Here is a 54,587-nt window from a genome sequence, read left to right as displayed (position 1 = left end):
GCCGGCGAGGTCGTGCCAAGCTACGTCGCGCGCCTCCTTTCGGAGGGTGTCTGACGCGGCGAAGAGCCGGAACAGGATGACCAGCAAAGCGACTGCACAGATCTCCGTCGAGGCGGACGAGCTTTCGGCCCTGCTCGCCGAGGTCCGGGCCTGCCGGCTCTGCGCCGCGGAGCTGCCGCTGGGGCCCCGGCCGGTCTTGCGCGCCCATTCCGACGCCCGCCTGATGATCGTCGGCCAGGCACCCGGAACTAAAGTGCATGAGAGCGGAATCCCCTGGAACGATAATTCCGGTTTGCGCCTGCGCGCCTGGCTGCAGACCGAACCCGAGACCTTCTACGACGAATCGCGCATCGCCATCGTGCCGATGGGCTTCTGCTATCCCGGGCGGGAGGACCGCGGCGGCGACAAGCCGCCGCGCCCGGAGTGCGCGCCGGCCTGGCATCCGCGCCTGCAAGCGGCCCTGCCCAAGATCGAGCTGATCCTGCTGGTCGGGCTCTACGCCCAGGCGCGCTACCTGGGCCCGGCGCGCAAGGCCAACCTGACCGAGACGGTCCGCGCCTGGCGGGACTATCTGCCGGCCTACCTGCCGCTGCCCCATCCGAGCTGGCGCAACACCGCCTGGCTGAAGCGCAACCCCTGGTTCGAGGCGGAGCTGCTGCCGGAGCTGCGCGCCCGGGTCCGCGGGCTGTTGTAGGTCCTCTTGACCTGGGTCATGGCCGCGAGGCGGTGGGCGGCGTTTCCTGCCAGCACGCCGCCGTCACACCCTGGAGACCGCCGATGACAGAGCCGCCAAAGACCACCGCGCCTTCCGGCCCCGCGCTCAGCGCCGAAGAGATCCGCCGCATCGTGGGCGATATCTCGGACGCCAGGATCCTGGCGATCCTCGACCTGCACCCCAGCCTCGACGAGCTCGAACAGGCCGTGGCCTGGGCCGAGGGCCAGTCGGACGTGCTCGGGGAGCTGGAGCTGCCGCTGTCCGGCGTGGTCGGCGAGCTGCACGAGATCCTGACGGCGGGCGAGGAGTGGGAAGAGGACCAGCCCACCGCTTGATCGGGGCCGTCGATGGGGGCAATGGGCGGGCTGCCGACCCTTGGGTCCTCCGTCCGGCGGTCCATGGAGGGAGGGGGTCCGGCAGCCCGCACCTGCCGTCTCGGTCGTCGGGGCGTCAGGAGGGTTCCCTCCTTCCCTGACCCCGCCTTTCCTCGACTGGAGCCCATGACCGGGCTCCGCAAGACAGGCCTTCGGTCGCTTCCGAGGCGGGTGCCATGTCCAGGGAACCGCCAGGGATCGACGACCTGGGAAGAGCCTAGGACAGGCCCGGAGCCGAAAGCGTGATCTGCATCAAGGTTTCCAGAGTCATTTGCACGCAGGGGTCGTAGCGGGATGGAGATCAGTGTCGAGTGCTATGCCGGCCACCGGGGCGAGGAAACGCCGCGCGCGCTGGCCTTCGACGGGCGCCGGGTGGAGGTCGCCGAGGTCCTGGACCGCTGGCTGTCGCCGGACCACCGATACTTCAAGGTCGTCGGCGCCGACGGCGCGCGCTACATCCTGCGCCACGACGTCGCGACCGGCCGCTGGAGCCTCGCCTTCTACGATCGCCGGGCGCCGCACTGACCTCCCGGGTCGCAAGGGCTTGATCTCGCTCAATGCGTTTCCCTGCCGCCTGCGCGCCAATTGACGGATGAAGGTAACCACGACATCGGCCCGGCCCGCGGCGCTCGCCGTCGATGACGGCGCGGGCGAGCGCGGTTGGTCCCACGAGCCTCACGACGCGGACGTTCGTCTGCGGGCCTGGGGTCCGACCCTGGCCGCCGCCTTCGAGGAGGCCGCCACCGCCATGACCGCGGCGATCTGCGATCCGGGCCGGATCAAGGCCCGGAGCGCGGTCCGGATCGCCTGCACGGCGCCCGACGAGGAGTTGCTCCTGGTTGAGTGGCTGAACGCCCTGGTCTACGAGATGGCGACTCGCGGCATGGTCTTCGGCCGCTTCGACGTGATCGTCGACGATCGCCGGCTGCAGGCCATCGCCTGGGGCGAAGCGCTGGACCGCGCGCGCCACCGGCCGGCCGCCGAGGTCAAGGGCGCGACCTACACCGCGCTCGAGGTCGGGCGGCGGGACGACGACACCTGGGTCGCGGCCTGCGTGGTCGATGTCTAAAGACCTGGACGGCGAGCCATGGATACCACGCGCCTGGAGCGAATCAGCGACGTCGAATGGCGGGTCGCGCCCTTCGGCGGGATGCGTGTGCCTGCGATCATCTTCGCCGACGAGGACCTGATCCGAGGCATGGACGACAAGGTCTTCGAGCAGGTCACCAACGTCGCCCGCCTGCCTGGGATCGTTAAGGCCGCCTACGCCATGCCGGACGCCCACTGGGGCTATGGCTTTCCGATCGGCGGCGTCGCCGCCTTCGATCCGGACCGCGGCGGGATCGTCTCCGCCGGCGGGGTCGGCTTCGACATCTCCTGCGGCGTACGCTGCATGCCCACCAGCCTGGGCCGGGCCGCGATCGAGGCGCGCCAGGCCGAGCTGGCCGACGCGCTCTTCGCCGAAATCCCGGCCGGGGTCGGCAGCCACGGCGAGATCACGCTGTCGGAGCAGGAGATGACCGCCATGCTCTCGGGCGGCGCGGTCTGGGCGCTGGCCCGGGGCTACGGCCGCGAGGCCGACCTCGAGCGGATCGAGGAGCGGGGCTGCATGCCGGGCGCCGAGCCGGCATTCGTTTCGGCGCGCGCGCGCAAGCGGCAGCGGCGCGAGATGGGCACCCTGGGCTCGGGCAACCACTACCTCGAGGTCCAGGAAGTGACCGCGCTCCACGACGCCAAGGCCGCCGCCGCCTTCGGCCTGGAGCGGGGCGAGGTCGTGGTCAGCATCCACTGCGGCTCGCGCGGCCTGGGCCACCAGATCGGCACCGAGTTCCTGCGCGACATGGTCCTGGCCGCGCCCGACTACGACATCGTCCTGGTCGACCGCGAGCTGGCCTGCGCGCCGATCCGCTCCGAGATGGGGGAGCGCTACCTTGGCGCCATGCGCGCGGCGATCAACTGCGCGCTGGCCAACCGCCAGATCATCGGTCACCTGACCCGGCAGGTCTTCCGGCGCTTCTTCCCGGAGGCGGACCTGCCGCTGCTGTTCGACGTCTCGCACAACACCTGCAAGGCGGAGGTGCATCGGACCGATGGCGAACGCCGCGAGCTCTTCGTCCACCGCAAGGGCGCGACCCGCGCCTTCGGGCCCGGCCATCCGAGCCTGCCCGCGGCGCTGCGCGGGGTCGGACAGCCGGTGCTGATCGGTGGTACCATGGGCTCGGCGTCCTACGTGCTGGTCGGCGCGGCTGGCAACGAGCGCCGGGGCTTCTCGTCCGCCTGCCACGGCGCCGGCCGGCGGATGAGCCGACACAAGGCGCGCAAGACCTGGCGCGGGCGGGCGCTGGTCGACGAGCTGGCGGCCCGGGGCATCGTGATTCGCAGCCCCTCGGACCGCGGCGTCGCCGAGGAGGCGCCGGGCGCCTACAAGGACGTGGTCGAGGTGGTCGAGGCCGCGGAGAAAGCGGGCCTCGCCCGCAAGGTCGCGCGGTTGGAGCCGATCATCTGCATCAAGGGCTGACAGAAGCAGGGGAGCAGGACATGGATGTGCCTTTGGAGTTGAGCTTTCGCAACATGGATTCCTCGGACGCGGTGGAGGCCCGCGTGCGCGAGAAGGTCGAGAAGCTGGAGCAATACTTCGGCCGCATCAACTCCTGCCGGGTCGTGGTCGAGGCACCGCACCGCCGGCACAACAAGGGCAAGATCTATCACGTCCGGATCGAGATCGGCGTGCCGGGCCGGGCGCCGCTGGTGGTCAGCCGGGACCCGGGGCAGCGCCACGACCACGAGGACGTCTACGTCGCGATCCGGGACGCCTTCAACGCGGCCAAGCGGATGCTGGAGGACCATTCCCGCAAGAGCGCCGGCAAGGTCAAAGCCCACGAGGCGCCGCTGCACGGCAAGGTGACCGACCTGCACGGCTTCGAGGGCTACGGCTTCGTCACCCTGAGCGACGGCCAGGAGATCTATTTCCACAAGAACGCGGTGGTCAACGGCGGCTTCGAGAAGCTGGCGCTGGGCGACCCGGTCCGCGTCGCAATAATCGAGGGCGAGAGCGAGAAGGGCGCCCAGGCGACCGCGGTCACCCCGATCGGCAAGCACCACATCGTAGAGTAACCGGCAGGCGGGCTGCGCCGGCAGACCGTCGAAGCAGGCCCCGAGCCACTGCCGACCTGCAGGCACCGGCGTGTCACCCCCTCCCCGACCCTCCCCCATCTAGGGGGAGGGAGAAGGTCGCCGCCGCCGTCGCTTGAGCCCTCCCCCTTGATGGGGAAGGGTGGGGGGTGACCCTCCGCCCTGCGCAACCTGGTACTCGTCGGGAGACAAAGAGCAACATTTGCAGCTCCTGGCTGCCAACAGCCTGCGAAAGCGCAAGCCGCTGAGGCTCAGCGGGCGGCCTCCTTGATGGCTTCCATGTCGTCGTCGGAATAGCCGAAGTGGTGGCCGGTCTCGTGGATCAGGACGTGGTGCACGACGTGGGCCAGGTCCTCTTCGCTGTCGCACCAGTAGTCGAGGATCGGGCGGCGGACCGAAGTGCTTCATGGCCGCGCCATCCCCCTATCCCGCGCCCGTGGCTGCCCCTTGACCGGAGGCGCGGGCCGCCGGGCTTGCGGCGCTGCCGGGCCGGCGCGGGGTCGAGGGCGAACTTCGTCGTCCAACAACCCCGCAGCATACAAACCCGGACAGCATCCTTCGCGCTGTTTGAATTTCAGGTTTCGTCTAGCGGTGATCGGCGTTCCGACCAAATTCAAGCCCCAGCACCTCGTTGAACCGCACTTCCATCTCGGTCGCGCACGCCATCGTGATATGTTCGCAGTTTATCCGAAACTGGGTTATGCGGCGCAGTGCACTGTCGTCATTCTTCAAATACTTCTCCCATTCCTCCGCCGATAGCGCGGCAAGAAGGTCCCGGTTCTTCAGGATCAGCGGGGCCAAAAGAAAGCCTTCCCTGCCCTTCGTCGGGGTGAATTTCCGCTTGCCAAGGGTGCCGTCGTCGAGCTTGTACTCGAATGAATAGCCGGGGGCTTTATAAATCGCCGTCAGGATCTTGGTGGCCAGGCTGGTGGGCAAACGGATAACCGTTTGGACCGGCCCATCTGCATTTCCGGGCACCTGGATCCAGTCACCCATCTCCTCGGTCCACTGTCCGAGATCTTCATATCGCAGCGCCGATGAGGGCTCCCGCCGTTTCAGCAATAGCCGGCCATGTTCGTGAATAGGTTTGTTGTCACTGGCAAGAACTGGATCGTAGCGGCGAAAGATCTCGAGTTGCGCCTTCGGGCTGTCGAGCGGTGAGAATTGTCGCACGATTGCTTGCGTGTTGAACAATTGGTAGACCAAGTAAGGTGGCGCTGAACCGGCATTCCGGAAAAAGTCGGCATCCTTTTCAATAATCCAAGGATTCCAGCCGGCGAAAGAAATGGTTGACGGCGATGCCGTGTAAAGGAAATCGTTGTACACCATCGGCGCGGGGAGTTCTCCGAAGTATCCGACGCGTTCTTTTCCGACGACTTCGCGCGTCTGCGGCATTTGCATCTCGGCGACGGACGCAGCAAGCTTATCGTTCCATGCGGCAATTTCCCCTTCCAGAAATAGAACAAATTTCCATCCATAAAAAAAATTAGGCGTCAGGCAAATTACTACGATAAGAACGAGAATCTCCTTTCTCGCGGCGCGAAAACCAAAGGCCGCAGGGGGCGACGTCTCTGAGGCGTTAACTTGGTGCTTTTCCTGCGAGATGGCGGTACCCAACCAAGTCTTTAGAGTATCCCCGAAACGGATTAAGGCTGCGAAAACGCCGGTACCTTGTTGTGTATCCGCCCTGCGCTGCCAGTTGGCCCACACGCGAGCCGCCAAGTTCACAAGGTGTCCGATGATCGGAGCAAGGCGTCGCTGACCCGGGATTTCAGCCGGCCCCCTCAACTCTTGGTAGTACGCTGCATGATGTACGCACAGAAACGGAACCACGGACACGCAGGCGAACCAGAAGAACACAGAGATATGATAGATGTCGGAGGACACGATCCCGTGCTTCCAAACGGCGAAAAGAATGAGTAATTCTATCGAAGCGAGCATCAGCCCGGCGGCAAACGTCACGCGGTTCATAGTCTTTATTGGATAGAAGTTCTTCGCCAAGACCAGAAGAATAAGGGATATGAAAATCGCGAAGTGAAACAAGGCCGATCCAGTTGATATGACGGACGGGCCTTCCAACGGGGACGAGCTGTAATTCGCCAAGGCTTCGCTATAGCCGCTGGAAAACGCGAGGCTTCCCCAGATGAAGTCCGGCAGGTTGGAAATCTCTTGGCCGCTGGACACCCAAAAAAAGAGGAAGCTGAGGACGTAGAGGCTCACGCCCGCAATGGACAGAAGCACTTTTCGTCGCAAGATGTAAAAGAGCGCCGCAAAGAAAATGATGACCGGCGCGATAAACAGATACATGCCTTTTCCCAAGGACATGCCCGCCAACAAAATAACGAGCGGGATCAGAGCGAAGTATCGCTCGAGATTGAAAAGGGCGTAGGCAATAAACAAAGCCAAGAGATAGTGGCTTACCTCCGTCGGAAATGAAAAGACATACGGCTGTTTCAAGACCTGCATCAAAACAAAAACCGTTAGAAAAACGGTTTTCAGAAGTCGATTCGGGATCATCCAGGCTAAATAAATCACAAGAACAACAAGCGTTCCGCTCTGGACAAAGTTCGCCCATGCGTTCTCTAAGTCTAGAAATCCGGTAAAGGATAAAGGGAAATGGATGTAGCCCAGGGGCCCAATATTTTGAACGATCTCCGTGCCCCACTGAAAGTCGTTGGCTGCCCAGTAGTCATAGGCTGCCTCGCTACCGAGCCAATGATTGTCGACGATCGTGTAGGCAAACCCGCTCAATGTGAGCGGAAACAGCGCCGCAAAAAGCAGGGTGGGTATAAGCCAGCCCGAAAGGGCTAATCGGCGGCGTTCTGCGGAAATCGATTGGTTTTCTAGCATTGCTCTTCACTGACTCGGTATTGTCGGCCGAGCAGCTGTTTGTAGTTGGGCTGCCTGAGCAGAGCTGGGCCAGCGGGTCGTTGCTGTCGCGGTCATCGGCCTAGGTGACTTCCATTGCAGGAAAGCGCGAATCTCCGCAAGGGGTCAATCTGCGACCAGCACTTCGCCGGGATGGAAGACCGCTCTTGAGAGTGCAGCGAACACGGGTATCCCGCGATCCGGCCATGGCTTCGCGTTCGTGAGTCCACGGGCTGGTCTGCCCGGACTCAGCGGGCGGCTTCCTCGATGGCTTCCATGTCGTCGTCGGAATAGCCGAAGTGGTGGCCGATCTCGTGGATCAGGACGTGGCGCACGACGTGGGCCAGGTCCTCCTCGCTGTCGCACCAGTAGTCGAGGATCGGGCGGCGGTAAAGGTAGACCATGTCGGGCTGCTGCCCGGTGTCCGAGATGCTCTTGCGGGTCAGGTCGACGCCCTGGTAGAGCCCCAGGAGGTCGAAGGCCGAATCGCACTCCAGCTCCTCAAGGATATCGTCGTCGGGAAAGTCCTGGACCCGGATCACCACGTCCTTGGCGTGGACGCGGAGCTGCCTGGGGATCGCCGCGAAGGCCTCGCGGGCGATGCTTTCCAGATCGTCGACCGAGGGCGGCGGACCGAAGTGCTTCATGTCCGACCCACCCCGCAGTCCGCACCCGGCCCCGCCCCTTGACCGGCGCCGCGGCGCCGACCACAGTTCGGAAGCGGAGAGCCAGCCGGGAGGTGAAGCATGGTCGAGAAACTCTCAGCCGAGGCGCGGGCCGCCGGGCTCGCGGCGCTGCCGGACTGGCGCGAGGTCGAGGGCCGCGATGCGATAGAGAGGTCCTTCACCTTCAAATCCTTCACCCAGGCCTTCGGCTTCATGGCGCAGGTCGCCCTCCACGCCGAAAAGATGGATCACCACCCCGAATGGTTCAACGTATACAATCGTGTCGACGTGACCTTGTCGACCCACGATTGCGGCGGGTTGTCCCAGAAGGACCTGGACCTCGCCGGCAAAATCGACCAGGCCCACGCTTCGGAATCCTGATCGGGCGGCCGCGTTTCAGCGCGCCTGCATGCGCATGGCGCCGTCCAGGCGCACGACCTCGCCGTTCAGCATGACGTTCTCGACCATGTGCATGACCAGGCCGGCGAACTCGCCCGGATGGCCGAAGCGGTGCGGGAAGGGCACCTGCGAAGCCAGGCTGTCCTGGATCTCCTGGGGCATGTTGAGCAGCAGCGGGGTGCCGATCAGGCCTGGCGCGATGCCCAGGACCCGGATCCCGGTCTTCGCGAACTCCCGCGCCGCCGGCAGCGTCAGCCCGACGATCCCGGCCTTGGAGGCGGCGTAGGCGGACTGGCCGATCTGGCCCTCGTAGGCGGCGACCGAGGCGGTCGAGATCACCACCCCGCGCTCGCCGTCGGCCAGAGGCTCGGCGGCCAGCATGTCGGCGGCGGCCAGGCGCAGCAGGTTGAAGCTGCCGATCAGGTTGACCTGGACGACCCTGGCGAAGTCCTCCAGCGGCATCGGGCCGTCGCGCCCGACGATCCGCTTGGCCGGGGCGATCCCGGCGCAGTTGACCAGGACCCGGGCGGTGCCGTGGGCTTCGCGCGCCCGGGCGACCGCCGCCTCGGCGGCCTCGGCGCTGCCAACGTCGCAGGCCAGGCCCAGGCCGCCGATCTCCTGGGCGACGGCCTCGGCGGCCTCGCCGTTCACGTCCAGGACCGCGACCTTGGCCCCGGCCTTGGCCAGATAGCGGGCCGTCTCCGCGCCCAGACCCGATCCGGCGCCGGTCACGATCGCCCCTTGACCCCTGACGTCCATCGCTCATCTCCCTGTGCGTTATCGGCAAAGACGGCGCTCTATATCAGAAGCCCGGGACCGGCCCAAGCCCCCGGAATGGGCCGCTTCCAACGGGACCTTTGGGGATCCGGGGCGCATCCCCATATATCGGTCATGACCGGCACCGAGATCGTTCCCTACGACCCGGCCAAGTACCGGCGCAACCGGGACCGCGTGAAGCGCGGATTCTGGCCCAAGATCCGCCGCAACCTGGGCAAGGTCCCCTTCGTCGAGGACGCGGTCGCCGCCTACTACTGCGCGACGGACCGGGCGACGCCGACCTACGTCAAGGCGACCCTGATGACCGCCCTGGCCTACTTCGTGGTGCCCACCGACCTGCTGCCCGACGTGGTCGCGGCCTTCGGTTACACCGACGACGCCACGGTCCTGGCGCTCGCGGTCAACGCGGTCGCCCCGCACGTCAAGGAGCAGCACCGGGAGAGCGCCCGCCGCTTCCTCGAGGACACCGGCGGCGAGGACGTTTGCGACGAGAGTACAGCCGGGGAGACCGCCTAGAGGTCACGTCCGGCGCTCGGTCTCGGCGGCATGCGCCGCCTTCTCGCGGGCTTTGCGGTTGAAGCCCTTGGCGTCGATGACGAAGCGCTCGTGGCGGCCCTCGGAGATCAGGTCGAGGCCGTCCATGGCCCTCACAGAGAAGCCGAGCCGGCGGCCCTCCACCTCGGTCAGGGTCGCCTCGACCCGCACGGTCAGGCCCGGCGGCGTCGCCGCCAGGTGGCTGAGGTCGACGTGGGTGCCGACGGTCATCTCGCGCGGCCAGTCGAGGTAGGGCTTGACCGCCAGCAGGCAGGCCCACTCGATCAGGCCGACCATGAAGCCGGTTGCGAAGACCTCGGGCATCTCCGCGAACTCCGGCGCGTCGGGATAGAGGTGGGGCACCGTCTTGTCCGGGGGCACGGGATAGCTCAGCTCGTAGCGGAGGCCCGGCTTCAGGTCCTGTTTCACAGTCTTTCCTCCCCCAAGGACAAGAGTCAGATGGATTCCGCCTTGGCCGGCGCTGGGCGCCCGACCGCGGCCTCGCGTCGGGCGATGTAGAGGGTCGCGCCGACGATGATCGCGGCGCCGGTCAGGGTCCAGAGGTCCGGCACCTCGGCGAAGACGAAGAAGCCGAGCAGACCGGCGGCCAGCAGCTTGCCGTAGTCGAAGGGCGCGACGAAGCTGGCCTCGCCGACCCGGAAGGCCCGGATCATCATCGCCTGGGAGCCCAGGCCCAGGAGCCCCATGGCGACCAGCAGCAGATACTGCGGGCCGCTCGGCGGCTGCCAGACCGCGGCCGCCGGGCCGGCGGTGATCAGCAGGCTGCCGACCCCGAAGTAGAACAGCATGGCGATCTGGCTCTCGCCCGCCGGCAGGCGCTTGACCAGGACCAGGGCGGCGGCGATACCGAAGGCCATGCCGAGGGCGACCACCGCCGCCGGCTCGAAGGCCCCGGCGCCCGGCCGGACCATGATCAGGACACCCAGGAAGCCGAGCGCGGTCGCGCTCCAGCGCCGCCAGCGGACCGGCTCGCGCAGGAAGACCACGGCCAGGACGGTGGCGAAGAGCGGGGTCGTGAAGCTGAGCGCGGTCACGTCGGCGAGCGGCAGCCGGGTCAGGGCGTAGAAGCCGCAGACCATGGCGCCGGCGCCGAAGATCACCCGGAAGGCATGGATCCAGGGATGCCGGCTCCTCAGCCGATGGACGCCGATCCGCCAGAGCAGGGGCAGCACGGCGAGCAGCCCGACCAGGCTGCGGAAGAAGGCGATCTGGTAGGCGTCGAGTCCCTGCTGGCCGAGGGTCTTGACCAGGGTGCCGTTGAGGGTGAAGCCGAGGCCGGCCGCCAGCATCCAAAGCGCGCCGCGGTGGTTGGGCGTCAGCCCGAAGCCGCCCTCGGCCCCCGGGAGCGAAGCGGGCGCCGAGGCGCCGTCCGCGGCCCCGGTCACGCTTCCGGTCGCACTTCCGGTCACGGGCGGGCCGCCGGCGTGTGCGATGCCGCTTGGCTGGCCTCGCGCTCGCGGGCGACCTGGGCCTCGCGGCGGGCGATGTAGATCGCCGAGGCCGCGATGACGCCCGCGCCGACCCAGGTCCAGAGCTCCGGCACCTCGCCGTAGATCAGGAAGGCGAGGCCGGCGATGAAGGGCAGGCGGGCGTAGTCGAGCGGCAGCACGGCCGAGGCGTCGGCCACGGCGTAGGCGCGGGTGATGGCGATGTGGGAGGCCATGGCGAAGAAGCCGACCAGGACCATCAGGCCGAGCACCTCCCAGCTCGGCCAGCGCCAGACGAAGAGCGCCGGGACCAGCGACAGCGGGGTCAGCAGCAGGTTCATCATAAAGACGATGGCGGCGGGCGTGTCGCTGGCGGAGAGCTTCTTGACGATGATCACCGAGATCGCCATGAAGGCCGCCGCGATCACCGGCAGGGCCATGGCCGGGGTCAGCTCGGTGAAGCCGGGCCTGAGGATGATCAGCACGCCCAGGAAGCCGACCACGGTCGCGGTCCAGCGCCGGGCCCGGACGATCTCGCCCAGGAAAATCGCCGCCCCGAGGGTCGCGAACATCGGCACCGTGAAGTTGAGCGCCACCGCCTCCGCCAGGGGCAAGAGGGCGATGGAGTAGAACCAGAGGCACATGGCCGCCAGGCCGATGACCGCGCGCCAGAGGTGCAGGCCCAGATGCGCGGTCTTGAGGCCCGCCGCGCCGACCTGCCAGAGCCAGGGCAGCATGAAGAGCAGCGCGAAGAAGTTGCGGAAGAAGGCGATCTGCAGGGGATCGAGCTCTTCGGCGGCGCTGCGGATCGCGATGTTCATCACCGAGAAGCCAAGCGCGGCCGCGGTCATGTAGAGCGCGCCCTGCAGGGGCGCGGGCACGGCGCGCAGCTTCTCGACGGCGGTTTCGACGGTGGCAGGCATGGATAGTGGAAGCTACGCGCCGGGCGCCGCCGCGGACCAGCGGAATCTCCGCAGATCTGCCATGCGCGGCCGCGTTCGGCGGACCACGGTCACCGAAGAGGACGGGAGCCTTTGGGCACGATCATCCTTCGACAGGCTCAGGATGAGGAGCAGAGTCTTGTGCTTTATCGCCCTCACCCTGAGCCTGTCGAAGGGAGAGGGCCGGCACCACTTTGGGCCATTCCCAGGCCGCTAAGGTTGCGACGCGATCAGCATCTCGTGCGGGTCGAGGAAGACCGGCAGCAGCCAGCCCTGGGTCACCCAGCGCAGGCGCCAGGGATAGGGCACCACGGTCAGGATCGAATAGTGCAGGTGCGCCGGCGTGCCGGCCGCGTTGCCGGTCGTCCCGACGGCACCGAGCCTTTCGCCCCGCGCGACCCAGGCACCCAGCGCCGCGTCGGCCCGCGAGAGATGGGCGTAGTAGTGCAGCCGCCACTTGGGCCCGAGCACGGCAACCGAGAGCCCGCCGCGGCCGAAGTCGCCGACGAAGACCACCAGCCCTGGTGTCGCCGCGATCACCGGCCGGCCCTCGGGCGCGAAGATGTCGATCCCCTTGTGCACGCCCGAGGCGCCCCAGGGCTCGTACCAGAAGGTCTCGTGGTGCCAGTCGGACGGGGTCGCGCCCGCGACCGGGATGGCCAGCCGCTCCGGCAGCAGGAAGCCGGCCGCGAGGACGGCGACCACGACGCCGAGGAGGACCTGCTTGCGTTTCATGGCCGGAGTCTGTCCGGGGATCTGGCCGCTCGCGTGGCCCGAGCGTGGCGCAATCGTGATTTTAAGGCGCATCCGAGGTCTTTATGGTCCTGGAGCCCTTGGCCATACTACGTGGGCCGGCCGCGAAGAGCCGGCAACGCAAAGCCTTCGAGCGGGGAGCAGACGACCATGACCGGGCCCTTGTGGCAGCCCTCGGCGGAGCGGATCGCCGCCGCCAACCTGACCGCCTTCATGGAAAAGCTGAACGAGGACTGGGGCTTCGAGGGCCGGGACTACGCCGCGGTCCACGACTTCTCCTGCCGTGAGATCGAGAAGTTCCAGCTCTCGCTCTGGGACTATGCCGGGGTGATCGCCGAGACCCGCGGCGAGGTCGTGCTGGCCGATCCGGACCAGATGCCGGGCGCCAGGTTCTTCCCCGAGGCCAGGCTGAACTTCGCGGAGAACCTGCTGCGCCGGCGCGGGCCCGAGGACGCCCTGGTCTTCTGGGGCGAGGACAAGGTCAAGCGGCGCCTGTCCTGGGACGAGCTCCACGACAAGGTCGCGCGGCTGTCCCAGGCCCTGGCGGCCATGGGCGTCGGCCCGGGCGACCGGGTCGCCGGCTTCATGCCCAACATGCCAGAGACCGTGATCGCCATGCTGGCGACCACGGCGCTGGGCGGGGTCTGGACCTCCTGCTCGCCGGACTTCGGGGTCGGCGGCGTGCTCGACCGCTTCGGCCAGACCGAGCCCAAGGTCCTGTTCTGCCCGGACGGCTACCACTACAACGGCAAGAGCCACGACTCCCTCGGCCGGGTCGCCGAGTTCCTGGCCGAGCTGCCCAGCGTCGAGCGGGTGATCGTGGTCGGCTACCTGAGCGAGGCGCCGGACGTCTCCGCCATCGCCAAGGCGCGGGTCTTCGACGAGGTGCTGGCAGAACAAGAGGGCGGCGCCATCGCCTTCACGCGGGTGCCCTTCAACAGCCCGCTCTACATCATGTATTCCTCGGGCACCACGGGGAAGCCCAAGTGCATCGTCCACGGCGTCGGCGGCACCCTGCTGCAGCACCTCAAGGAGTTCCTGCTGAACTGCGACGTCAAGCCGGGCGACCGGGTGTTCTACTTCACGACCTGCGGCTGGATGATGTGGAACTGGCTGGTCTCGGGCCTGGCCGCCCAGGCGACCCTGCTGCTCTACGACGGCTCGCCCTTCTATCCGGACTGGCGCCTGCTCTTCGACTACCTCTCGAAGGAGCGCTGCACGCTCTTCGGCACCTCGGCCAAGTACATCGACGCCCTGAAGAAGAGCGGCGCCGATCCCCAGGCGGACTACGCCCTGCCGGCGCTGCGGACCCTGACCTCGACCGGCTCGCCGCTGGTCGCCGAGGGCTTCGACTTCGTCTACGCGCACGTCAAGCGGGACCTCTGCCTGTCGTCCATCGCCGGCGGCACCGACATCATCGGCTGCTTCATGGGCGGCAATCCCATCGGCCCGGTCTGGCGCGGCGAGATCCAGGCCCGGATCCTGGGCATGGCGGTCGAGGTCTTCGACGACGACGGCAAGCCGGTGCGCGGGCAGAAAGGCGAGCTGGTCTGCACCAAGCCCTTCCCCTCCATGCCGATCCATTTCTGGGACGATCCCGACGGGGCGCGCTACCGCGCCGCCTACTTCGAGAGCTATCCCGGCATCTGGTGCCACGGCGACTTCGTCGAGCTGACCGAGCACGACGGCATCGTCGTCTACGGCCGCTCCGACGCGACCCTCAACCCGGGCGGCGTGCGCATCGGCACGGCGGAGATCTACCGCCAGGTCGAGAAGCTGCCCGAGGTCGCCGAGGCCCTGGTGATCGGCCAGGACTGGGAGGGCGACGTGCGGGTCGTGCTCTTCGTCCGCCCGGCCGAGGGGATCGCGCTGGACGAGGATCTGGTCAAGAAGATCAAGGCCGAGATCCGCAGGGGCTGCACCCCGCGCCACGTGCCGGCCAAGGTGATCGAGGTCGCCGACATCCCGCGCACCAAGTCCGGCAAGATCGTCGAGCTGGCGGTGCGCAACGTGGTCCACGGCCGCCCGGTCAAGAACCAGGAGGCCCTGGCCAACCCGGAAGCGCTGGAGCACTACCGGGACCTGGAGGAGCTTTCGATATAGAACCCGGACCGGTAAGGCTGGGTCATCCCCTCACCCGCTCGCTCCGCTCGCCGCCCTCTCCCCCGGGGAGAGGGCTGTGGAGGCTTGGCGAGGTGCCAGCCGAGCCTTAGCCGGAGCTGGGTGAGGGGCAGACCGCCTCAGACCTCGTGGAGGACTTCCAGGCGCTGCTCGCGTTCGTGGCGGGCGAGGGCCTGGGCGAGGAGGCGGTCGACCAGGGCGGCGGGGGGCAGGCCGCTGACCTCCCAGAGCTTGGGGTACATGGAGATCGCGGTGAAACCGGGGATGGTGTTGATCTCGTTGATCAGCAGCGCGCCGTCGTCCTTCAGGAAGAAGTCGACCCGGGCCATGCCTTCGCAGTCGAGGGCGCGGGCCGCGGCGACCGCCGTCTCCTGGACCCGGGCGGTGGTCTCGGCCGGCAGCTCGACCGGGGCCAGGAGGCCGGCGCCCTCGGGATCGATGTACTTGGCGTCGTAGGTGTAGAAGCCGTGGGCGGCCGCGGGCAGGATCTCGCCGGGCAGGGAGGCCTGCAGCTCGCCGGTGCCGAGCACCGCGCATTCGATCTCCCGGCCCTTCACCTCTTCCTCGACCAGGACCTTGGGGTCATAGCGGAAGGCCAGGGCCAGGGCGTCCTTGAACTCGGCCTCGGTCTCGGCCCGGGTGACCCCGACCGAGGAGCCGAGGTTGGCCGGCTTGACGAAGAAGGGCGGCTTCAGCGCCTTGCCCAGGTCGGCGAACCCCAGGGGATCGCTCCGGCGCAGGGTGACGCCGGGCGCGGTCGGCAGGCCGGCGGCGTTGAGCAGCCGCTTGGCGACGTCCTTGTCCATGGCCGCGGCCGAGCCCAGGACTGAAGGCCCGACGAAGGGCAGGTCCAAGCAGCGCAGCAGGCCCTGCACGGTGCCGTCCTCGCCGAAGGGCCCGTGCAGGACGGGGAAGACCACGTCGACCGGGCCGAGGCTCTCGCCGGTCGCGGCCCGGCGCGGGGCGCGGCGCCCGGCGCCCGGGACCACGGCGAGCTGCCGGGTCGCGGCGCAGTCGGCCTCGGCCGGCGTGGCGATCTCCTCGGCGGCGTACCAGCGGCCGCTGCGGCCGATCGCGATCAGGGTGATCTCGTGGCCGGCCTCGGCCAAGGCGGCGGCGACGTTGCGCGCCGAGAGGAGAGAGACTTCGTGCTCGGCCGAACGGCCGCCGAAGAGCACGGCAACCCTCAGCTTGCTGTTGGTCTCGGGCATGGCTGTGGGGGACCTTTCTCGGAGGACGGGCGGGGGGAGGGATCGAGAAAGTGGATCAGCGATCCTGCGCCCTTCCAGTGTCTCCGAAAAATGGGGCGAATTTTCGGCCGAGGGTGGGCCGCGGCGCCTTTGCGTTCGACAAGCTCGCGGATAGGTCTCAGACTTGCCTGCCTGGCACGCAAGACCAGCAGGGAGATCCGAGATGACGCAGACACTGGAGGGCAAGGTGGCCCTGGTTACCGGCGGCAGCCGCGGCATCGGCGCCGCCATCGCGCGGCGCCTGGCCGAGGAGGGCGCGGCCGTCGCCCTCACCTACGCCAGCTCGGCCGAGGCCGCCGATGGCGTGGCCGCCGAGCTGCGCGACCTGGGCGTCGAGGCGCTCGCCGTCAAGGCCGACGCGGCCAAGGCGGAGGAGATCAAGGCCCTGGTGCCGCAGGTGGTCGAGAAGCTGGGGCGCCTGGACATCCTGATCAACAACGCCGGGATCTTCGCCGGCGGTCCCCTCGGCGAGACCGAGGAGGCCGACTTCGACGCCACCGTCGAGGTCAACATCAAGGCGGTCTTCCTGGCCGCCCGGGAGGCCGCCAAGGTCCTGCCCGAGGGCGGCCGGATCATCAACATCGGCAGCGTCTTCGGCCAGCGCGCGCCGGTCCCGGGGCTGGGGCTCTATTCCATGAGCAAGTTCGCGGTCGCCGGGCTGACCAAGGCCTGGGCGCGCGACTTGGCGGAACGGAAGATCACGGTCAACGCGATCCAGCCCGGGCCGATCGACACCGACATGAACCCGGAGCAAGGCGACTTCGGCGCGGTCCTGGGGCCGATGATCCCGCTCGGCCACTACGGCCGCCCGGAGGACGTGGCCAACGCGGTCGCCTTCCTGGCCAGCCCGGCCGCGGCCTTCGTGACCGGCGAGACAATGAACGTCGACGGCGGCTTCGAAGCCTGAGGCGGGCGCCAGCTGGCAGGCTCTTCCTCCCCCTTGATGGGGGAGGATACAGGAGGGGGTGGCGGCCGACAGGCCGCACGACTGAACCGCTGTCGCCCATTCGCTTCGCGATACCCCCCACCCCGACCCGCGCGAAGCGCCGCGCGTACGCGCCCCACAAGGGGGGAGGGGCTTGAGCGTCCGCCGTGGAAGCTCCTGCTCAGGACCCTGAAGCTTCAGCCTCCAGGCTTGAGCGGCCGGTTCACCCGGCAGGACTCGGGTTGCCGGGGCTGGGGGGATCTGGCAGAGACAGGGTTGGTCTTTCACCGACGGGTCCGGGGATGTCGTCTATGCCCGATGCCAAGCTTCCGCCGCTCTATCCCGCCGCCCTGCGGCCGGAGATCGAAAGCCTGGGCACCTCGGGGATTGCCGAGGTCTTCGAGCTGGGTCTGGGGCGGAAGGACATCATCCCGCTGTGGGTCGGCGAGGGCGACCAGCCGACGCCGGGCTTCATCTGCCAGGCGGCCGCCGCCGCGCTCGAGGCCGGCGAGACCTTCTACCCGCGGAAGCGCGGCATCCCGCGGCTCTGCGAGGCCCTGGCCCGCTACACCGCGGAGCTATATGGCATCGCCATGGACTCCGAGCGGATCTCGGTCGCGACCTCCGGCATGACCGCGATCGCCCTGGCGCTGCAGGCCTTCGTGCGGCCCGGCGACGAGGTCGTGGTGGTCGGCCCGGTCTGGCCGAACATCGTCGCGGCGGTGCAGATCGCCGGCGGGCGCCACGTCGACGTCGTTCTGGAGCCCCTGCCCGAGGGCGGCTTCCACCTGGACATGGAGCGGCTCTTCGCGGCCTGCGGCGAGAAGACCCGGGCGATCTTCGTCAACTCGCCGGGCAACCCCAGCGGCTGGATCATGCCGGGAGAGGACCAGAAGGCGCTGCTCGACTTCTGCCGGGAGAAGCGGATCTGGCTGATCTCGGACGAGGTCTACACCCGCTTCGTCTACGACCGGCCCGCGGCCGAGCGGCCGACCGCGCCCTCGCTGCTGACCCTGATCGAGCCCGAGGACCCGGTCATCGTCGTCAACTCCTTCTCCAAGACCTGGTGCATGACCGGCTGGCGCCTGGGCTGGCTGATCCACCCGCCCTCGATGGCTGAGACCTTCGACCGGCTGATCGAGTTCGCCTTCTCCGGCGCGCCGCCCTTCCTGCAGCAGGGCGCGGTCGCCGCGATCGAGCAGGGCGAGCCCTTCGCCCGTTCGTTCATCGATCGCTGCCACGTCGCGGGCGATCTGGTCCACGAGCGGCTCGCCGCCCTGCCGCGAATCCGCCTGGCCCGGCCTCGGGGCGCCTTCTACGCCTTCTTCCGGGTCGAGGGCCTGGAGGACTCCATGGCCTTCGCCAAGGAGCTGCTCGAGACCGCCAAGGTCGGTCTCGCGCCGGGCTCGGCCTTCGGTGCGGGCGGCGAGGGCCACCTCAGGCTCTGCTTCGCCGCCACCCCGGAGACCCTCTCCGAGGCGCTCGACCGCCTGGAGCCGGCGCTGCGCTGAGAGCCGCCGGAAGGCCGCCTTTCGGCCTGGATTTCCTTGCCGATTCCTGAATACGAGGCATGCCTTTTTTGCATGTCGCCTAAGAAAAACCAGCATTGGCGTCGGGCCGCGCCGAGGCGTATTTGCGCTCGACGACCTGCACCGAAACCCGGGCCTGGCGACCGCGACAGGCCCGATATTGGAGAGCCGCCATGGCCGAACTGACCTTCATCGCCGACCGCACCATTCCCGGCCTGTCCGCGCGCGACCTGGTCCGCCGGGCCGCCGACGCCGTCGTCGCCGCCACCGGCGGCCTCGGGACCTCGTCCAGCCGCGAGAGCGCCTACCGCCAAGCCTTCAACGGCTGGGACCGCCGCCTGCTGCAGGACATCGGCGTCGACCGCGGCGGCTGCTGAACCGCCGCAGTCAAGACACTGGCGAGCGGAAGCGGGCGTCCCAGGAAGCGGGACGCCCGTTTCGATTCGGCCAAGGACTTCCGCGCGGGCAAATTCCGCTCATACCTCTCCCAAGCAAAACTCAAGCGCGCGCCCCCCGCGCCTGCGCTATAAGCCTGGAACCCGATAGGCTTGAAGGGGTGCGTTCCGCATGCGACTCTACGACTTTCACGAGTCCGGCAACGGCTACAAGGTCCGCCTGCTGCTGAACCAGCTCGGCGTCCCGCACGAGCGGATCGAGCTCGACATCCTGAAGGGCGAGACCCGGACCCCGGACTTCCTGGCCAAGAACCCCAACGGCCGGATCCCCCTGCTGGAGCTGGACGACGGCACCCGGCTCGCCGAGTCCAACGCGATCCTGTTCTACCTGGCCCGGGGCACGGATTATCTGCCGGAGGAGCGGCTGGACCAGGCCCGGGTGCTACAGTGGATGTTCTTCGAGCAGTACAGCCACGAGCCCTACATCGCCGTCGTGCGCTTCTGGCACTTCTCCGGCCAGGCCGAGGCCATGGCAAAGGAGATCCCGGCGCGCATGGAGCGCGGCTACCAGGCCCTGGGGGTCATGGAACAGCACCTGGCCGAGCAGGACTTCTTCGTCGGCGGGCGCTACTCCATCGCCGACATCGCGCTCTACGCCTACACCCACGTGGCCGAGGAAGGCCGCTTCGAGCTGGCGCGCTTCCCGAAGGTCCAGGCCTGGCTGGCGCGGGTCGCGGCACAGTCGGGCCACATTCCGATCACCAAGCTCTGAGAAAGGCGGTGCCCATGATGAGCCCCGAGTACTTCCAGACCTTCGCCCGCTACAACACCTGGGCCAACGGGCTGCTCTACGACGCGGCCGCCGAGCTGCCCGACTCAGCCTACCGGATCCCGCGGCCGGCGGCCTACTTCAGCTCGCTGCACGGCACCCTGAACCACATCCTGGTCGGCGACCGGGTCTGGTTGTCGCGTTTCGAGGCGGTCGACTTGGGCCTGACCAGACTGGACCAGAACCTCTTCGAAGATTTCGCCGAGCTGCGCGCCGCGCGGGAGGCGGAGGACGCGCGGATCGAGCGCTACACCGCGGGCCTGAGCGCCGAGGCCATCGCCGGCGACCTGCACTTCCGGACCCTGGTCCAGCCGAAGGACCTCTCCATGCCGCTGTGGCAGGCCCTCGGGCATCTCTTCAACCACCAGACCCACCATCGCGGCCAGGCCCACGCGTTGCTCAAGGATGCCGGGGTCGAGCCGCCTTCGCTCGACCTGGTCTACTTCCTTCGGTAGGCCGCGAGGAGAGCCGGCATGACGCCGCAGGACTGCCGCGACCACGCCAAGTTCAACGCCTGGGCCAACCGGCGGCTTTTCGAAGCGGCGGCCGCTCTGTCCGAGGCGGACTATCTCCGCACCTGCCCGGCGGCCTACTTCGGCTCGCTGCACGGGACCCTCAATCACCTGCTGCTGGTCGACCAGCTCTGGATCGGCCGCGCCGAAGGCGCGGACCCGGGCTTCCGGGGGCTCGACCAGATCCTCCACGCCGACCTCCGCGCCCTGCGCCGGGTGCGGGAGACCGAGGACCTGCGGCTGATCGCCTTCGCCGAGCGCCAATCCGCGGCCGACCTGACGCGCGAGATCTCCTATCGGAGCCTGGCCGGCGAGTCCTACAGCACACCGCTGCACCGGATCCTGCGCAACCTCTTCAACCACCAGACCCACCACCGCGGCCAGGCCCACGCCCTGATCAAGGATGCGGGGGTCGACCCGCCGGCGCTCGACATGTTCGTCTTCTGGAGCGAGACGGAGGGCTGAGCCGAGCGGATGACCCCTCACCCGCTCCGGCTAGGGCTCGGCCGATCGCCTCGCCAAGCCTCCGCAGCCCTCTCCCGCCGGGAGAGGGTGGGAGCGGCGCGAGCTGCGAGCGGGTGAGGGGTCAGCCGGCCGGCGGCCGGCGCAGGAACAGGCGGTTGATGCCGTTGAGGGCGGCGAAGGTCTCCCGGAACTGGGCCAGGAAGGCGGGCCAGTCGAGGCCGCGGTCGAGGCCCTGCAGCGCGTCGTGGATCGCGGCCAGAGAGCGCCGGCCGTCGATCCGCTGCAGGATCGCCGGGGCCAGGCGCGGCAGGGGGAAGCGAAGGGCGAGGCCGTCGAACTCCGCCTTCAAGGTCAGGTCGCGCTGCACCGCGCGGGCCAGGGCCGGGCCCTCCAAATCGAAGAGCAGGGGCACCGTCTCGGGGTCCTCGGGCGCGGCGATGCGGGTCTCCGGCGTCCCGGACCTGACGGCATAGAGCAGGTGCTTCCTGACGTTGCCGGCGAGGCGCTCGGCGAAGGCGGCCCGCTCCAGCCAGTCCAGGCCGGCCAGGCGCTTCAGGACCGCCGGCACCGCGAGGTAGCTCTCCGGCCGGTAGCGGGCCGGCTCGATCAGGGCGAGAGGCGTCAGGCCCGCGCCCGTTACCAGCGCGGCAAGCTCGGCCACCGTGTAGGCGCGGTCGCGGGCGTGGAGCAGCAGGTCGACCAGCTCGGCGTCGCCCCGGCGGTGGTCGCCGAGGAAGGGGTTGCGGCGGAAGCCGTTGGTCTCGGGCAGGACGGCGATCAGGCGCTTGGCGAGGGTCACCTGCTCGGCCAGCGGCAGCTCGCCGGCGAGCTGGCGGAGCATGGCCTGCAGGGGATAGACTCCGCTGCGGCCGTAGGGCGCGTAGACCATCAGCCCGATCCCGCCGTCCTCGGCCAGCACCGCCGCCAGGGCGGCAAGTCCGGCCGGCGGGTCCTCCAGGTGGTGCAGGACGCCGCAGCAGTCGATGTAGTCGAAGCGCCCGAGGCCCAGATCCGGCAGGTCGAGCAGGGAGCCGGTGTGAAAGGACAAGTTGTCCAGGCCGCGAACCTCGGCCCGGGCCTCGGCGATCTCGCGCGCCGCCGCGGAGAGATCGAGGTAGACGACCTCGCCGGCATCGCCCCCGGGTCCGGCAGAGTCGGCCAATTGCTGGGCCAGCATGATCGCCGCGTCGCCGGTGCCGCCGCCGGCGACCAGGGCGCGGAAGGGCCGGGCGAAGTCGCGCCGGCCGGCGAAGAGATAGTGGTTGAGCTCCGGCAGGTTGGAGGGCGAGCCGACGATCAGGCGGGTCTTCTCGGCCGCCGGGTCGCGGGCCGGATAGGGATAGGCCTCGTACTGCGCGGCGACCGGGTCCACGGCTGTCAGCCCCGGCCGGTGGTCAGCACCACCTTGCCGGTCGCCTTGCGGGTCAGCAGCAGATCGAGGGCCCGGGCGGCCTCGGCCAGGTCGAGGCGGTGGGAGACCAGGGGCTTCAGGCGGCCCTCGGCGTACCAGCCGGTCAGGGTCTCGAACTGGCGGCGCAGCAGCGTCGGCGCCTTCTGCCGGTAGGCGCCCCAGTAGAGGCCGAGGACCGCAAGGTTCTTGACCAGCAGCAGATTGGCCGGGATCTCCGGCACCTTGCCGGCGGCGAAGCCGATGACCAGCAGGCGGCCGCCCCAGGCCACGGCGCGCAGCGAGGCCATGAAGACCTCGCCGCCGACCGGGTCGAAGACCACCTCGGCGCCGTGGCCGCCGGTCAGAGCCTTGACCCGCTCGCGGATGTCCTCGGTCTTGTAGTCGATCAGGTGGTCGGCGCCGTGGGCCCGGGCGATCCCGAGCTTCTCCGGGCCGCCGGCGGTGGCGATGACCTGGGCGCCCAGGGCCTTGCCGACCTCGACCGCGGCCAGGCCGGTGCCGCCGGCGGCGCCGTGGACCAGCAGGGTCTCGCCGGGCTGGAGCTCGGCGCGCCAGACCAGGGCGCCGTGGGCCGTGCCGTAGGTGATCGGGAAGCCGGCGGCGACCTCGAAGTCCATCGTGTCGGGGATCGGGTAGACCTCCTCGGCGCGGACAAGGGCGACCTCGGCGAAGGCGCCGCGGTCGACCAGGCCGATCACCCGGTCGCCCGGCGCGACCCCGGTCACGCCTTCGCCCAGGGCGGTCACGGTCCCGGCGAGCTCCAGGCCGGGGGTGAAGGGCAGCGGCGGCTTCTCCTGGTACTTGCCGGCGACCATCAGGGTGTCGGCGAAGTTGAGCCCGGCGGCGGCCACCGCGACCGCGACCTCGCCCGGTCCCGGCTGCGGCTGCGGCACCTCCTCGAGGGTCAGGCTCTGGGGGCCGCTCAGCTCGCGGCAGACGACGGCGCGCATGTAGCTCATCCTTTCCCCGCAATCCCGGTCGATCGACCGCGCGAAGGTGGCGCGGCATCGGCCAGAAATCAATCTCCCCGTCGTCCGGCGCCGCGGGCCGGGCTTGCTAACCGAATTTCAAGGGCGCGGGGCCAAGCTGGCCGCGGCCCGGAGCGTAAGCCCGGGCGCAACGGCAGCGGTGCGGGACCCCATGCAGATCGAGCGGCTGAGACAGGCCGAATGGCTGAACGCCAGGCGCGTCCGCGCCTATGCCTGGATCTTCCTGGCCGTCCAGGTCGCCGGCATGATCGCCTGGATCGCGCTCTCCGACGGGCTTTTCGATGCCAAGGGCAAGCCGATCGGCACCGACTTCGCCAACGTCTGGAGCGCCGGCGCCCTGGCCGTGGAGGGCCGGCCGAAAGCCGCCTTCGACCCGGCCCAGCACTACGAGGCCCAGCAGCGGCTCTTCGGTCGGGAAGACACGCCGTTCTACGGCTGGCACTACCCGCCGATGTTCCTGCTGGTCGCCAGCGGCCTCGCGCTGCTGCCCTACCTCGGCGCACTGGCGCTCTGGATGGCGGCGACCCTACCGCTCTACCTGGCGGCGATCCGCGCGATCGCCGGCCGGCGCGAGGCGCTGCTCCTGGCCCTGGCCTTCCCCGGGGTGATGGTCAACCTGGGGCACGGCCAAAACGGCTTCCTGACCGCCGGCCTGATGGGCGCCGGCCTGCTGCTGATGAAGCGACGCCCGATCCTGGCCGGGCTCTGCTTCGGCGCGCTGACCTACAAGCCCCAGTTCGGCCTGCTGATCCCCCTGGTCCTGGCGGTCACCCGGGAATGGCGGGTCTTCACCGCCGCCGCCGCGACCGCGCTCGGCCTCGCCGGCCTGAGCTACCTCGCCTTCGGCGCCGCGGCCTGGGAGGCCTTCTTCACCCATGCCGCCTTCACCCGCGAGGTGGTTCTGGAGGCCGGGGGCACGGGCTGGCACAAGATCCAGAGCTTGTTCTCGGCGGTGCGCATGTGGGGCGGCAGCGTGCCGCTGGCCTATGCGGCCCAGATCCTCGGCACCGCGATCGCGGCGGTCCTCCTGGTCAGGCTGTGGCGCGGACCCGCGCCCTTCGCGCTCAAGGCCGCCGGGCTGGTGGTCGCGGCCCTGCTGTCGACCCCCTACGCCCTGGACTACGACCTGGTCGTGCTCGCCCTGCCGATCGCCTGGCTGGCCGCCGAGGCGCTCAGGACCGGCTTCCTGCCCTGGGAGCGCCTGCTGCTGGCCGCGGCCTGGCTGTTGCCTCTGGTCGCCCGCCAGATCAGCGAGCTGGTCCTGCTGCCGCTCGGGCCGGTGGTCATGGCGGCCCTGTTCTGGCTGGTCCTGCGCCGGGCGGAAGCGGAGAGCGCCGGCACCCTGCCGGCCCGGGCCCCGCTGCCCGCCGAGCCACGGATGAGCGCGCTGACCTGATCGGAGGCTCAGAAGGGACAGTCGGCGGCGGTGCGCAGCTCGCCGACCGCCCGGCCGGCCCGGTTGAAGAGGGTCGGCTGGAAGACCGCGGCCAGGGCGGCGGTCTCGGCCTCTCCGATCACGCCCAGACGGCGCAGCACCCGGCCGCAGACGACCTCGGCGGCGCGGCCGGCGCCGTCGTCGACCTTGAGCGCGAAGCCCAGGCCGAGCTCGGGCAGGGCGCCGCAGAAGACGCCCTCGGCCCCGGTCTTGACCAGGGCCCGGCCCTTGGTGGCCTCGATCACCCGGGTGCAGAAGCGGCCGCTGCCGGCCATCATGAAGGGCTCCGCGGCCAGGGCCTGCTGCAGGCGCAGGCAGGCGGCGCGGCGCGCCTCGGGCTGGTCGTCGGGCTGGGCGAAGCGGGCCATGGCCAGGGCCAGGTTGCCCAGCGGCATGCCGAGCACCGGGATCCCGCAGCCGTCGATCCCGCGCGGCGCCGCCGAGAGGTCGAGTCCGGTCAGGGTCTCGAGGATGCCGAGAACCTGCTGCTGGACCGGATGGTCGTAGCGGCTGTAGCCCGCGGTCGGATGGCCGAGGTGGCGCGCCACCGAAAGGAAGCCGGCGTGCTTGCCGGAGCAGTTGTTGTGCAGGCTGCTGGGCGCCGCGCCGCCGCGCAGCAGGGCTTCGGTGGACTCCAGGTGGTAGGGCAGGTGGGCGCCGCATTCCAGGTCCTCGGCCGAGCAGCCGATCCGGGCCAGCCAGGCGCCGACGGTCTCGACGTGGCGCGGTTCGCCGTTGTGGCTGGCGCAGGCCAGGGCGAGCTCGGCTGCGCCCAGCCCGAAGGCCTCGGCGGCGCCGCTTTCGACCAGGGCCAGGGCCTGCAGCGGCTTGATCGCCGAGCGCGCGTAGACCAGGCGCTCGACCTCGCCGGCCCGGAGCACCACCCGGCCCTCGATGTCGACCACCGCCACCGCGGCACGGTGCCGGCTCTCGACCATGTCGCCGCGCGTGGCCTCGACCAGCACCGGGTTGATCTCGCCCTCGGCGGCGGCCACCGCCGCATCCTTCGTTTCCATGTCCGTCGGTCCCGGGGATTGGAAAGCCGGCAGTCTAGAGCCGGAGCAGCAGCCAGGCAATTCGCCGGACACCCGCCGGAACGGGGCCGAAGCCGGGGCTTGACGGCGGGGCGACGGCGACCCACAAGAACACCTGAGGAGCGGCGCCACCAGGAGACCGGCCGGCAATGCGGGGCTACTTCGGTATCGGGGTCGAGCGGATCAGCAAGCCCATGAACCTGGGCAACCTGCTGCGCTCTGCCCATGCCTTCGGCGCCGGCTTCTTCTTTACCATCGACGCCGGCTTCAACGCGCGGGAGGTCAAGCTGTCGGACACCGCCGATTCGGCCCAGCACCTGCCGCTCTACGACTTCGGGTCGCTGGCCGAGCTGGTGCTGCCGCGCGGCTGCCAAATGGTCGGGGTCGAGCTGAGCGCGGACGCGGTCGAGCTGCCGTCCTTCCACCACCCGACCGCGGCCGCCTACATCCTGGGCCCGGAGCGGGGCAGCCTGAGCCCGGAGGTCGCGGCGGCCTGCGACAGCCTTGTCAAAATCCCGACAAAGTTCTGCGTCAACGTCGGCGTCGCTGGCGCGATTGTGATGTACGACCGCTTGCTGAGCCAGGGCCGCTTTGCCAAGCGGCCCGTTACGGCAAGGGGCAGTCCCGAGCCTTTGCCCAGCCATGTACACGGTGCCCCGGTCCTGCGACGCCGCAAGGCTGCGGGAAAGGCGCGCTGAGTCCGGCCTTGGCGGCCACGAGTGAGTGAGGATCGAATTGTCGGGTTCAAGTCCACGTAAGAGTTCGAGGAACGAGATGTCGGTGTTGCGGAGTTCGCTGCGGTTGGCGCTTCCCTTTCTCCTCCTGGCGGCCGGCGCCGCCCAGGCCCAGGACATCAAGCGCCTGGAGGGCGCCGGCGACTGGCGGGCCTATGCCTTCCAGGAAAACGGCAATCCGGTCTGCTACATGGTCAGCGAGCCGAAGAAGGACGAAGGCAAGTACTCCAAGCGCGGTGAGATCTACCTCATGGTGACGCATCGTCCGGCGGAGAAATCGGTCGACGTGGTCAACGTCGTCGCGGGCTACGACTACCGCGCGGACAGCCAGGTCCAGGTCAAGGTCGACAGCGACGTCTTCGACCTCTTCACCCACAAGGACACCGCCTGGGCGGCCACCGAGGACGAGGACAAGCAGCTTGTCCAGGCCATGATCAAGGGCAAGACCATGGTCGTGCAGGGCGTCTCGAGCCGCGGCACCAACACCAAGGACACCTATTCCCTGATCGGCTTCACCCGGGCCTACAAGTCGATCAACAGGGCCTGCGGCCGGTAACGCCAGACGGCCGGCGCCCGGCCCCCGAGCGGTCTGGGACCGGCCCGTCCCGGGGCCTTGATCGAGATCAATGTTCCCCGGCCGCCGAGAGGTTCTGATCCGCCCAGTTCCCGCCCCACAGCGCGAGGTCGCCACACCATGCCGTTCCGCCCCCCTGCCGCCTTCGCCGCGGCCCTGGCCGCCCTGATCCTGACGCCGCTGACCGCCGCCGCCCCCGCCGCCGCCCAGGACAAGGACGGCCAGAGCCCCAACCTGAAGCTGGTCCTGCCCGCGGTCGATGCCGAGCGCGGCCGGCAGCTCTTCATCACCAAGGGCTGCGTCTACTGCCACGCGGTCAACGGCGTCGGCGGCAAGGCCGCCCCTGCGCTGGACTCGGATGCCGCGGAGCCGATCGTCAACCTGACCGACTTCGCGGCGCGGATGTGGGGCGGCGCACCGGCGATGATCGAGCTGCAGGAGATGGACCTGGGCTACCAGATCCAGCTCTCCGGCGACGAGCTCGCCCACCTCGCCGCCTTCGCCAACGATCCGGCGGAGCAGAAGAAGCTCGCCGAGGACCAGGTGCCCGAGCTGATGCGCGAGTGGTACCTGGACGAGGTTCCTACGGCGCAGTAGCCCCCGGCGGACCTGCCGCCGCCTTGCTGCCGGGCGGCCGGGGGGTTATCTACTGGGCATGAGCGGATCCCAGCATGCCCGGCTCTTCGCGCCCGCGCCGGACGGCGGCGACAGGCTTCGCAACCTCGTCGGCCTGAGCCGCGCCGAGCTGGCCGCCGAGATCGCGGCCCTGGGCGAGCCGGCCTTCCGGGCCAAGCAGCTCTGGCACTGGATCTATGCCCGCGGCGCCACCGACTTCGCGGCCATGACCAGCCTCAGCAAGGCCTTCCGCGCCCGCCTGGCGGAGGCCTACCGGGTGGCGCGGCCGGAGGTCGCGGTCGCCCAGGACTCCCGCGACGGCACCCGCAAGTGGCTGCTGCGCCTGGACGACGGCCAGGAGATCGAGTGCGTCCACATCCCCGAGGCCGAGCGCGGCACGCTCTGCGTCTCCTCCCAGGTCGGCTGCACCCTGACCTGCCGCTTCTGCCACACCGGGACCCAGCGCCTGGTGCGCAACCTCTCGGCGGCCGAAATCCTGGGCCAGGTCATGCTGGCCCGCGACCACTTCGGCGAATGGCCCTCCCCGAAAGAGGACCGGCAGCTCACCAACATCGTCATGATGGGCATGGGCGAGCCGCTCTATAACTACGACAACATCGCCAAGGCCCTGAGGATCGTCATGGACCACGAGGGCCTGGCGATCTCCAAGCGGCGGATCACGCTGTCGACCGCCGGCGTGGTGCCGATGATGGCGCGCTGCGGCGAGGAGCTGGGGGTGAACCTGGCGGTCTCGCTGCACGCGGTCACCGACGAGGTCCGCGACCGCATCGTCCCGCTGAACCGCAAGTACCCGCTGAAGGACCTGCTGGCCGCCTGCCGCGCCTATCCCGGCGTGCACAACGCCCGGCGGATCACCTTCGAGTACGTCATGCTGAAGGGCGTCAACGACAGCCCGGCCGAGGCCCGGGAGATGATCCGCCTGCTGAAGGACATCCCGGCCAAGGTCAACCTGATCCCCTTCAACCCTTGGCCCGGCGCGCCCTTCGAATGCTCGGCGCCGGAGACGGTCGAGGCCTTCGCCCAAATCCTCCTGGCCGGCGGCCTGGCGGCGCCGATCCGCCGGCCCCGCGGCCAGGACATCATGGCCGCCTGCGGCCAGCTCAAGAGCGCCAGCGAGCGCCTGAAGAAGACCGAGCGGGAGGCGGCAGGCGCCGCCAGCTGAGCGATGTCGGACTACGACGCTTGCGGCTCGAACCTGACAGGACAATAGCCCAGTCGGGCCAGAGCCGAGCCAACGTAACCATTCGACCTGGGTGGCATGAACGTCCAACAAGCGGAGAGGGTGGTGATCGGGCAGCCTGACAGCGTTGGTGGCTCTGACACCAAAGTCTCAGCTGAAAGCAAAATCAATGACCAAGCGCGCGATCGTACCGCCGCAGCTTCGCGCAGCGGCAGACCAAGTGAAGATGTCTCCGGCCATCCTGTCCGATAATCACGTGTTTCTGACCGGTGTCACCGGGAGTGACTTGCAGGGAGACATGCCAGAGGATCCAGGGACTCAATTCCGGAATGCCTTTGAGAAGATTGGGATGGTGCTGGGCGAGGCGGGCCTGGAGTTTCGATCGGTGGTCGAGATGACGAGCTACCACGTCGGTCTTCGCGGACATTTCGACCTCTTCGACTCGATCCGCCTCCGATACCTGGAGGAACCCTATCCGGCATGGACGGCGATCGAGGTCGCGGGCCTCAGGCGCGAAGGTGCGATCGTCGAGATTCGTGTGATCGCGACCACCCATTCAGACAGTTGAGTCGGTCTGCCAAGAGCTCGATTCGGCCGTTCCTGCGGCGGCGTACGATCTGACCCGCCGCCTCTCGTTTGCCAGGCATAGAAAAGAAAAAGGTGGCGTTGGGACGCCACCCACCGGGATGCTCCGGTCAGTCGGGGCATTCATGTCCGGTCATCAGGCCTCGGCGAGGATCCCTCTGTGGAACACGCGGTCCGCCGGATCGATCTCGCCATATCGTGATATTCCTCTAAAAGAGTATAGATCTAGGTGTTCTTCTTCTCATAAGCGCAAAGGCATACTAGCGCGCCGCCGCGTAGGAATGCAACTATAGGTTTATAGAAACGAAAAAATTTCTACGTAAGTCGTATGCCAGTCTGCATTGTGACGCCATCGCTCGGGGTTGCTCTGGAGAGACGGGGCGCGGCGCCCCGAGACGTCGCGCCCGTCCCATCGAGACCCCTAATCGTCGTCGTCCCCGTCGTCATCGTCGTCGTCGTCCGGGTCGACCCGGGCGAAGAAGCCGTCGGCGAAGTCCTCGGGCGAGGACTGTTGGAAGAACGAGAAGAAGCTGCCGTCCTTGGCCGCGAGGCCCATGTAGTCGCCGAGGAAGAGGCCGTTGGCCTGCGGCGCCGTCAGGTAGTCGAAGGACTCTGCGGTCAGGCGGACCTCTTGGCCCCAGCTGCGGCGGCGGTCGCAGCGGCGGTCGCAGAAGATCATGAAGTGGTCCGTCAGCTCGCCGCTTTCGCCGTCGTTGCGGAAGTCGTAGTAGCTGACCGCGACCCGGCCATCCCGGCCGACCGCGACCGAGGGCAGGAAGGCCTGCTGCCGGAGCGGGTTGGCGGCGTTTTCCGGGGTCAGGTTGATGCGGACCGGTTCGGACCAGCTCCGGCCGCGGTTCCTGGACTGGATGAAGGCGACCTGATCGAAGCCGGTGAAGCGGGCGTCCTGCCAGACCGCGTAGAGCCAGCCGCGCTTGGGATCGACCGCGACGTCGAAGATCAGGTTGCCGTCGCGCACCGTCGCCCCGGTGTCCGGCGTGCTGACCTGCTGCGAGAGGATCTGCTCGACCTTTGTCGAGGCGGCATCCCAAGTCGCACCCTTGTCGAAGGACTTGATGAAGGCGAAGTTGAAGGGCGGGTTGACCGGGTTGGGCGTGCCGTCGGGCAGGACGTTGATGATCTCGTTGAAGAAGTCGATCACCGTGCCGTCGGGCAGTACCAGGACCTGGTTGCCGATCGTCTGGTTGTTGATCCCGGGATTGAAGATCTCCCGCGATTCCTCCCAGCTCACGCCGCCGTCGGTCGTGCGGGCGAGGTAGGCCGGGCCCTGGAAGTTGCCGCCCGGCAAAAGCTCGAGGCGATCCCAGACCCCGTAGACGAAGTTTGAGTCGGTGGAATCCGCGGTCAGCGCGTTCTTGTCGTTCAGGACGCCCGGCGTGTCCTCGTCGATGACGAAGATCGGATCGGTCCAGGTCAGGCCGCCGTCCAGGGAGCGGCTGACCGCCATGCCGTTGCGCCCGGCGAAGGTCGGCAGGTTCACAACCAGGGACATCTGATGCAGCGTGCCGTCCGGGGCGAAGGAGACCCAGGGATCCGAGGCGCGCTCGAAGGGCCCGCCGGAGCATTCGGTCAGGCCGGGCACCACGACGCTCTGCCAGGTCCGGCCGCCGTCGAAGGTCACGCCCGCGACGTTGCTGCGGGCGCCGCCGTTCGACCAGCGGTCCTGCTGCCAGAAGGCGACCAGGTTGTCGGCGTCGGTGGGATTGACGTCGAGCCAGGGCTCGACCTCGGAGTTCAGGAAATTGGTCCCGCCGCTCGGGAAGTTGCCGCAGTTCTCCAGCGGCCCGAAGGGGCTGTCGTCGGAGACCTGGACCGGACCCTCGACTCGGATGCCGTCGTCGTCATCGTCGTCGTCGTCCGCCCAGGCGGCACCCGGGGCGAGCAGGCCGGCGGCCAGGACTCCGGCCGCAAGGGGCTTCGCGAAGGTCAGGGGTTTCATGATCTTGTGTCCTCCGTGTCGGATCGAGATCTGACGGTCGAGGACCGGCGGCGGTTGGGGGCTCGGTCCCTCGGGCCGGCTCGGCTCCGCAGGCTGGGCCGGCGTGCCGAAGCTGCCGCTCGAGGGACCCGGGAAGAGCGCCTCGGCCGCGAGACGGATTCGACCGTCCGTTGCTGTTGCGCGGCGGCGCTCAGTTCGCCGTGACCGGCCGTACCTGGATGGCCTGCCTTTGCTCCTGGGCGTCCAAAACGCCGTCGGCATTGGCATCCAGTTCCGCCCAGAGCTCGGCGTCGTCGGACTGGGCAAGGAACTCGGCCTCGGAGATTTGCCCGTCCTTGTCGCTGTCCATCGCGCGCGCGGTGGTCAGCGTCAGGCGCTCGGGTTCGTCCGCCAGGGCCGGCCCGGCCAGGGACCAGGCCAGGCTCAAGCAGCCCGCGGCGACCAGTAGCGTGATCGGCTTCGGCATGTCGAAGTCCTCCCTTCGGTGGTGCGGAGGCGCGAAGCAAGGCCGTGCGGGACCGGCGTCCGCCGGCGTCCGGTGACGTGGAACACTTGCTTCAAGAGACCGCCTTTTCGGCATCAGCGACGGCCTCCCTCAATGTCGCTGTGCTGATCAAAAGGAGAGAGGCTCGCGGGTTTCTCTCCCATTAGGCGTGGAGAAAGGTTAACGCCGCCCGCCAACGTTGCACAACCGTGGGTTTGCTATGGTCACAAAATTTTCACAGCAGGGATGCAAGGGACGGCGCTGCTCCGGTGATGCGGAGCCAAAGGGGGTCAGCCGCAGCCTTCCGGTCCTGCGCCGCGGGGCGGCGGCGCGCGGTCGAGCCAGAGCAGGGCCAGCGGCCCTAAGGCCACCGCCAGGCCGGAGGAGGCGAAGGCCAGGCCCCAGCCCAGCAGGCTGCCGTCGCCGCCGCCGAGGTCGAGCACCACGCCGAAGACCAGCGGCCCGGCGAAGCCACCGAGGAAGCCGATGGTCGAATGCACGGCCATGGTCTGGCCGCGCTGTCCCGGCCGGGCCGCGGCCACCGCGCCGGTGGTGACCGCGGCGGAGTCGCCCGGGACCGTGAGGCTGTAGAGGACCGCGATGGCGAGCACGACCAGGAAGGGCCAGGCCGCCGAAAAGCCGAAGACGCAACCGGCCGCGGCCGAGAGCAGCATCACCGCGATCACGACCCGCCGCCGGCCGAAGCGCTCGGCGGCCTCGTTGCCCAGGACGCTGGCGGGCAGAGCGAGCAGGTTGAGCGCCGCGGCGAGGACGGTCGCGCTCCAGCCGACGCCCAGGGCAGCGCCGGCCTGCTGGGCCTGGGCAAAGACGAGAAAACCGACGATCCAGGAGCGCAGGGCGAAGAGCTCCCAGTTGTGCAGGGTGTAGGCCAGGACGTAGGCCATGGCCCGGGCGTTGGCCAGGACCGGGCGGAAGTCGAGGACGTGGTGCTCGACCGGCGGCAAGTGCTCCTCGGCCGCCGGCGGCACGCCGCGCCAGACCAGCAGGACGGCGGCCGTCGGGCCCAAGGCGGAGAGCCCGAAGGCCCAGGGCCAGCCCCAGCGCGCGGCCAGGGCGCCGGCGAGCAGGAAGGACAGGCTGGTGCCGATCGAGAAGGTCGCGGTGTAGAAGGCCAGGCTGCGCCCGCGCACGGCCGGCGGCAGGTGATCGGCCCCCAGGTGATCGGTGAGCGACTTCAGTCCCGGCATGTAGGTGCCGGCCAGGCCGACTCCGGCCAGGGCGCGGAAGACCAGCGCCGGCCAGAAGCCGTCGGCGAGGAGCGCAAAGCCGAGGGAGGAGAGCGCGGTCAGCGCCGCCGCGGCGAGGTAGACGTGGCGCGGGTCGCGGCGGTCGGTCAGGCTGACCAGGAACGGCACCGCGGCGACGTAGCCGGCGAAGAAGATGCCGTTGATCCAGCCGGCCTCGGTGCCGCTGAGCGACCATTCCGCGACGAAGCCCGGCAGCAGCGCGGCGAAGGTCGCGAAGCCGGTCATGGAACAGACCTCGGCCAGGCAGAAGATCAGGGTCAGGCGGCGGGCGCTCATCCCCGCCCGCTCCGGCCCGACACCTCCCGGCCGAAGCGGGCCAGGAAGACCGGCCCCAGGGCCGCGACCAGGCCCATGGCGGCGAAGGCCAGGCCCCAGGCCGCGACCTCAGCGGAGCCGCCGGCCAGGTCGAGCACCGCGCCGAAGGCAAGCGGCCCGAGCACGCCGGCGCCGAAGCCGAGCATGGTGTGGACCGCCATGGTCGCGCCGCGCCGGGCCGGCTCGGCCGCGGCCACGGCGCCAGCGGTGATCGCCGCCGAGTCCGCGATCACCAGGAAACTGTAGACCGCGCAGACCAGAACCAGGAGCCAGGGCGCGACCGGCGCCAGGAAGCCCAGGGTGCAGGCCAGGGCGGCGGAGAGCAGCATGGTCGCGGTGATCGCTCGGCGGCGCCCGAAGCGCAGGGCGGCCTCGTTGCCGAGGATCGCCGCCGGCAGATGCAGCAGCAGCAGGATGGTGGCGAGCTGGGTCGGCCTGAGGCCGAAGAGCTCGGCGCCCTGCAGGCCGGCGGCGAAGGCCAGGAAGGCGACCAGCCAGGTGCGGAAGCCGAAGAGCTCCCAAATATGCACGCTGTAGGCCAGGATGTAGCCCAGGGCCTTGCGGTTGCGGAACACCGGGCGGATGTCCAGGGCCGAGCCGCCCTCGGCCGGCCGCGCCGGCGCCGGCGTGCCGGCGACGAAGAGCAGGATCAGCAGCGCCGCGGCGAGGTTGCCGAGCGCGGCCAGGCCAAAGGCCCAGCTCCAATTGGCCAGGGCAGCGATCTCGCCGGCAGCCAGGACCGAGACCGTGACCCCGACGTTGAAGTGGGCGGTGTAGAAGGCGACCGCTCGGCTCTGCTGCGGGCCCTCGATGCGGTCGGCGAGGATCTTGAGCCCGACCATGTAGGTGCCGGCCAGGCCGACGCCGCCGAGCACCCGCCAGAGCGCGGCGCTGAGAGCGTCGACGGCAAAGAGCGCAAAGCCCAGGGCGCCCAGGGCGCCGAGGCCGGAGGAGAGGACGTAGATCAGCCGCGCGTCGCGGCGGTCGGTCAGGCTGACCAGGAGCGGGACCGCCGCCACGTAGCCGGCGTAGTAGACGCCGCTGACCCAGCCGGCCCCGGTGTTGGACAGGCCCCAGTCGCGCTGAAACACCGGGATCAAGGCCGGGAAGGTGGCGTTGCCCAGCATGTTGAGCACTTCGGCCAGGCAGAGCACCGCGACCAGGGCCGCGCCTGAGGCCTGCCGTCGCTGCCGCCTCCCGCTCACGCGCCACCCTCACACGCCGGGGCGCCCGGCCGAACCGGTCGGAATCAGATGTGGATCGGCCGGCCGTGGACGGCCAGGGCCGCCTCCTTCACCGCCTCGCTCATCGAGGGGTGGGAATGGTAGCTGCGCGCGATGTCCTCGGCCGAAGCGCCGAACTCCATCGCCACCACCGCCTCCTGCAGCAGGTCGCCGGCCAGGGGCCCGACGATGTGCACGCCGAGGACCTTGTCGCTGCGCTTGTCGGCCAGGATCTTGACCACGCCGTCGGTCTCGGCGTTGGCGCGGCCGCGGCTGTTGGCGGTGAAGGGGAACTTGCCGACCCGGTAGTCGACGCCGTCCTCCTTGAGCTGCTCCTCGGTCTTGCCAACGCCGGCGACCTCGGGCCAGGTGTAGACCACCGAGGGACAGAGGTTGTAGTCGACGTGCCCGGCCTGGCCCTCCAGCATCTCGACGCAGATAACGCCGTCCTCCTCGGCCTTGTGCGCGAGCATGGGACCGGGAATGCAGTCGCCGATGGCGTAGATGCCCGGTACCGAGGTCTGGAAACGCTCGTCGACCTGGATGAAGCCGCGGTTGTCGACCTTGACGCCCAGGGCCTCGAGCCCCAGGCCCTCGGTGTAGGGCCGGCGGCCGATCGAGACCAGCACCACCTCGGCCTTCAGGGTCTCGGCCGCGCCGCCCTTGGCCGGCTCCACGGTCAGGGTGACCGCGGTCTTTGCGGTCTTGGCCGCGGTGACCTTGCTGCCCAGCTTGAACTTCAGGCCCTGCTTGGCCAGGACGCGCTGGGTCTGCTTGGCGATCTCGCCGTCCATGGTCGGCAGGATGCGGTCGAGGAACTCGATCACCGTGACCTCGGCGCCGAGACGCGACCAGACCGAGCCGAGCTCCAGGCCGATGACCCCGGCGCCGATCACCACCAGGGTCTTGGGCACCTTGCCCAGGGCTAGGGCGCCGGTCGAGGTGACGACCTGCTTCTCGTCGATCTCGACGCCGGGCAGCGGCGTGGTCTCGGAGCCGGTGGCGATCAGGATGTTCTTGGTGCTGAGGGTCTGCCCGGCGCCGCCGTCGGCCTTGACCGCGACCTCGCCGGCCCTGGGAATCGAGCCGAAGCCCTTGACGTAGTCGACCTTGTTCTTCTTGAAGAGGAACTCGATGCCCTTGGTCAGGTCGTCGACCACCTTGTCCTTGCGGCCCATCATGGTGGCGAGGTCGAGCTCGAGCTTGCCGACCTTGATCCCCTGCCCGGCCAGGTGGTCGCGCGCCTCGGCGAAGCGCTCCGAGGAGTGCAGCAGGGCCTTGGAGGGGATGCAGCCGACGTTGAGGCAGGTCCCGCCCAGACGGCCGCGGGATTCGACGCAGGCCGTCTTCATGCCGAGCTGCGCCGCGCGTATCGCGGCGACATAGCCGCCCGGCCCGCCGCCGATCACAACTAGGTCGTAGGTCGTGTCGCTCATGTTTCGGTCCCCGCTGAGTCGCGGGCACCTTGCCGCAAGTCAGTGACCGGAACAAGGGCGGCCGGCGCGGCGCTCCGTCGAACGGCGCCAAGCCAAGGAAAGGCAGGAAGCACCGCATTCTCTCCCGCTGTCATCACCGGGCTCGACGCGGTGATCCATCGTGCCGCTGCACCATGGATGGCCGGGTCAAGCCCGGCCATGACAGGGTAAGAAGTTGAGAAAGACCGCCAAGCATGACCACCGGGCTCGGTCGGGTTCCGCCACCCTCAGAGCAGCTCGTCTTCGTCCTCGCTGCCGCGGCCGGGCATCTCGACGAAGAAACCGTCGGCGCTGGGCAGGGGGCGGCAGCGGCTGATGCAGCCTTTTTTCATCAGGTCGAGGAGCTGCCGGCCGACCGGTTGGAACAGGGTTTCGCCGCCGCCGGCACGCGCCGGGTCGAGGCGGACGATCACGCTGCGCGGGTCCTCGCGAAAGCGCTGCCGCTCCACCATGCGCGCGATCGCGGTGCGGGCGTGATCCTCGTCGACGCCGGTCAGGTCGAGCTCGTACTCCGCCGAGCCGGCTTCGCTGAAGAGGCCCCGAACCTCACGCTCGGTCAGTTCGGCCATCGCCACGCGGGTTCCGTCATCCCAAGAGGTGGTATGAAACGCCGCGGACATTACCCGCGCAAGGCGAGAGCGCCAAGCCCCAGGCGGTCGCGACCGGCTCAAGTCATTGTGACCCGCGGCGGCCTTGAGCTATCGTGCAGCCGCGCGAGACGCAGCGCCGGGGGCAGAGGGAGGAGAGAAGATGACGGCTTACTGGATCGCACGGGTGAAGGTCTCGAACCCGGAGGCCTACGGCGAGTACGCCAAACGGGTCCCGGCCGCGGTCGAGAAGTTCGGCGGCCGCTTCCTGGCGCGCGCCGGACGGGTCGAATGCCTGGAGGGCGAGGCCTTCCCGCGCAACGTGGTGATCGAGTTCCCCGACTTCGATTCGGCGGTGGCCTGCTACAACTCACCCGAGTACCAGGAGGCCAAGGCCTTCGCCGAGGGCGCCGCCGAGCGCGACATCATCATTCTCGAAGGCGGCTGAGCCCGGCGGATCCGCCGCTTTACGGAATCTTGGCGGCTTCAGGCTATTGATATAGCGGGCAGGAGGCCCGATCCGGCGGTGTGGCCGGCGCGGGGCGGCAGCGGACGGGCGATTGCCCTGCCGAGGCGCCTCGGACCGCGACGTGGCGCCGCCCGGCGCAGCTTCCGGCAGGTCCAGGTCCTGAAGGTATCGGAGCACTGGATGATCCGGCTCGGATCCATAGCTTTCGGCTCGGCCCGCTGGGCTGGCCTTGCAGCCGTCCTCCTCGCCGGCGGCCCTTCGGCCTGCGCGCCGCCCTGGCGGGAAGCCGGCGCCGCGCCGCCCGCGGCCGTCGAGCCCCGAGCCGAGGCCGCGCCCGGCGCCGCGGCACCGCCGGCCCTGCCGCCGGTCGGCCTGGTCAACCGGGCCGCGGTCACCCCGGCGCGCTTCGTGGGTCGCCCCGGCGTCCCGACCGACGGCCTCCAGGTCGCGCTGGCCATGACCCTGCGGGCCAAGGGCCTCTCCAGCCGCACCATCGAGCTGACCACCGGCGTGGTCGGGGTGGAGCGCCTGGCACCGTTGGCCGACCTCGAGCTTTCGGGCTTCGCCAACCGCGGGGTCCGCTTCAGCCGCTACGAGCCCCTGGAGAACTCGCCGACCGGGCGCAGCATCGCCGGCCTAGTCGATCTGGAGGACGACGCCGGCCGCCGGCTGAGCCTGCGCTTCGAGGCCGACTACCGGGCCGACGAACGCGGGCTGGTGCTGGAGCGCACGGTCTGGGCGCCGGCTCCTTCGGAGACGCCCGAGGTCGATCTCTTCATCGTGCCGGCGGCACCCCTGGAAGCGCTGGCAGCGAACGACAAGGACGACTACCGCCGCCTGCGGGCCGGCCTGGCCCGCCATGCCGTCGACCTGCACAAGCCGGCGACCTGGCCGCCGGGCCGGCAGGCGTACCTGATCGTGGTCATGACCCGGGATCGGATCGCGCCCGAGGCGCGGCTGGTGATGGGGGTCAGCCGCGACCCGGGCGGGGTCCCGCGGGAGACCGAACGGGTCCGGCGCTACCGCTACGACGGCTGGCCGGTGGCCGTCCTGCCGGGGATCTTCGATCTCGCGGGCGCAGCCTTCTGGGTCCAGGTCAAGCTCGCCCAGGGCAGCGGCCTGGCCGAGTTCGACGACCGCGAGGGCCGGCTGATCGGCCTCTTCGCGATGACACCGGAGCCATGACCGCTCATACCGCCCAGCGCAGCAAGAGCCAGATCACCAGCCAGAGGTAGAGCGGCGCCGGCACGGCGCCCCAGATGAAGACGTAGGGCAGGTAGCGCTGCCAGTGCATCGTTCTTCTCCCCTTCGATGAACCCTGGCCTTGCATGTCGGATCGCGCCTCAAAGCTCCGAGAGGACCGCGACGGTCAGGGTCGTGAGACCGACCGCGAATCCGACCCGGGTGGCGAAGAGAAGGCGGCGGCCGCCGCCGTCCAGACGCGGGCGGGGCAACGACCGGCTTTCCAGCCAGAGCCGGTGCGCCAAGGTCAGGAAGGCGGCGAACCAGAGGAGCGTCGCCGCCTCGGCGGCATAGATCAGGTAGGCCATCACGTCCCCTCCCTCGCCACAGGCCTGCCGGCGGCCAGCGGATCGCGGCTGAGGACGCCCCGGCGCAGGGTCGCGGCGATCCGCTCGGCACGCCAGACGAAGACCGCCGCGGCAACCGGGCCCTGGGTCTCCACCGCCGTGGCCCGGAAGAGATCGAGCCAGCGTTCGAAGTGCGCCGGCTTCAGGTCCGGCAAGGCGCGGTGGACCTGCAGGGGCTTGCCCTTGTAGCGGCCGGTCATCCGAAGGACCCCCGACCAGAAGTCGGTCATGACATCCAGGTGGGCTCCCCAGTCCGGACCGATCGCCGCCTCGAAGACCGGCGCCAGTTCCGGGTCGCGCCGCACCCGGGCGTAGAAGGTCTCGACCTGGCGTCGGATGTCCGCCTCCGACACGATTCCGTCCTGTCCTGCCGTCCGCATCTCCGTCTCCTGCCTTGCGGTGCGCCTGTAAAGATGTATCATAAATACATCTAATAGGACCGGCGTTTAAAAGCAATACAGAATATGCATCTTTAGGAGAGACCCTTGCGCCTGACCACGCACACCGACTATGCGCTGCGCGTCCTCATGTACCTGGCGCTGAGGCCCGGGGAGAGCAGCACGATCCAGGAGATCGCCGAGAGCTACGCCATCTCCAAGAACCATCTGATGAAGGTGGTGCAGAACCTGGGCGCGGCCGGCTGGATCGAGACCAGCCGCGGGCGCGGCGGCGGCCTGCGGCTCGCCCGGCCGCCGGAGGCCATCGACCTGGGCCAGGTCGTCCGCACCACCGAAGAGGACCTGGCGCTGGTGGAGTGCTTCAAGCCCGAGGAGAACCGCTGCGCGATCACCCCAGCCTGCCGCCTGAAGCAAATCTTCGCCGAGGCCCTGGAGGCCTTCTTCCAGGCCCTCTCCGGCTACACCCTGGCCGACCTGGTCCGGCGGCCGAAGGCGCTCGCGCGGCTGCTGGAGCTGGAGACCGAGGCGCGGCGCGGTTAAAGCCGTTCGATCTCCTCGCCGATGGCCCGGAAGGCCCGGTCGTCGGTGATCAGGTCCATGTGGTTCAGGCCCTCCAGCAGCGTGAAGCGCAGGTTCCGGGCGTGGGCGATGACGTCCTCCGGATAGGCCTCCGGCCGGAAGTCCTGGTCCTCGCTGCCGATGATCACGACCCCGGGCCGGGTGATGCGCTTCAGGTTGGCCCGGTAGTCAGCCCGGGGGGCGAAGCCGAGCATCATGCGGTAGGAGTAGTCCGGCGTCGTAACCGGCAGGTCCTCCGCACCGATCGCGAAGCGCAGCGCCGTCAGCCGGTTGAACCAGGTGATGCGGAGCGCGTTGAGCAGCCGCAGCGCGAGGATCCGGCCGGGCTGCGGGTAGGCCCAGCCGTTGTCCGGGTGCAGGGTCGGCGACTCCGCGCCGATGAAGGGCGCGAGGAAGACGTAGGCGCCGGCCTCCTCGCCGTAGCGGCTGCCGGCGAAGCGCAGGGCGAAGCCGCCGCCCATGGAGAAGCCCAGGACGACCAGCCGCTTGGCCAGGCCCTGCCGGGCCAGGTGCTCGATCAGGTCGGCGAGGTCGTGCTCCAGCTGGCCGACGTAATCGAGGTCGCCGGGCCGGCCCCAGCCGTGGCCCCGCATGTCGAGGGTGACGCAGCGGGCGATCTCCGCTTCGGCCAGGTATTCGGCCAGGCCGTGCAGGGAACGGCCGCGGCTGGCGGAGCCGTGGATCAGGATCACCGTCTTCTCGGCCTCGGCGGGATAGAGACGGTAGGGGATCTGCCGGCCGTCGCGCGCCGGGCAGACCTGGGTTTCCGGCAGGTCGCTGTAGTCCAGATTTTCGAGGCCGGTGTTGAACCCCAGGCCTTCGCGCGGCGGCCCGACCGCGGCCGTCCCGAAGACGAGGAGGGCGGCAAGAACGACGCAAGCAAGCGCAAAAAATCCGGCCGCCAGCCAGATGAAGACCACCTTCGCCCCTCTCAACGATCAGTGATGAACATCGAAGACGAAAAGTGGCTGGCATTTCAAGCCCGCAAGGAGCCTTGCGGTTCCGATGCCCCTCGCCGTCGAGACTTGAACCTGGGTCTCCGCCACCTCTAATAGTTGAAGAGCCTCCAAGAGCTATTCACTTGAAAGGAATGAGCCGACCGATGCGATTCCTCGCCGTCTTCGCCGGTCTGCTGATTCTCGGTGGCGGCAGCCTCTTAGTCGGCGCCAGCTATCTGCTGCGCAGCGGCGAGTGGGTGCCAGTAAGTGCGCCCATCGAGCTGGTTGAAGGTCGCAGCTTCGCCTTCGACCTCAAGGCCAGAAGCGACGGTAGCTACGAGATCGCGATAGATGTCGAGAAGACCCTGCCGCAGAAGGAGATCGAGTGCCTCTTGGGCCTGAAGCCGCTTCGGGGAACCTGTGGCGGCATTCAGCCAGAGCTCTCTCTTTCGTGGAGAGTCGCGGTCGATCGGAACGTCACAGTGTCCGGAGACACCTCCTCAGGTGACCTTGGAGCATCCTACGGTCCGACGATCGCGAGAAAGATTGGTCGCTTTCCAAGCGTGGAAGGTACGTCTTACCAGATCAGGCTCGATGTCTTGAGAACCGCGCCGGAGTTGGCAGCCACGAATCCTCAGCTAAGAATCACGCGCGATGCGATGGAGTACAAATCCGCCTTCGTGCAGGCGAGCATCTTGAGCTATCTGGCCCTCGCCATCCTCGCGCTCGGCGCCATCTTGGCCGCCGGGATGGGCCTTCGGATGGGGCTCAGAAGCTGGCGGAGTCGCGAGAGGGCCTGAAGACCGGCTGCGGCGAAGACAGGCAAGCCGTCGGACACCAGGGATCAGCACAGAGACGGAAGGTCGGCTTGAGGCAGAGGCCTAAAGCCCGACCAGCATCCGTTCCGGGTCTTCGATGCATTCCTTGACCCGGACCAGGAAGGTCACCGCCTCGCGGCCGTCGATGATCCGGTGGTCGTAGCTCAGCGCCAGGTACATCATCGGCCGGATCACGACCTCGCCCTTCACCGCCATGGGCCGCTCCTGGATCTTGTGCAGGCCCAGGATTGCCGACTGCGGCATGTTGAGGATCGGCGTCGAGTTGAGCGAGCCGAAGACGCCGCCGTTGGTGATGGTGAAGCTGCCGCCCTGCAGCTCGTCCATGCCGATCTTGCCGTCGCGCGCGCGCGCCGCGACCTCGCCGAGAGCCGCCTCGATCTCGGCGAAGGACTTGACGTCGCAGTCGCGCAGGATCGGGACCATCAGGCCGTTGGGCGTCGAGACCGCCATGCCGATGTCGTAGAACTTGTTGTAGACGATCTCCTCGCCGTCGATCCGGGCGTTGACCGAGGGGAACTCCTTCAAGGCGGCGACCACGGCCTTGGCGAAGAAGGACATGAAGCCGAGCTTGACCCCGTGCTTCTTCTCGAAGCCTTCCTTGTGCTTGGCGCGCAGGGCCATGACCGCGCCCATGTCGACCTCGTTGAAGGTGGTCAGCATGGCGGCGGTGGTCTGGGCCTCCTTCAGGCGCCGGGCGATGGTCTGACGCAGCTTGGTCATGCGGACCCGCTCTTCGCGCGGGCCGGCAGGCGTCGCTCTGGCCGTCACCCCGCCTGGAGAGGGGGCCTTGGCCGCGGGGGCTGCGGCGCCGAGAACGCCCTGAAGGTCGGCCTTGGTGATCTTGCCGCCGGGGCCGCTGCGCGGCACCGCGCCGGGCGCGAAGCCCGCAGGGGAGGGCGCGGCGGGCGCCGGCGCCGCAGCGGCGGCGCCCTTTTCCAGGTAGTCGACCACGTCCTCGGTGGTGATCCGGCCGCCCTTGCCGGTGCCGGGCACCTGGGCCGGGTCGAGATCGTGCTCGGCCAGCATCTTGCGCACCGCCGGCGAGAGCTCACCGTGCGCGGGCCCGACCTCGACGGGCGCCGGCGCCGCCGGGGCGCCGCCGCCGGTGACGATCGCCAGCACCGCGCCGACCTCGACGGTCGCGCCTTCCTGCACCTTGATCTCGCTAAGCACGCCCGACACCGGGGCGTTGACCTCGAGGGTCACCTTGTCGGTCTCGAGCTCGACCAGGGGCTCGTCGGCGGCAACGACCTCGCCGACCTGCTTCATCCACTGCCCGACCGTGCCTTCGCTGACCGATTCGCCCAGGGCCGGCACCACAACCTCGCTGGGCGCGCCGCCGCCGTTGGCGGCCGGTGCGGCGGGGGCCGGGGCTTCCGGCTTGGCCTCGACCGCTGCGGGAGCCGCGCCCTCGCCCTCGGCGATCCGGCCGAGCAGGGCGCCGACCTCGACGTTGGCGCCGGCCTCGACCACGATCTCGGAAAGCACGCCGGCCTCGGCGGCGTTGACCTCGAGGGTGACCTTGTCGGTCTCGAGCTCGACCACCGGCTCGTCGAGGGCGACCGCCTCGCCGGGCTTCTTTAGCCATTGCGCGACCGTCGCCTCGCTAACCGATTCGCCGAGCGTGGGGACCAGAATATCGCTTGTCATGATCGTCCTGCCTCTTTGCTCGCCGGGCTGGCTATTCCGCCGCCGCCTTGGGCTTGCCGCTTCCGCCCACCTTTTCCTGGTGCTCCTTGGCCGCGGCGATCCGATGCGTCCGCTTCTTGCCCAGGGTGAAGGCGTCGTCGATCAGGGCGGCCTGCTCCTTCTTGTGGCGCGCAGCCAGGCCCGTGGCCGGCGAGGCCGCGGAGGGCCGGCCGGCGTAGCGCGGTCGCGGCGCCTTGACGCCGACGCCCTCGGCCACCTCTTCGATGAAGCTGTTGGCGAAGGCCCAGGCGCCCATGTTGCGCGGCTCCTCCTGGCACCAGACCAGGTCGCAGTGCTTGTAGGGCTCGAGCTCCGCCGCCAGGGCGTCCGCCGGGAAGGGATAGAGCTGCTCGAGACGCAGCAGGTGAACCTCCTTGGCGTCGCGCTTTTCGCGCTCCTCCAGAAGCTCGTAGTAGATCTTCCCGCTGCACATCACCACCTGCTTGGCGCCCTTCGGATCGCTGGGCGGCGCATCGCAGTACATCACCCGGTGAAAGCTCGAGCCGGGGCCGAAGTCGGCGAGCGGTGACACGCAGCGCTTGTGGCGCAGCAGCGACTTCGGCGTGAACACGATCAGCGGCTTGCGGAAGTCGCGGCGCAGCTGCCGGCGCAGGACGTGGTAGTAGTTGGCCGGGGTCGTGCAGTTGACCACCTGGATGTTGTCCTCGGCACAGAGCTGCAGATAGCGCTCGATGCGGGCCGAGGAGTGCTCCGGCCCCTGGCCCTCGTAGCCGTGGGGCAGCAGCATCACCAGGCCGGACATCCGCAGCCACTTGTATTCCCCGGGTGCGATGAACTGGTCGATGATGATCTGGGCGCCGTTGGAGAAGTCGCCGAACTGCGCCTCCCAGAGGGTCAGGCTGCGCGGCTCGGCCAGGGAGAAGCCGTACTCGAAGCCCAGGACCGCGAGCTCGCTCAAGGGGCTGTCGACGATCTCGATCGTTGCCTGCCCCTCGCTAATATGGTTCAGCGGCATGTAGCTGGTCTCGTCCTTCTGGTCGACCAGCTTGGCGTGGCGCTGCGAGAAGGTGCCGCGGTTGCAGTCCTGACCGGAAAGGCGCACCGGGTTGCCCTCGACCAGCAGGGTGCCGAAGGCCAAGGCCTCGGCGGTCGCCCAGTCGATGCCTTCGCCGGTTTCGAACATCTGCCGCTTGGCATCCAGCAGGCGGACGATCTTGGGATTGACGTTCAGGTCTTCGGGCACCCGGGTCAGCGCTTCGCCGACCTGCTGCAGGACCTTGACCGGGACGTCGGTATCGCCGCGCCGGGCGTCGTAGCCGCGCACCTTGTCGAGGCCGCTCCAGGTGCCTTCCAGCCAGTCCGCCTTGTTCGGCTTGTAGCTGCCGGCGGCCTTGAACTCGTTCTCCAGGCGCTGGTTCCACTCAGCCACCATGCCCTCGGCCTGCTCCACGGTCAGCAGGCCTTCGCCGACCAGGCGCTCGGCGTAGATCTGCCGGGCGGTCGGATGCTGGCGGATCTTCGCGTACATCAGCGGTTGGGTGAAGGCCGGCTCGTCGCCCTCGTTGTGGCCGAAGCGCCGGTAGCAGAACATGTCGATGACGACGTCCTTCTTGAAGGTCTGGCGGAACTCGGTCGCGATGCGCGCGATGTGGACCACCGCCTCGGGGTCGTCGCCATTCACGTGGAAGATCGGCGCCTGGATGATCTTCGCGGTGTCGGAGCAGTAGGGCCCCGAGCGCGAGTTCACCGGGTTGGTGGTGAAGCCGATCTGGTTGTTGACGATGAAGTGGATCGTGCCGCCGATGCGGTAGCCCTTGAGCTCGGAGAGATCGAGGGTCTCGGGCACCAGGCCCTGGCCGGCGAAGGCGGCGTCGCCGTGCATCAGCAGGGCCATGACCTGAGTGCGGTCGTGGTCCCGGTGCTGCATCTGCTTGGCGCGCACCTTGCCGACCACCACCGGATCGACCGCCTCCAGGTGCGAGGGGTTAGCGGTCAGCGAAAGGTGCACCGTGTTGCCCTCGAAGGTGCGGTCGGTCGAGGTCCCGAGGTGGTACTTGACGTCGCCGGAGCCGCCGACGTCCTCGGGGCTGGCGGCGCCGCCCTGGAACTCCGAGAAGATCGCGGTGAAGGGCTTGCCCATGAAGTTGGCGAGCACGTTGAGCCGGCCGCGGTGCGGCATGCCGATCACGACCTCCTTCAGGCCGAGCTGGCCGCCGCGCTTCAGGATCTGCTCCAGCGCCGGGATCATGGACTCGCCGCCGTCCAGGCCGAAGCGCTTGGTGCCGGTGTATTTCTTGTTCAGGAACTTCTCGAAGACCTCGGCGGCGGTCAGGCGTTCGAGAATGGCGCGCTTGCCGGTGTCGGTGAACTGGGTCTCGTTCTGAATCGACTCGATTCGCTCCTGGATCCAGGCCTTCTGCGCCGGGTCCTGGATGTGCATGTACTCGACGCCGATCTTGCCGCAGTAGGTCGCGCGCACCCGCTTGACGATCTCCCGGAGGGTCGCGGTCTCCAGGCCCAGCACGTGGTCGATGAAGATCGGACGCTCCATGTCGGCGTCGGTGAAGCCGTAGGTCTTGGGGTCGAGCTCGGGATGCGGGACCTTGGGAGTCAGGCCCAGGGGATCGAGGTCAGCCTCGAGATGGCCGCGCACCCGGTAGGCGCGGATCAGCATCAGCGCCCGGATCGAGTCCAGGGTGGCGCTGCGGATCTGCTCGGCGCTGGCGCCGGCCGCCAGCTGCGGCGGCACGGCTGCGGGCGTGACCAGGCCCTGGATCAGGCCCCGGGCCTCGTCGTCGAGGTCGTCGAAGAAGGCCCTCCAGTCCGGCGTCAGGCCGCCGGGGTCCGTCTGGTACTGCTGAAACTGCCGGGCGATGACGGCCGGATCGACGCCATTGCCAGCTTGGGGTCCGGTCTTGCTCGTCTGTGCCATGCTCCGCTTCGGCGCGACGGCCTTCGGGCCGCCCGCGCCGCCCTTGCTTTGGTGGTCCCCGGGGCCGTTTTTCCCCGGGTCCGGATCAGCCCTTCATCGCCTTCAACATGGTGCTTCCGAGCGTGGCGGGCGAGTCGGCAACCAGGATTCCGGCCGACTTCATCGCCTCGATCTTGTCCTCCGCACCGCCCTTGCCGCCGGAGATGATGGCACCGGCGTGGCCCATGCGCCGCCCCGGCGGCGCCGTTCGACCGGCGATGAATCCTACCATCGGCTTATTAACTTTCGACTTACTATAAAACGTGGCGGCTTCCTCCTCGGCGGAGCCGCCGATCTCGCCGATCATGACGATGCCGTCGGTCTCGTCGTCGGCCAGTAACATCTCCAGGCAGTCGATGAAGTTGGTGCCGTTGACCGGGTCGCCGCCGATCCCGATGCAGGTCGACTGCCCCAGCCCGGCCGCGGTGGTCTGGGCCACGGCCTCGTAGGTCAGGGTGCCCGAGCGCGAAACCACGCCGATCCTGCCGCGGGCGTGGATGTGACCCGGCATGATGCCGATCTTGCAGGCCTCGGGCGTGATCACCCCCGGGCAGTTGGGCCCGACCAGCCGGGTCTTGGAGCCGCCGAGGGCCCGCTTGACCCGGACCATGTCGAGCACCGGGATGCCTTCGGTGATGCAGACCGCCAGGCCGACCTCGGCGTCGATGCATTCCAGGATCGCATCGGCCGCGAAGGGCGGCGGCACGTAGATCACCGAAGCCTCGGCGCCGGTCTTCTCGACCGCCTCCGCCACCGTGTCGAAGACCGGCAGGTCGAGGTGCGTGCTACCGCCCTTGCCGGGGGTGACGCCACCGACCATCCGGGTGCCGTAGGCGATGGCCTGCTCGGAATGGAAGGTGCCCTGAGAGCCGGTGAAGCCCTGGCAGATGACCTTGGTATCCTTGTCGACGAGAACCGCCATCACGCCGCCTCCTTCACCGCTTTGACCACCTTGTCCGCGGCGTCGGCGAGGTCGTCGGCGGAGGTAATGGCGAGGCCGGACTCGGCCAGGATCTTCTTGCCGAGGTCGACGTTGGTGCCCTCGAGACGGACCACCAGGGGCACCTTCAAGGCGACCTCCCTGGCGGCGGCGACCACGCCCTCGGCGATGACGTCGCAGCGCATGATGCCGCCGAAGATGTTGACCAGGATCCCCTCGACGTTGGGGTCCGAGAGGATGATCTTGAAGGCTGTGGTCACCCGCTCCTTGGTGGCGCCGCCGCCGACGTCGAGGAAGTTGGCCGGCTCGCCGCCGTAGAGCTTGATGATGTCCATGGTCGCCATGGCCAGGCCGGCGCCGTTGACCATGCAGCCGATGTTGCCGTCGAGCTTGATGTAGTTGAGCTCGTGGCGCGCGGCCTCCAGCTCCATGGGGTCCTCTTCGTCCTCGTCGCGCATGCCGGCGAGGTCCTTGTGCCGGTAGAGCGCGTTGTCGTCGAAGTTCATCTTGGCGTCCAGGGCGATGACCTCGCCGGCACCGGTGACGACCAGGGGGTTGATCTCGACCAGCGAAGCGTCGAGCTCGGTAAAGGCCTTGTACATGGCGATCAGGAAGCGCACCGCCGACTTGACCTGGTCGCCCTCGAGCTCCAGGCCGAAGGCGATCTTGCGGGCGTGGTAGGGCATCAGGCCCTGGGCCGGGTCGATCGCCACCATGATGATCTTCTCCGGCGTCTTGGCGGCGACCTCCTCGATGTCCATGCCGCCCTCGGTCGAGGCCATCACGGTGATCCAGGAGGTCGCGCGGTCGACCAGCAGGCTCAGGTAGAGCTCGCGGGCGATGTCGCAGCCCTCCTCGATGTAGAGCCGCTTGACCTCCTTGCCCGCCGCGCCGGTCTGCTTTGTCACCAGGACGTGGCCGAGCATCTTGCGGGACTCCTCCCGGACATCGTCGAGGGACTTGCAGATCCGCACGCCGCCCTTGCCGTCCGGGTCGTCGGTGAAGCGCCCGGCGCCGCGGCCGCCGGCGTGGATCTGGGACTTGACCACGAAGACGGGCCCGCCCAGCTCGCGGGCCGCGTTCTCCGCCTCCTCCGGCGTGAAGGCCGGGATGCCCCGCGGCACGGCAACGCCGAACTTCTGCAGCAGGCTCTTGGCCTGGTACTCATGAATGTTCATAGGAAGGATTGAGCCTCGCTCGAGGGGGAGACGTTCGTTCGAAGAATTCGTTTACGCGGCCCCCGCGGCCGCGCTGCCCGGTCCCTGTCTCCTCTAAGACTTAAGTACTGTAGCAAGCCCGACCGCGCGTGCAACCGCGCTGCCGCCGACCCGCCGGACAGGGCCCGGCGCAGGGACACCGGGAACTTACGGGCTCGGGACGGCGGCCGGCGCCCACGAGCACGATGATTTGAGGTCGAATCGACCTCAAATCATCGTGCTCTCAACTGTTGGATTAGAGCGGGATTCAGATTTGAAGTCCCTTCGACTTCAAATCATCCCGCTCTAGGCCGTCCTGCTTGTGCGTCCGCGCGCCGTAGAGGCCGGCTTGGCCTTGCGCGGGGCCGGCTTGGCCTTCGCAGGCGACTTGTCGGTGGCGTTCAGCTTCTTGCAGGCCTCGACCAGGCCTTTGACCGCGCTCACCGACTTGTCGAGCATCTTCTTCTCGGCCGCCGAGAGCTTCAGCTCGACCACCCGCTCGACGCCCTTGGCGCCGATCACCACGGGGGCGCCGACGTAGAGGTTCTTCACCCCGTACTCGCCCTTCATGTAGGCGGCGCAGGGCAGGACCCGCTTCTTGTCCTTGAGATAGGACTCGGCCATGGCGATGGCCGAGGCGGCGGGAGCGTAGAAGGCCGAGCCGGTCTTCATTAGGCCGACGATCTCGGCGCCGCCGTCCCGGGTGCGCTGGACGATCTCGTTGACCCGCTTCTGGCTGATCCAGCCCATCTTGACCAGGTCCGGCAGCGGGATGCCGGCGACCGTCGAGTAGCGCACCATGGGCACCATGGTGTCGCCGTGGCCGCCGAGCACGAAGGCGCTGACGTCCTCCTGGCTGACGTTCATCTCCTGGGCCAGGAAGTGGCGGAAGCGCGCCGAATCGAGCACGCCGGCCATGCCGACCACCATGTGGGTCGGCAGGCCGCTGGCCTGCTGCAGGACCCAGACCATGGCGTCAAGCGGGTTGGTGATGCAGATCACGAAGGCCTTGGGGCAGTTCTTCTTGATGCCCTCGCCGACCGCCTGCATCACCTTGGTGTTGATGCCGAGCAGGTCGTCGCGGCTCATGCCCGGCTTGCGCGGCACGCCGGCAGTGACGATGACCACGTCGGCGCCCTTGATCGCGCTGTACCGGGAGGCGCCGGCCAGCTTGGCGTCGTAGCCTTCGACCGGTCCGGTCTGCGCCAGGTCCAGCGCCTTGCCCTGGGGCATGCCGTCGACGATGTCGAAGAGGACCACGTCGCCCAGGTCCTTGAGACCGGCGAGCAGCGCCAAGGTGCCGCCGATCTGCCCGGCGCCGATCAGCGCGATCTTGTTCCTTGCCATGATGCCTGTTCCCCGCAACTGAGTGCCGGCGGCATCGGCGTCCAGGCGTCGCGCCGCGGCTTGTAAGGTGAGTCCCAGCCGAAGGGACGGCCGGACCGCGCGGTTACTAGCGCGAAACTCAGGAGGGAGCAAGACGAGGCGGCGCCCCGCTCAGCGCGAAGCATCTGCTTCCTCTGCCAAGGCATCGTAGCGGCGCAGCACCGCCTGCCATTCATCGCGGATTAGGCCTGTCATCACGGCACGCCGTCGCCGCACGAGCCAGGCGCGGATTGGTCCCCGCGTTCGCAGCCTGCGCGAGATCTCGGCGCAGAGCCAATCCGGATCGAAGCCGGTCCAGACGCCGGCGACCGAATAGAGGTTGAGATAGACCACCGGCGCTACCTCCTCGGCCAGGATCCGGTCCAAGGCGTCCCGGTCGTAGCCGCTGGCTCGGAGCACCCTCGCGATGTGGTCGAAGTCGCGGTCCTGCAGCTCGGTATCGAGCCAGAGCTCGGACAGGGCGACCCAGACCGGCCGCCGATCTTGGATCTCGGCTTCGGTTAGCACGGGCTCGGACTAGACGCTGGCGCGCCGCGCCGCGTTTGGGGCCGAGGCGGCCTCGACGTAGTCCTTGGACTGCATCTCGTTGAGGCGCGAGACGGTGCGCTGGAACTCGAAGGCGCCGCTGCCCTCGGGGTAGAGGGCTTCCGGGGCGGCCTCGGCCGAGACGATGAGATTGACCCGCTGCTCGTAGAGCGCGTCGATCAGGACCATGAATCGCCGCGCCGCATCGCGCCGTTCCGGGGTCAGCATCGGGACGCCGGCCAGGACCAGGGTGTGGTAGCGCCGGGCCAGGGCCAGGTAGTCCTCGGCGCCCAGGGGGCGCTCGCAGAGCTCGGCGAAGTCGAAGCGGGCGACGCCGCGGGCGGCCGCCGGCACCTCCAGGGTTCTGCCCTTGACCGTCAGGCTGTCCGGCGCAGTTGCGGCGCCTTCGGTCAGGCGGGCGAAGGCGGCCTCCAGCGCCGCCTCGGCCGCGGCGTCCAGGGGCTGATGGTAGACCTCCAGCTCGCGCAGGCGGGCCAGGCGATAGTCCAGGAGGCCGTCCAGCTCGAGCACGTCGAGGCGCCGCTTGAGCAGCTCGATGAAGGGCAGGAAGCGTTCGCGCTGCAGGCCGCCCTCGTAGAGCCGGTCCGGCGGGAAGTTGGAGGTCGCGACCATCACCACGCCCCGGTCGAAGAGTCCGGTGAAGAGCCGGGCCAGGATCATGGCGTCGGCGATATTGACCACGTGGAATTCGTCGAAGCAGAGCAACCAGGCTTCTTCCGCCAGCTCGGCGGCCAGCTCGGGCAGGGGGTCGGCCTTGCTGCCCTTGGTCTTCTGGCGCCAGTCGTGCAGGCGGTCGTGGACCTGGGCCATGAAGGCGTGGAAATGGACCCGTTGCTTTAATGCAACAGGGGCGGATTCAAAGAAGATATCCATCAACATGGACTTGCCGCGGCCCACCCCGCCGAACATATAAAGGCCTTGCGGGGGATCCGCTTTGCGCCGTTCCAGGCCGAGACGCGCCTTCCAGCCGCCGCGGCCCATCGCCGGTTCGTAGTGTCGGAGCGCATTGTGGAGGCTCTGCAGTTTCTCCGCCGCGAGTTCCTGTGCCATGTCGGGCTTGATCAGGCGGTCCCGGCGGCGTTGGCGATAGACTGGAAGCGGACCGTCGGTCATTTGAATGTGTTGCACTGGTACAAGGGGTTGAAGCGTTTCACTGGTGTAGAGGGTTAAAGAATCGTTTAACGGTCAGGCAAAGCGGCAAAGGTCACGAAACTAACCTAAAGTTGATTTTGGCCTTTTAGGATCAAACCTGCTACATTTCGTCAGGTTTTCGGGGATTCAGAGCGTGCGAAGTATTAACCTTTTCTTAACCGTTGTGGCGCTGATCGGCCTGGCACGGCCGGCCGCGGCCGGTGAGGATCGGTTTTACCTCGATTTCGATCTCCCGGCCGCGAATCAAGCCTCGGCGAGCAGCTTCGCTTTGAGCCCGGCGGGAAGCAATCCCTCAGGCGGGCTTAAGGGCTTGGGCGTCTCCATGGGCTATGCCCTGCCACGCGAAAGCGGCGAGTGGCGCATCGCCGCCGGTCTCGGCCAGCAGTCTCCCTTTGCCCTGCAGGAGGCCTACGCCGGCGAGCTAGCGGCCCTGCGCGGCGAGACGGGGGAGGCCGACACCTCCGCCACGGTCAGCCTGCTCTACGCCTTCGACCTGGGCGAAGAGGGGCTCTTCGGCATGAACATGCAGCCCTACCTGGGCGGTGGCATCGGCCTGACCCGGCGGCCCGGCGACGGCGCCTCGGGCACGGCCGGCCTGAGCGCCGAGGAGGCGGACCGGGAGCGCTACAACCTCTCCTGGGGCCTGACCGCCGGCGTCAACATGCCGCTGTCGAGCAACCTCAACCTCTCGCTGGCCTACCGCTACGTCGGCCAGGGCGAGAGCGACCGCGCCACCCTGGACCGGGAGGCCGGCGATCCGGATGCCGACCTGCATTCCCACGACCTGATGCTGATCTTCGGCGTCTCCTTCTAGGCTCAGCGGCCGCCCGACACTCGCAACACCGCACCCGTCGTATAGGGCGACTCCACGGACAGCAGCCAGACGATCGGCCCAGCTGCCGCCGGTCACGATCATCACGCCCGCCATCTTGCCCCCTCGATGGATCCCCCGGCCGCGCCCGAGATCGCGCAAGATGGAGAAAAGTTAACGCCGCAGCCACAAACCTGCCCAATTCCGGAACGAACTACTCGGACAGGCAGACGGCAGGCGGTCAATCCCCCGCCGCCGCGCCGTCAGCAGCCTGCAAGAAAAGAGTGCTTCCACTCGGTGCCCCTCTGCCGCGATCCCCCCTTTGCGCGGCAGGGGGGCTACTTTTCGGCGGCCGGCGAAAGGGCCCCCGGACAGGGTATGCGCGACCGGCCGGCTGCGTGTTAACCCTGTGCTAAGCGCAACCTGAAAGGGTGGCGTCTCCAGAGAGCATCGGGTTTCGTGCCGTGCCGATCCTTGGCGCCGTCGTCATCGCCTTCCAGATCCTGCTGGTCGTCCACGTCCTGAAGACCGGGCGGCAGACCTACTGGGTCTTCATCGTCATGATGCTGCCGCTGGTCGGCGCGATCGCCTATTTCTTCGTCGAGATCCTGCCGGAGCTGGCGCACAGTCGCGCCGGCCGGCAGGTCGCCAAGGACCTGGACTCGGTGGTCAACCCGGACCGCGAGCTTCGCCAGCTGACCCGGGAGGCGGCGCGCGCCGACACCGTGGAGAACCGCTTCAAGCTGGCCAAGGAGTGCCTCTACAAGAACCGCTACGAAGAGGCGCAGGAGCTGCTGGCCGGCTGCCTGCAGGGGATCCACGGCGAGGACCCGGCGATCCTGCTGGCCCTGGCCAAGGCCCGCTTCGGGCTGCAGGACTTCGCCGGCAGCGTCGAGGCCCTGGACCGGCTGCGACAGGCGGACCCGAATTTCCAGTCCGCCGAGGGTCATCTGCTCTACGCCCGCGGCCTTGAGGGCCAGGGCGAGACCGAGCAGGCGCTTTATGAATACGAGGCCCTGGTCGGCTACTTCGCCGGCGAGGAGGCGCGCTGCCGCTACGGTCTGCTGCTCGAGCAGGCCGGCCGCCGGGACGAGGCCCGCGAGGTCTTCGCCGAGGTCGTCCGCTCGGTCGAGCTGGCGCCCAAGCCCTACTACCGGGCCCAGCGCGAGTGGTACGAAATCGCCCGGGAACGGCTTGGCGCCTAAGCCCGGGCCGCCTATCTGAAGGGGCATGCCTCGGCCCCGAAAGAAGATCAGGTTTCAGCGCCCCAAGCCGAAATGGCGGCTCTACTGGCCCACGCGCCTCAAGGCCCTGGGCCAGCCCGTGCCGGAACGGCGCAAGCTGGCCCGCAAGTGCCTGGGCAAGGGCTACCACGAGGAGGCGCGGGACCTGCTGGAGAGCTGCCTGATCTACGGTGCCAGCGCCGAACTGCTGGCCGACCTGGCCCAGGCCCGCTTCGGCCTCCACGACCACGCCGGCACGATCAAGGCCCTGGAGCGGCTGCGGACCGAGTTCCCGGCGGCCGAAGGCGAGGCCGAGCGCGCCCTCCACGCCCGCGCGGCCCAGGCCCTGAACGGCGGTTGAGAACGGCAGCTGATCAGGCGGCGATCGGGGTCCACCTGGCCTTGCGGCGGCGGACCCGGGCGGCCGTGTCCTCGCCATCGTAGTCGGCGACCCGGGGCGCCCGGGTGAAGTCGTCGCGGGCGTCCAGCAGGTTGAGGTTCAGCACCGCCCAGGCCGCGTCGCCCTCGGCCAGGACCGCGGCGGCGTAGACCCCGCAGTCGGCGCAGATCAGGAAGTCGGCCGTGCCCAGGGCGAAGCGGTAGCGGATCAGGCGCTGCGGGTCGGCGACCGCGATCCGCAGGCGGCCCTCGGGATCGGAAACGCTCAGCGCGCCGTGGCGCCGGCAGAAGCCGCAGGCGCAGGCCCGGACCTCGGTCTCGGCGGGCGGCACGGCGGTCTCGTAGACCAGGGTGAGGTTGCCGCAGTGGCAACGGCCGGGGAGGCTGTGCACGGTCTCGCCCTCAGCCGCTCAGCGCGACCCGGCCCTCGATCGGGTAGGCGGGGTCGCTGTAGCCGGGGGTCGAGGGATGGCCGCTCGGAACCAGGCCGTCGATCAGGGCCTCGTCCTCGGCGGTGAAGGCGTAGTCCAGGCCGCCCAGGTAGTCGGCCCACTGGGCCTCGGTCCGCGGCCCCGCGATGGGCGCGGTGACCAGGGCGTTGTTGAGCAGCCAGGCGACGGCGAACTGGCCGGGGGTGATGCCCTGCGCCTCGGCATGGGCCTTGACCTTCTGGGCAATGACCAGGGATTCGCGGCGCCACTCGGTCTGCATCATCCGGGTGTCCTCGGCCCCGGCGCGGGTCTCGGCGGGCGGCGCCTCGTCGGGATGGTACTTGCCGGTCAGCACGCCGCGGGCCAGCGGGCTGTAGGGCACCACGCCCAGACCGTAGTGGCCGCAGGCCGGCAGGTGCTCGACCTCGGGCATACGGTTCATGGCGTTGTAGTAGGGCTGGCTGACCACCGGCCGCGGCACGCCCTGCAGGTCGCAGAGCCGGACGATCTCGGCGATCCGCCAGGCGCGGTAGTTGGAGACGCCGAAG

The 54,587-nt window shown here is 68.9% G+C and carries 57 protein-coding genes and 2 pseudogenes (1 of these 59 running past the window's edge); 29 read left to right on the top strand and 30 right to left on the bottom strand.

The window, feature by feature from the left end:
• The 7 genes from cobB to QNJ30_10325 all read left to right on the top strand — a co-directional run.
• Nucleotides 1–54, top strand: the 3' end of a protein-coding gene (cobB, locus tag QNJ30_10355; GenBank protein MDJ0943858.1) for an NAD-dependent protein deacylase. Its footprint begins 672 nt before the window's first position; the window shows 54 of its 726 coding nt (coding positions 673–726); the start codon falls outside the window, past its left edge; the stop codon is at nucleotides 52–54.
• A 22-nt stretch (nucleotides 55–76) separates the two neighbouring features.
• On the top strand, nucleotides 77–694 hold the full coding sequence (locus QNJ30_10350) for a uracil-DNA glycosylase family protein (GenBank protein MDJ0943857.1): 618 nt from the start codon (nucleotides 77–79) through the stop codon (nucleotides 692–694).
• An 83-nt stretch (nucleotides 695–777) separates the two neighbouring features.
• Nucleotides 778–1,050 carry a hypothetical protein gene (locus QNJ30_10345; protein MDJ0943856.1) on the top strand — a complete coding sequence of 91 codons (273 nt, stop codon included), beginning with the start codon at nucleotides 778–780 and terminating at the stop codon, nucleotides 1,048–1,050.
• A gap of 333 nt (nucleotides 1,051–1,383) precedes the next feature.
• Entirely contained in the window at nucleotides 1,384–1,614 is a 231-nt protein-coding gene (locus QNJ30_10340) for a hypothetical protein (protein MDJ0943855.1), read from the top strand.
• 67 nt (nucleotides 1,615–1,681) lie between these two features.
• Complete coding sequence (locus tag QNJ30_10335; protein MDJ0943854.1) at nucleotides 1,682–2,158, top strand: archease; 477 nt, start codon at nucleotides 1,682–1,684, stop codon at nucleotides 2,156–2,158.
• 18 nt (nucleotides 2,159–2,176) lie between these two features.
• Nucleotides 2,177–3,607, top strand: coding sequence for an RtcB family protein (locus QNJ30_10330; protein ID MDJ0943853.1), 1,431 nt, complete (start codon nucleotides 2,177–2,179; stop codon nucleotides 3,605–3,607).
• A gap of 20 nt (nucleotides 3,608–3,627) precedes the next feature.
• Nucleotides 3,628–4,203 carry an HPF/RaiA family ribosome-associated protein gene (locus QNJ30_10325; GenBank protein MDJ0943852.1) on the top strand — a complete coding sequence of 192 codons (576 nt, stop codon included), beginning with the start codon at nucleotides 3,628–3,630 and terminating at the stop codon, nucleotides 4,201–4,203.
• A 269-nt stretch (nucleotides 4,204–4,472) separates the two neighbouring features.
• On the opposite strand, the pseudogene QNJ30_10320 reads toward QNJ30_10325, so the two are convergent.
• The 3 genes and pseudogenes from QNJ30_10320 to QNJ30_10310 form a co-directional block, all read right to left on the bottom strand.
• Nucleotides 4,473–4,613 (bottom strand): annotated as a pseudogene (locus QNJ30_10320) (metallopeptidase family protein).
• A 193-nt stretch (nucleotides 4,614–4,806) separates the two neighbouring features.
• The gene (locus tag QNJ30_10315) at nucleotides 4,807–7,071 is read right to left on the bottom strand and encodes a hypothetical protein (GenBank protein ID MDJ0943851.1); all 2,265 of its coding nucleotides are present in this window, start codon (nucleotides 7,069–7,071) and stop codon (nucleotides 4,807–4,809) included.
• A 266-nt stretch (nucleotides 7,072–7,337) separates the two neighbouring features.
• Nucleotides 7,338–7,736, bottom strand: a complete 399-nt coding sequence (locus QNJ30_10310) for a metallopeptidase family protein (protein ID MDJ0943850.1) — start codon at nucleotides 7,734–7,736, stop codon at nucleotides 7,338–7,340.
• A gap of 99 nt (nucleotides 7,737–7,835) precedes the next feature.
• Between QNJ30_10310 and QNJ30_10305 the strand changes: the two genes are divergently transcribed.
• A complete protein-coding gene (locus tag QNJ30_10305) occupies nucleotides 7,836–8,135 on the top strand; it encodes a 4a-hydroxytetrahydrobiopterin dehydratase (protein ID MDJ0943849.1) in 300 nt (99 codons plus the stop codon).
• A 15-nt stretch (nucleotides 8,136–8,150) separates the two neighbouring features.
• Here QNJ30_10305 and QNJ30_10300 read toward each other — a convergent pair whose 3' ends face one another.
• Nucleotides 8,151–8,912, bottom strand: a complete 762-nt coding sequence (locus tag QNJ30_10300; GenBank protein MDJ0943848.1) for an SDR family NAD(P)-dependent oxidoreductase — start codon at nucleotides 8,910–8,912, stop codon at nucleotides 8,151–8,153.
• Between the two features lie 132 nt (nucleotides 8,913–9,044).
• On the opposite strand from QNJ30_10300, the gene QNJ30_10295 reads away from it, so the two are divergent.
• Complete coding sequence (locus QNJ30_10295) at nucleotides 9,045–9,446, top strand: YkvA family protein (protein ID MDJ0943847.1); 402 nt, start codon at nucleotides 9,045–9,047, stop codon at nucleotides 9,444–9,446.
• Nucleotides 9,447–9,449: 3 nt separating this feature from the next.
• Here QNJ30_10295 and QNJ30_10290 read toward each other — a convergent pair whose 3' ends face one another.
• The 4 genes from QNJ30_10290 to QNJ30_10275 all read right to left on the bottom strand — a co-directional run bounded on the left by QNJ30_10290 (nucleotide 9,450) and on the right by QNJ30_10275 (nucleotide 12,588).
• Nucleotides 9,450–9,893: a thioesterase family protein gene (locus QNJ30_10290; GenBank protein MDJ0943846.1), complete on the bottom strand. Its 444-nt coding sequence runs from the start codon at nucleotides 9,891–9,893 to the stop codon at nucleotides 9,450–9,452.
• A gap of 26 nt (nucleotides 9,894–9,919) precedes the next feature.
• Entirely contained in the window at nucleotides 9,920–10,894 is a 975-nt protein-coding gene (locus QNJ30_10285) for a DMT family transporter (protein MDJ0943845.1), read from the bottom strand.
• Nucleotides 10,891–11,835, bottom strand: a complete 945-nt coding sequence (locus tag QNJ30_10280; protein MDJ0943844.1) for a DMT family transporter — start codon at nucleotides 11,833–11,835, stop codon at nucleotides 10,891–10,893. The genes QNJ30_10285 and QNJ30_10280 overlap by 4 nt, the downstream gene beginning before the upstream one ends.
• A 231-nt stretch (nucleotides 11,836–12,066) precedes the next feature.
• On the bottom strand, nucleotides 12,067–12,588 hold the full coding sequence (locus QNJ30_10275; protein MDJ0943843.1) for a M23 family metallopeptidase: 522 nt from the start codon (nucleotides 12,586–12,588) through the stop codon (nucleotides 12,067–12,069).
• 168 nt (nucleotides 12,589–12,756) lie between these two features.
• Here QNJ30_10275 and QNJ30_10270 point away from each other — a divergent pair, with 168 nt between their 5' ends.
• Nucleotides 12,757–14,709, top strand: coding sequence for an acetoacetate--CoA ligase (locus QNJ30_10270; protein ID MDJ0943842.1), 1,953 nt, complete (start codon nucleotides 12,757–12,759; stop codon nucleotides 14,707–14,709).
• Between the two features lie 137 nt (nucleotides 14,710–14,846).
• On the opposite strand, the gene QNJ30_10265 is transcribed toward QNJ30_10270, so the two are convergent.
• Nucleotides 14,847–15,938: a D-alanine--D-alanine ligase family protein gene (locus QNJ30_10265; GenBank protein MDJ0943841.1), complete on the bottom strand. Its 1,092-nt coding sequence runs from the start codon at nucleotides 15,936–15,938 to the stop codon at nucleotides 14,847–14,849.
• 202 nt (nucleotides 15,939–16,140) lie between these two features.
• On the opposite strand from QNJ30_10265, the gene QNJ30_10260 reads away from it, so the two are divergent.
• The 6 genes from QNJ30_10260 to QNJ30_10235 all read left to right on the top strand — a co-directional run bounded on the left by QNJ30_10260 (nucleotide 16,141) and on the right by QNJ30_10235 (nucleotide 20,632).
• Nucleotides 16,141–16,884, top strand: coding sequence for a 3-oxoacyl-ACP reductase family protein (locus tag QNJ30_10260; GenBank protein ID MDJ0943840.1), 744 nt, complete (start codon nucleotides 16,141–16,143; stop codon nucleotides 16,882–16,884).
• Nucleotides 16,885–17,213: 329 nt separating this feature from the next.
• Nucleotides 17,214–18,413: a pyridoxal phosphate-dependent aminotransferase gene (locus QNJ30_10255; protein MDJ0943839.1), complete on the top strand. Its 1,200-nt coding sequence runs from the start codon at nucleotides 17,214–17,216 to the stop codon at nucleotides 18,411–18,413.
• Between the two features lie 191 nt (nucleotides 18,414–18,604).
• Complete coding sequence (locus QNJ30_10250; GenBank protein MDJ0943838.1) at nucleotides 18,605–18,808, top strand: hypothetical protein; 204 nt, start codon at nucleotides 18,605–18,607, stop codon at nucleotides 18,806–18,808.
• Nucleotides 18,809–18,998: 190 nt separating this feature from the next.
• On the top strand, nucleotides 18,999–19,598 hold the full coding sequence (locus QNJ30_10245; protein ID MDJ0943837.1) for a glutathione S-transferase family protein: 600 nt from the start codon (nucleotides 18,999–19,001) through the stop codon (nucleotides 19,596–19,598).
• Between the two features lie 14 nt (nucleotides 19,599–19,612).
• Nucleotides 19,613–20,110, top strand: coding sequence for a DinB family protein (locus tag QNJ30_10240; GenBank protein ID MDJ0943836.1), 498 nt, complete (start codon nucleotides 19,613–19,615; stop codon nucleotides 20,108–20,110).
• Between the two features lie 18 nt (nucleotides 20,111–20,128).
• Nucleotides 20,129–20,632, top strand: a complete 504-nt coding sequence (locus tag QNJ30_10235; protein MDJ0943835.1) for a DinB family protein — start codon at nucleotides 20,129–20,131, stop codon at nucleotides 20,630–20,632.
• 121 nt (nucleotides 20,633–20,753) lie between these two features.
• On the opposite strand, the gene QNJ30_10230 is transcribed toward QNJ30_10235, so the two are convergent.
• Together QNJ30_10230 and QNJ30_10225 are read right to left on the bottom strand one after the other, a co-directional pair.
• Nucleotides 20,754–22,004, bottom strand: a complete 1,251-nt coding sequence (locus QNJ30_10230) for a class I SAM-dependent methyltransferase (GenBank protein ID MDJ0943834.1) — start codon at nucleotides 22,002–22,004, stop codon at nucleotides 20,754–20,756.
• Between the two features lie 5 nt (nucleotides 22,005–22,009).
• Nucleotides 22,010–22,993, bottom strand: coding sequence for an NADPH:quinone oxidoreductase family protein (locus tag QNJ30_10225; GenBank protein ID MDJ0943833.1), 984 nt, complete (start codon nucleotides 22,991–22,993; stop codon nucleotides 22,010–22,012).
• Nucleotides 22,994–23,183: 190 nt separating this feature from the next.
• On the opposite strand from QNJ30_10225, the gene QNJ30_10220 reads away from it, so the two are divergent.
• Nucleotides 23,184–24,428: a glycosyltransferase family 87 protein gene (locus QNJ30_10220; GenBank protein MDJ0943832.1), complete on the top strand. Its 1,245-nt coding sequence runs from the start codon at nucleotides 23,184–23,186 to the stop codon at nucleotides 24,426–24,428.
• Nucleotides 24,429–24,436: 8 nt separating this feature from the next.
• On the opposite strand, the gene QNJ30_10215 is transcribed toward QNJ30_10220, so the two are convergent.
• Nucleotides 24,437–25,483 carry an asparaginase gene (locus QNJ30_10215; GenBank protein MDJ0943831.1) on the bottom strand — a complete coding sequence of 349 codons (1,047 nt, stop codon included), beginning with the start codon at nucleotides 25,481–25,483 and terminating at the stop codon, nucleotides 24,437–24,439.
• 167 nt (nucleotides 25,484–25,650) lie between these two features.
• On the opposite strand from QNJ30_10215, the gene QNJ30_10210 reads away from it, so the two are divergent.
• From QNJ30_10210 to QNJ30_10190, 5 genes are all read left to right on the top strand, one after another.
• A complete protein-coding gene (locus tag QNJ30_10210) occupies nucleotides 25,651–26,199 on the top strand; it encodes an RNA methyltransferase (GenBank protein ID MDJ0943830.1) in 549 nt (182 codons plus the stop codon).
• A gap of 76 nt (nucleotides 26,200–26,275) precedes the next feature.
• A complete protein-coding gene (locus tag QNJ30_10205; protein ID MDJ0943829.1) occupies nucleotides 26,276–26,791 on the top strand; it encodes an invasion associated locus B family protein in 516 nt (171 codons plus the stop codon).
• A gap of 138 nt (nucleotides 26,792–26,929) precedes the next feature.
• The gene (locus QNJ30_10200) at nucleotides 26,930–27,406 is read left to right on the top strand and encodes a cytochrome c (protein ID MDJ0943828.1); all 477 of its coding nucleotides are present in this window, start codon (nucleotides 26,930–26,932) and stop codon (nucleotides 27,404–27,406) included.
• Between the two features lie 58 nt (nucleotides 27,407–27,464).
• Entirely contained in the window at nucleotides 27,465–28,607 is a 1,143-nt protein-coding gene (gene rlmN / locus QNJ30_10195) for a 23S rRNA (adenine(2503)-C(2))-methyltransferase RlmN (protein MDJ0943827.1), read from the top strand.
• Between the two features lie 187 nt (nucleotides 28,608–28,794).
• Nucleotides 28,795–29,193: a RidA family protein gene (locus QNJ30_10190; GenBank protein MDJ0943826.1), complete on the top strand. Its 399-nt coding sequence runs from the start codon at nucleotides 28,795–28,797 to the stop codon at nucleotides 29,191–29,193.
• Nucleotides 29,194–29,631: 438 nt separating this feature from the next.
• Here QNJ30_10190 and QNJ30_10185 read toward each other — a convergent pair whose 3' ends face one another.
• The 6 genes from QNJ30_10185 to QNJ30_10160 form a co-directional block, all read right to left on the bottom strand.
• Nucleotides 29,632–31,170, bottom strand: a complete 1,539-nt coding sequence (locus tag QNJ30_10185; GenBank protein MDJ0943825.1) for a sialidase family protein — start codon at nucleotides 31,168–31,170, stop codon at nucleotides 29,632–29,634.
• A 190-nt stretch (nucleotides 31,171–31,360) separates the two neighbouring features.
• Nucleotides 31,361–31,636, bottom strand: a complete 276-nt coding sequence (locus QNJ30_10180; protein MDJ0943824.1) for a hypothetical protein — start codon at nucleotides 31,634–31,636, stop codon at nucleotides 31,361–31,363.
• 308 nt (nucleotides 31,637–31,944) lie between these two features.
• A complete protein-coding gene (locus QNJ30_10175) occupies nucleotides 31,945–33,198 on the bottom strand; it encodes an MFS transporter (GenBank protein MDJ0943823.1) in 1,254 nt (417 codons plus the stop codon).
• Nucleotides 33,195–34,442 carry an MFS transporter gene (locus QNJ30_10170; GenBank protein ID MDJ0943822.1) on the bottom strand — a complete coding sequence of 416 codons (1,248 nt, stop codon included), beginning with the start codon at nucleotides 34,440–34,442 and terminating at the stop codon, nucleotides 33,195–33,197. The genes QNJ30_10175 and QNJ30_10170 overlap by 4 nt, the downstream gene beginning before the upstream one ends.
• A 44-nt stretch (nucleotides 34,443–34,486) precedes the next feature.
• On the bottom strand, nucleotides 34,487–35,896 hold the full coding sequence (lpdA, locus tag QNJ30_10165) for a dihydrolipoyl dehydrogenase (GenBank protein ID MDJ0943821.1): 1,410 nt from the start codon (nucleotides 35,894–35,896) through the stop codon (nucleotides 34,487–34,489).
• 266 nt (nucleotides 35,897–36,162) lie between these two features.
• Nucleotides 36,163–36,510, bottom strand: a complete 348-nt coding sequence (locus tag QNJ30_10160) for a hypothetical protein (protein ID MDJ0943820.1) — start codon at nucleotides 36,508–36,510, stop codon at nucleotides 36,163–36,165.
• Between the two features lie 175 nt (nucleotides 36,511–36,685).
• On the opposite strand from QNJ30_10160, the gene QNJ30_10155 reads away from it, so the two are divergent.
• Both QNJ30_10155 and QNJ30_10150 read left to right on the top strand, forming a co-directional pair.
• Complete coding sequence (locus tag QNJ30_10155; GenBank protein MDJ0943819.1) at nucleotides 36,686–36,970, top strand: DUF1330 domain-containing protein; 285 nt, start codon at nucleotides 36,686–36,688, stop codon at nucleotides 36,968–36,970.
• A gap of 78 nt (nucleotides 36,971–37,048) precedes the next feature.
• On the top strand, nucleotides 37,049–38,176 hold the full coding sequence (locus tag QNJ30_10150) for a hypothetical protein (GenBank protein ID MDJ0943818.1): 1,128 nt from the start codon (nucleotides 37,049–37,051) through the stop codon (nucleotides 38,174–38,176).
• Between the two features lie 158 nt (nucleotides 38,177–38,334).
• Here the strand turns inward: QNJ30_10150 and QNJ30_10145 are convergent, their stop codons facing one another.
• Both QNJ30_10145 and QNJ30_10140 read right to left on the bottom strand, forming a co-directional pair.
• Nucleotides 38,335–38,541, bottom strand: a complete 207-nt coding sequence (locus QNJ30_10145) for a hypothetical protein (protein MDJ0943817.1) — start codon at nucleotides 38,539–38,541, stop codon at nucleotides 38,335–38,337.
• Complete coding sequence (locus QNJ30_10140; GenBank protein ID MDJ0943816.1) at nucleotides 38,541–38,960, bottom strand: group III truncated hemoglobin; 420 nt, start codon at nucleotides 38,958–38,960, stop codon at nucleotides 38,541–38,543. The genes QNJ30_10145 and QNJ30_10140 overlap by 1 nt, the downstream gene beginning before the upstream one ends.
• A 105-nt stretch (nucleotides 38,961–39,065) precedes the next feature.
• On the opposite strand from QNJ30_10140, the gene QNJ30_10135 reads away from it, so the two are divergent.
• Nucleotides 39,066–39,518, top strand: a complete 453-nt coding sequence (locus QNJ30_10135; protein MDJ0943815.1) for an Rrf2 family transcriptional regulator — start codon at nucleotides 39,066–39,068, stop codon at nucleotides 39,516–39,518.
• Here QNJ30_10135 and QNJ30_10130 read toward each other — a convergent pair.
• Nucleotides 39,515–40,477, bottom strand: a complete 963-nt coding sequence (locus tag QNJ30_10130) for an alpha/beta hydrolase (protein MDJ0943814.1) — start codon at nucleotides 40,475–40,477, stop codon at nucleotides 39,515–39,517. The two genes, QNJ30_10135 and QNJ30_10130, sit on opposite strands and share 4 nt — an antisense overlap.
• A gap of 182 nt (nucleotides 40,478–40,659) precedes the next feature.
• Between QNJ30_10130 and QNJ30_10125 the strand changes: the two genes are divergently transcribed.
• A complete protein-coding gene (locus QNJ30_10125) occupies nucleotides 40,660–41,295 on the top strand; it encodes a hypothetical protein (GenBank protein ID MDJ0943813.1) in 636 nt (211 codons plus the stop codon).
• A gap of 81 nt (nucleotides 41,296–41,376) precedes the next feature.
• Here the strand turns inward: QNJ30_10125 and odhB are convergent, their stop codons facing one another.
• The 7 genes and pseudogenes from odhB to zapE form a co-directional block, all read right to left on the bottom strand.
• On the bottom strand, nucleotides 41,377–42,984 hold the full coding sequence (odhB, locus tag QNJ30_10120; GenBank protein MDJ0943812.1) for a 2-oxoglutarate dehydrogenase complex dihydrolipoyllysine-residue succinyltransferase: 1,608 nt from the start codon (nucleotides 42,982–42,984) through the stop codon (nucleotides 41,377–41,379).
• Between the two features lie 31 nt (nucleotides 42,985–43,015).
• Nucleotides 43,016–45,916 (bottom strand): 2-oxoglutarate dehydrogenase E1 component, encoded by a 2,901-nt coding sequence (locus tag QNJ30_10115; GenBank protein MDJ0943811.1) that lies wholly within the window; start codon nucleotides 45,914–45,916, stop codon nucleotides 43,016–43,018.
• 85 nt (nucleotides 45,917–46,001) lie between these two features.
• Complete coding sequence (gene sucD / locus QNJ30_10110) at nucleotides 46,002–46,877, bottom strand: succinate--CoA ligase subunit alpha (protein ID MDJ0943810.1); 876 nt, start codon at nucleotides 46,875–46,877, stop codon at nucleotides 46,002–46,004.
• Complete coding sequence (sucC, locus tag QNJ30_10105) at nucleotides 46,877–48,073, bottom strand: ADP-forming succinate--CoA ligase subunit beta (protein ID MDJ0943809.1); 1,197 nt, start codon at nucleotides 48,071–48,073, stop codon at nucleotides 46,877–46,879. Before sucC ends, sucD begins: the two co-directional genes overlap by 1 nt.
• 420 nt (nucleotides 48,074–48,493) lie before the next feature.
• Nucleotides 48,494–49,438, bottom strand: a pseudogene (gene mdh / locus QNJ30_10100) (malate dehydrogenase).
• A 150-nt stretch (nucleotides 49,439–49,588) separates the two neighbouring features.
• Nucleotides 49,589–49,984 carry a hypothetical protein gene (locus tag QNJ30_10095; protein MDJ0943808.1) on the bottom strand — a complete coding sequence of 132 codons (396 nt, stop codon included), beginning with the start codon at nucleotides 49,982–49,984 and terminating at the stop codon, nucleotides 49,589–49,591.
• A 9-nt stretch (nucleotides 49,985–49,993) separates the two neighbouring features.
• Nucleotides 49,994–51,136 (bottom strand): cell division protein ZapE, encoded by a 1,143-nt coding sequence (gene zapE, locus QNJ30_10090; protein ID MDJ0943807.1) that lies wholly within the window; start codon nucleotides 51,134–51,136, stop codon nucleotides 49,994–49,996.
• Nucleotides 51,137–51,338: 202 nt separating this feature from the next.
• Between zapE and QNJ30_10085 the strand changes: the two genes are divergently transcribed.
• From QNJ30_10085 to QNJ30_10075, 3 genes are all read left to right on the top strand, one after another.
• Nucleotides 51,339–51,989, top strand: a complete 651-nt coding sequence (locus tag QNJ30_10085) for an outer membrane beta-barrel protein (protein MDJ0943806.1) — start codon at nucleotides 51,339–51,341, stop codon at nucleotides 51,987–51,989.
• 461 nt (nucleotides 51,990–52,450) lie between these two features.
• The gene (locus tag QNJ30_10080) at nucleotides 52,451–53,191 is read left to right on the top strand and encodes a tetratricopeptide repeat protein (GenBank protein MDJ0943805.1); all 741 of its coding nucleotides are present in this window, start codon (nucleotides 52,451–52,453) and stop codon (nucleotides 53,189–53,191) included.
• 25 nt (nucleotides 53,192–53,216) lie between these two features.
• Nucleotides 53,217–53,570, top strand: a complete 354-nt coding sequence (locus tag QNJ30_10075; protein ID MDJ0943804.1) for a hypothetical protein — start codon at nucleotides 53,217–53,219, stop codon at nucleotides 53,568–53,570.
• 13 nt (nucleotides 53,571–53,583) lie between these two features.
• Here the strand turns inward: QNJ30_10075 and QNJ30_10070 are convergent, their stop codons facing one another.
• Nucleotides 53,584–54,000: a hypothetical protein gene (locus tag QNJ30_10070; protein ID MDJ0943803.1), complete on the bottom strand. Its 417-nt coding sequence runs from the start codon at nucleotides 53,998–54,000 to the stop codon at nucleotides 53,584–53,586.
• A gap of 10 nt (nucleotides 54,001–54,010) precedes the next feature.
• Nucleotides 54,011–54,587 (bottom strand): aldo/keto reductase (locus tag QNJ30_10065; GenBank protein MDJ0943802.1); only part of this gene is annotated, 577 nt, incomplete at its 5' end.

It is taken from the genome of Kiloniellales bacterium (assembly GCA_030066685.1).
Taxonomy (GTDB): domain Bacteria; phylum Pseudomonadota; class Alphaproteobacteria; order Kiloniellales; family JAKSBE01; genus JAKSBE01.
The sequence above is the reverse complement of the archived record's forward strand: the minus strand, read 5'-3'. Positions and strand labels throughout refer to the sequence as shown.

Coding starts and splice junctions, on each gene's coding strand:
- QNJ30_10350 (MDJ0943857.1), top strand. CDS start 77: ATGACCAGCAAAGCGACTGCACAGATCTCCGTCGAGGCGGACGAGCTT.
- QNJ30_10345 (MDJ0943856.1), top strand. CDS start 778: ATGACAGAGCCGCCAAAGACCACCGCGCCTTCCGGCCCCGCGCTCAGC.
- QNJ30_10340 (MDJ0943855.1), top strand. CDS start 1,384: ATGGAGATCAGTGTCGAGTGCTATGCCGGCCACCGGGGCGAGGAAACG.
- QNJ30_10335 (MDJ0943854.1), top strand. CDS start 1,682: ATGAAGGTAACCACGACATCGGCCCGGCCCGCGGCGCTCGCCGTCGAT.
- QNJ30_10330 (MDJ0943853.1), top strand. CDS start 2,177: ATGGATACCACGCGCCTGGAGCGAATCAGCGACGTCGAATGGCGGGTC.
- QNJ30_10325 (MDJ0943852.1), top strand. CDS start 3,628: ATGGATGTGCCTTTGGAGTTGAGCTTTCGCAACATGGATTCCTCGGAC.
- QNJ30_10315 (MDJ0943851.1), bottom strand. CDS start 7,071: ATGCTAGAAAACCAATCGATTTCCGCAGAACGCCGCCGATTAGCCCTT.
- QNJ30_10310 (MDJ0943850.1), bottom strand. CDS start 7,736: ATGAAGCACTTCGGTCCGCCGCCCTCGGTCGACGATCTGGAAAGCATC.
- QNJ30_10305 (MDJ0943849.1), top strand. CDS start 7,836: ATGGTCGAGAAACTCTCAGCCGAGGCGCGGGCCGCCGGGCTCGCGGCG.
- QNJ30_10300 (MDJ0943848.1), bottom strand. CDS start 8,912: ATGGACGTCAGGGGTCAAGGGGCGATCGTGACCGGCGCCGGATCGGGT.
- QNJ30_10295 (MDJ0943847.1), top strand. CDS start 9,045: ATGACCGGCACCGAGATCGTTCCCTACGACCCGGCCAAGTACCGGCGC.
- QNJ30_10280 (MDJ0943844.1), bottom strand. CDS start 11,835: ATGCCTGCCACCGTCGAAACCGCCGTCGAGAAGCTGCGCGCCGTGCCC.
- QNJ30_10275 (MDJ0943843.1), bottom strand. CDS start 12,588: ATGAAACGCAAGCAGGTCCTCCTCGGCGTCGTGGTCGCCGTCCTCGCG.
- QNJ30_10270 (MDJ0943842.1), top strand. CDS start 12,757: ATGACCGGGCCCTTGTGGCAGCCCTCGGCGGAGCGGATCGCCGCCGCC.
- QNJ30_10265 (MDJ0943841.1), bottom strand. CDS start 15,938: ATGCCCGAGACCAACAGCAAGCTGAGGGTTGCCGTGCTCTTCGGCGGC.
- QNJ30_10260 (MDJ0943840.1), top strand. CDS start 16,141: ATGACGCAGACACTGGAGGGCAAGGTGGCCCTGGTTACCGGCGGCAGC.
- QNJ30_10255 (MDJ0943839.1), top strand. CDS start 17,214: ATGCCCGATGCCAAGCTTCCGCCGCTCTATCCCGCCGCCCTGCGGCCG.
- QNJ30_10250 (MDJ0943838.1), top strand. CDS start 18,605: ATGGCCGAACTGACCTTCATCGCCGACCGCACCATTCCCGGCCTGTCC.
- QNJ30_10245 (MDJ0943837.1), top strand. CDS start 18,999: ATGCGACTCTACGACTTTCACGAGTCCGGCAACGGCTACAAGGTCCGC.
- QNJ30_10240 (MDJ0943836.1), top strand. CDS start 19,613: ATGATGAGCCCCGAGTACTTCCAGACCTTCGCCCGCTACAACACCTGG.
- QNJ30_10235 (MDJ0943835.1), top strand. CDS start 20,129: ATGACGCCGCAGGACTGCCGCGACCACGCCAAGTTCAACGCCTGGGCC.
- QNJ30_10225 (MDJ0943833.1), bottom strand. CDS start 22,993: ATGCGCGCCGTCGTCTGCCGCGAGCTGAGCGGCCCCCAGAGCCTGACC.
- QNJ30_10220 (MDJ0943832.1), top strand. CDS start 23,184: ATGCAGATCGAGCGGCTGAGACAGGCCGAATGGCTGAACGCCAGGCGC.
- QNJ30_10215 (MDJ0943831.1), bottom strand. CDS start 25,483: ATGGAAACGAAGGATGCGGCGGTGGCCGCCGCCGAGGGCGAGATCAAC.
- QNJ30_10210 (MDJ0943830.1), top strand. CDS start 25,651: ATGCGGGGCTACTTCGGTATCGGGGTCGAGCGGATCAGCAAGCCCATG.
- QNJ30_10205 (MDJ0943829.1), top strand. CDS start 26,276: ATGTCGGTGTTGCGGAGTTCGCTGCGGTTGGCGCTTCCCTTTCTCCTC.
- QNJ30_10200 (MDJ0943828.1), top strand. CDS start 26,930: ATGCCGTTCCGCCCCCCTGCCGCCTTCGCCGCGGCCCTGGCCGCCCTG.
- rlmN (MDJ0943827.1), top strand. CDS start 27,465: ATGAGCGGATCCCAGCATGCCCGGCTCTTCGCGCCCGCGCCGGACGGC.
- QNJ30_10190 (MDJ0943826.1), top strand. CDS start 28,795: ATGACCAAGCGCGCGATCGTACCGCCGCAGCTTCGCGCAGCGGCAGAC.
- QNJ30_10185 (MDJ0943825.1), bottom strand. CDS start 31,170: ATGAAACCCCTGACCTTCGCGAAGCCCCTTGCGGCCGGAGTCCTGGCC.
- QNJ30_10180 (MDJ0943824.1), bottom strand. CDS start 31,636: ATGCCGAAGCCGATCACGCTACTGGTCGCCGCGGGCTGCTTGAGCCTG.
- QNJ30_10175 (MDJ0943823.1), bottom strand. CDS start 33,198: ATGAGCGCCCGCCGCCTGACCCTGATCTTCTGCCTGGCCGAGGTCTGT.
- lpdA (MDJ0943821.1), bottom strand. CDS start 35,896: ATGAGCGACACGACCTACGACCTAGTTGTGATCGGCGGCGGGCCGGGC.
- QNJ30_10155 (MDJ0943819.1), top strand. CDS start 36,686: ATGACGGCTTACTGGATCGCACGGGTGAAGGTCTCGAACCCGGAGGCC.
- QNJ30_10145 (MDJ0943817.1), bottom strand. CDS start 38,541: ATGGCCTACCTGATCTATGCCGCCGAGGCGGCGACGCTCCTCTGGTTC.
- QNJ30_10140 (MDJ0943816.1), bottom strand. CDS start 38,960: ATGCGGACGGCAGGACAGGACGGAATCGTGTCGGAGGCGGACATCCGA.
- QNJ30_10125 (MDJ0943813.1), top strand. CDS start 40,660: ATGCGATTCCTCGCCGTCTTCGCCGGTCTGCTGATTCTCGGTGGCGGC.
- odhB (MDJ0943812.1), bottom strand. CDS start 42,984: ATGACAAGCGATATTCTGGTCCCCACGCTCGGCGAATCGGTTAGCGAG.
- QNJ30_10115 (MDJ0943811.1), bottom strand. CDS start 45,916: ATGGCACAGACGAGCAAGACCGGACCCCAAGCTGGCAATGGCGTCGAT.
- sucD (MDJ0943810.1), bottom strand. CDS start 46,877: ATGGCGGTTCTCGTCGACAAGGATACCAAGGTCATCTGCCAGGGCTTC.
- sucC (MDJ0943809.1), bottom strand. CDS start 48,073: ATGAACATTCATGAGTACCAGGCCAAGAGCCTGCTGCAGAAGTTCGGC.
- zapE (MDJ0943807.1), bottom strand. CDS start 51,136: ATGACCGACGGTCCGCTTCCAGTCTATCGCCAACGCCGCCGGGACCGC.
- QNJ30_10075 (MDJ0943804.1), top strand. CDS start 53,217: ATGCCTCGGCCCCGAAAGAAGATCAGGTTTCAGCGCCCCAAGCCGAAA.